56 protein-coding genes and 2 other annotated features (1 of these 58 running past the window's edge) are annotated in these 57671 nt (G+C 52.4%); of the genes, 15 read left to right on the forward strand and 41 right to left on the reverse strand.

Going from position 1 to position 57671, the window contains the following annotated elements:
- Positions 1 to 143 precede the first annotated feature (143 nt).
- Positions 144 to 1643, reverse strand: a complete 1500-nt coding sequence (locus ACMHXI_RS19305) for an alanine/glycine:cation symporter family protein (RefSeq protein ID WP_413735850.1) — start codon at positions 1641 to 1643, stop codon at positions 144 to 146.
- Between the two features lie 425 nt (positions 1644 to 2068).
- Here ACMHXI_RS19305 and ACMHXI_RS19310 point away from each other — a divergent pair, with 425 nt between their 5' ends.
- From ACMHXI_RS19310 to ACMHXI_RS19330, 5 genes are all read left to right on the forward strand, one after another.
- Positions 2069 to 4435 carry a phosphoketolase family protein gene (locus ACMHXI_RS19310; protein WP_045283541.1) on the forward strand — a complete coding sequence of 789 codons (2367 nt, stop codon included), beginning with the start codon at positions 2069 to 2071 and terminating at the stop codon, positions 4433 to 4435.
- Positions 4436 to 4723: 288 nt separating this feature from the next.
- The gene (locus tag ACMHXI_RS19315; protein WP_115390613.1) at positions 4724 to 5824 is read left to right on the forward strand and encodes an OmpA family protein; all 1101 of its coding nucleotides are present in this window, start codon (positions 4724 to 4726) and stop codon (positions 5822 to 5824) included.
- A 242-nt stretch (positions 5825 to 6066) separates the two neighbouring features.
- Positions 6067 to 7020, forward strand: a complete 954-nt coding sequence (gene tal / locus ACMHXI_RS19320; RefSeq protein WP_028779802.1) for a transaldolase — start codon at positions 6067 to 6069, stop codon at positions 7018 to 7020.
- 38 nt (positions 7021 to 7058) lie between these two features.
- The gene (pgi, locus tag ACMHXI_RS19325) at positions 7059 to 8696 is read left to right on the forward strand and encodes a glucose-6-phosphate isomerase (protein ID WP_045283540.1); all 1638 of its coding nucleotides are present in this window, start codon (positions 7059 to 7061) and stop codon (positions 8694 to 8696) included.
- Between the two features lie 190 nt (positions 8697 to 8886).
- On the forward strand, positions 8887 to 9069 hold the full coding sequence (locus ACMHXI_RS19330) for a DUF3545 family protein (protein WP_025010585.1): 183 nt from the start codon (positions 8887 to 8889) through the stop codon (positions 9067 to 9069).
- Positions 9070 to 9130: 61 nt separating this feature from the next.
- Here ACMHXI_RS19330 and ACMHXI_RS19335 read toward each other — a convergent pair whose 3' ends face one another.
- From ACMHXI_RS19335 to ACMHXI_RS19345, 3 genes are all read right to left on the reverse strand, one after another.
- On the reverse strand, positions 9131 to 9673 hold the full coding sequence (locus ACMHXI_RS19335) for a hemerythrin domain-containing protein (protein WP_025010584.1): 543 nt from the start codon (positions 9671 to 9673) through the stop codon (positions 9131 to 9133).
- Positions 9674 to 9874: 201 nt separating this feature from the next.
- Complete coding sequence (locus ACMHXI_RS19340) at positions 9875 to 10972, reverse strand: response regulator transcription factor (RefSeq protein WP_413735854.1); 1098 nt, start codon at positions 10970 to 10972, stop codon at positions 9875 to 9877.
- On the reverse strand, positions 10960 to 12969 hold the full coding sequence (locus ACMHXI_RS19345) for an ATP-binding protein (RefSeq protein WP_258870101.1): 2010 nt from the start codon (positions 12967 to 12969) through the stop codon (positions 10960 to 10962). The genes ACMHXI_RS19340 and ACMHXI_RS19345 overlap by 13 nt, the downstream gene beginning before the upstream one ends.
- A gap of 99 nt (positions 12970 to 13068) precedes the next feature.
- Here ACMHXI_RS19345 and nfo point away from each other — a divergent pair, with 99 nt between their 5' ends.
- On the forward strand, positions 13069 to 13923 hold the full coding sequence (nfo, locus tag ACMHXI_RS19350; protein WP_045283538.1) for a deoxyribonuclease IV: 855 nt from the start codon (positions 13069 to 13071) through the stop codon (positions 13921 to 13923).
- A 139-nt stretch (positions 13924 to 14062) separates the two neighbouring features.
- Here the strand turns inward: nfo and thrC are convergent, their stop codons facing one another.
- From thrC to thrA, 3 genes are read right to left on the reverse strand one after another with little or no spacing between them, the layout of a single operon-like run.
- Positions 14063 to 15346, reverse strand: a complete 1284-nt coding sequence (thrC, locus tag ACMHXI_RS19355) for a threonine synthase (protein ID WP_413735857.1) — start codon at positions 15344 to 15346, stop codon at positions 14063 to 14065.
- Between the two features lie 38 nt (positions 15347 to 15384).
- Positions 15385 to 16344 carry a homoserine kinase gene (gene thrB / locus ACMHXI_RS19360; RefSeq protein ID WP_413735859.1) on the reverse strand — a complete coding sequence of 320 codons (960 nt, stop codon included), beginning with the start codon at positions 16342 to 16344 and terminating at the stop codon, positions 15385 to 15387.
- A complete protein-coding gene (thrA, locus tag ACMHXI_RS19365) occupies positions 16341 to 18806 on the reverse strand; it encodes a bifunctional aspartate kinase/homoserine dehydrogenase I (RefSeq protein WP_413735861.1) in 2466 nt (821 codons plus the stop codon). Before thrA ends, thrB begins: the two co-directional genes overlap by 4 nt.
- A 34-nt stretch (positions 18807 to 18840) precedes the next feature.
- Positions 18841 to 18961, reverse strand: a sequence feature (Thr leader region).
- A 77-nt stretch (positions 18962 to 19038) separates the two neighbouring features.
- On the opposite strand from thrA, the gene ACMHXI_RS19370 reads away from it, so the two are divergent.
- From ACMHXI_RS19370 to ACMHXI_RS19380, 3 genes are all read left to right on the forward strand, one after another.
- Positions 19039 to 19164, forward strand: coding sequence for a hypothetical protein (locus ACMHXI_RS19370; protein WP_258180936.1), 126 nt, complete (start codon positions 19039 to 19041; stop codon positions 19162 to 19164).
- 302 nt (positions 19165 to 19466) lie between these two features.
- Complete coding sequence (gene slyD, locus ACMHXI_RS19375) at positions 19467 to 20078, forward strand: peptidylprolyl isomerase (RefSeq protein ID WP_144218853.1); 612 nt, start codon at positions 19467 to 19469, stop codon at positions 20076 to 20078.
- A 147-nt stretch (positions 20079 to 20225) separates the two neighbouring features.
- A complete protein-coding gene (locus ACMHXI_RS19380) occupies positions 20226 to 20606 on the forward strand; it encodes a hypothetical protein (protein ID WP_144166094.1) in 381 nt (126 codons plus the stop codon).
- Between the two features lies 1 nt (position 20607).
- On the opposite strand, the gene trpR is transcribed toward ACMHXI_RS19380, so the two are convergent.
- The gene (trpR, locus tag ACMHXI_RS19385; RefSeq protein WP_413735864.1) at positions 20608 to 20883 is read right to left on the reverse strand and encodes a trp operon repressor; all 276 of its coding nucleotides are present in this window, start codon (positions 20881 to 20883) and stop codon (positions 20608 to 20610) included.
- A gap of 197 nt (positions 20884 to 21080) precedes the next feature.
- Between trpR and ACMHXI_RS19390 the strand changes: the two genes are divergently transcribed.
- Positions 21081 to 21533: a c-type cytochrome gene (locus ACMHXI_RS19390; protein WP_025010575.1), complete on the forward strand. Its 453-nt coding sequence runs from the start codon at positions 21081 to 21083 to the stop codon at positions 21531 to 21533.
- Positions 21534 to 21595: 62 nt separating this feature from the next.
- Here the strand turns inward: ACMHXI_RS19390 and ACMHXI_RS19395 are convergent, their stop codons facing one another.
- A complete protein-coding gene (locus ACMHXI_RS19395; protein WP_025010574.1) occupies positions 21596 to 22273 on the reverse strand; it encodes a cytochrome b/b6 domain-containing protein in 678 nt (225 codons plus the stop codon).
- A 312-nt stretch (positions 22274 to 22585) separates the two neighbouring features.
- On the opposite strand from ACMHXI_RS19395, the gene hpf reads away from it, so the two are divergent.
- Together hpf and ACMHXI_RS19405 are read left to right on the forward strand one after the other, a co-directional pair.
- Entirely contained in the window at positions 22586 to 22939 is a 354-nt protein-coding gene (hpf, locus tag ACMHXI_RS19400) for a ribosome hibernation-promoting factor, HPF/YfiA family (protein WP_025010573.1), read from the forward strand.
- A 110-nt stretch (positions 22940 to 23049) separates the two neighbouring features.
- Positions 23050 to 23167, forward strand: a sequence feature (Phe leader region).
- A gap of 38 nt (positions 23168 to 23205) precedes the next feature.
- A complete protein-coding gene (locus tag ACMHXI_RS19405) occupies positions 23206 to 25161 on the forward strand; it encodes a chorismate mutase (RefSeq protein WP_413735867.1) in 1956 nt (651 codons plus the stop codon).
- On the opposite strand, the gene ACMHXI_RS19410 is transcribed toward ACMHXI_RS19405, so the two are convergent.
- The 11 genes from ACMHXI_RS19410 to ffh form a co-directional block, all read right to left on the reverse strand.
- Positions 25149 to 26450, reverse strand: a complete 1302-nt coding sequence (locus tag ACMHXI_RS19410; protein WP_413735869.1) for a cation:proton antiporter — start codon at positions 26448 to 26450, stop codon at positions 25149 to 25151. The two genes, ACMHXI_RS19405 and ACMHXI_RS19410, sit on opposite strands and share 13 nt — an antisense overlap.
- A 46-nt stretch (positions 26451 to 26496) precedes the next feature.
- A complete protein-coding gene (locus tag ACMHXI_RS19415) occupies positions 26497 to 26832 on the reverse strand; it encodes a hypothetical protein (RefSeq protein WP_028779791.1) in 336 nt (111 codons plus the stop codon).
- Positions 26833 to 26931: 99 nt separating this feature from the next.
- Positions 26932 to 28029, reverse strand: a complete 1098-nt coding sequence (locus ACMHXI_RS19420; RefSeq protein ID WP_345844121.1) for a hybrid-cluster NAD(P)-dependent oxidoreductase — start codon at positions 28027 to 28029, stop codon at positions 26932 to 26934.
- Between the two features lie 68 nt (positions 28030 to 28097).
- Positions 28098 to 29759, reverse strand: coding sequence for a hydroxylamine reductase (gene hcp, locus ACMHXI_RS19425; RefSeq protein WP_413735872.1), 1662 nt, complete (start codon positions 29757 to 29759; stop codon positions 28098 to 28100).
- Positions 29760 to 29988: 229 nt separating this feature from the next.
- Positions 29989 to 31128: a bifunctional chorismate mutase/prephenate dehydrogenase gene (tyrA, locus tag ACMHXI_RS19430; RefSeq protein WP_413735874.1), complete on the reverse strand. Its 1140-nt coding sequence runs from the start codon at positions 31126 to 31128 to the stop codon at positions 29989 to 29991.
- A 13-nt stretch (positions 31129 to 31141) separates the two neighbouring features.
- Complete coding sequence (locus ACMHXI_RS19435) at positions 31142 to 32233, reverse strand: 3-deoxy-7-phosphoheptulonate synthase (RefSeq protein ID WP_044734945.1); 1092 nt, start codon at positions 32231 to 32233, stop codon at positions 31142 to 31144.
- A gap of 311 nt (positions 32234 to 32544) precedes the next feature.
- On the reverse strand, positions 32545 to 32898 hold the full coding sequence (rplS, locus tag ACMHXI_RS19440) for a 50S ribosomal protein L19 (RefSeq protein WP_025010567.1): 354 nt from the start codon (positions 32896 to 32898) through the stop codon (positions 32545 to 32547).
- A 34-nt stretch (positions 32899 to 32932) separates the two neighbouring features.
- Positions 32933 to 33676 (reverse strand): tRNA (guanosine(37)-N1)-methyltransferase TrmD, encoded by a 744-nt coding sequence (gene trmD, locus ACMHXI_RS19445; RefSeq protein ID WP_025887856.1) that lies wholly within the window; start codon positions 33674 to 33676, stop codon positions 32933 to 32935.
- Between the two features lie 16 nt (positions 33677 to 33692).
- Positions 33693 to 34223: a ribosome maturation factor RimM gene (rimM, locus tag ACMHXI_RS19450; RefSeq protein ID WP_144438591.1), complete on the reverse strand. Its 531-nt coding sequence runs from the start codon at positions 34221 to 34223 to the stop codon at positions 33693 to 33695.
- Positions 34224 to 34244: 21 nt separating this feature from the next.
- Entirely contained in the window at positions 34245 to 34496 is a 252-nt protein-coding gene (rpsP, locus tag ACMHXI_RS19455) for a 30S ribosomal protein S16 (RefSeq protein ID WP_025010564.1), read from the reverse strand.
- A 215-nt stretch (positions 34497 to 34711) separates the two neighbouring features.
- Positions 34712 to 36085 (reverse strand): signal recognition particle protein, encoded by a 1374-nt coding sequence (gene ffh, locus ACMHXI_RS19460; protein ID WP_025887855.1) that lies wholly within the window; start codon positions 36083 to 36085, stop codon positions 34712 to 34714.
- A 305-nt stretch (positions 36086 to 36390) separates the two neighbouring features.
- Between ffh and ACMHXI_RS19465 the strand changes: the two genes are divergently transcribed.
- Entirely contained in the window at positions 36391 to 37179 is a 789-nt protein-coding gene (locus ACMHXI_RS19465) for an inner membrane protein YpjD (RefSeq protein ID WP_025010563.1), read from the forward strand.
- Between the two features lie 100 nt (positions 37180 to 37279).
- Complete coding sequence (locus ACMHXI_RS19470; protein WP_025010562.1) at positions 37280 to 38548, forward strand: HlyC/CorC family transporter; 1269 nt, start codon at positions 37280 to 37282, stop codon at positions 38546 to 38548.
- A gap of 23 nt (positions 38549 to 38571) precedes the next feature.
- Here the strand turns inward: ACMHXI_RS19470 and ACMHXI_RS19475 are convergent, their stop codons facing one another.
- The 12 genes from ACMHXI_RS19475 to rpoE form a co-directional block, all read right to left on the reverse strand.
- Entirely contained in the window at positions 38572 to 39111 is a 540-nt protein-coding gene (locus ACMHXI_RS19475) for a DUF962 domain-containing protein (protein WP_093982522.1), read from the reverse strand.
- 295 nt (positions 39112 to 39406) lie between these two features.
- A complete protein-coding gene (gene acpS, locus ACMHXI_RS19480) occupies positions 39407 to 39787 on the reverse strand; it encodes a holo-ACP synthase (RefSeq protein WP_028779787.1) in 381 nt (126 codons plus the stop codon).
- Positions 39787 to 40524, reverse strand: coding sequence for a pyridoxine 5'-phosphate synthase (gene pdxJ, locus ACMHXI_RS19485; protein WP_025887852.1), 738 nt, complete (start codon positions 40522 to 40524; stop codon positions 39787 to 39789). The genes acpS and pdxJ overlap by 1 nt, the downstream gene beginning before the upstream one ends.
- Positions 40525 to 40635: 111 nt before the next feature.
- Positions 40636 to 41361, reverse strand: a complete 726-nt coding sequence (recO, locus tag ACMHXI_RS19490; protein WP_144220805.1) for a DNA repair protein RecO — start codon at positions 41359 to 41361, stop codon at positions 40636 to 40638.
- Between the two features lie 8 nt (positions 41362 to 41369).
- The gene (gene era / locus ACMHXI_RS19495; protein WP_025887851.1) at positions 41370 to 42359 is read right to left on the reverse strand and encodes a GTPase Era; all 990 of its coding nucleotides are present in this window, start codon (positions 42357 to 42359) and stop codon (positions 41370 to 41372) included.
- Positions 42356 to 43039, reverse strand: coding sequence for a ribonuclease III (gene rnc, locus ACMHXI_RS19500; protein WP_025887850.1), 684 nt, complete (start codon positions 43037 to 43039; stop codon positions 42356 to 42358). Before rnc ends, era begins: the two co-directional genes overlap by 4 nt.
- The gene (gene lepB / locus ACMHXI_RS19505) at positions 43036 to 43950 is read right to left on the reverse strand and encodes a signal peptidase I (protein WP_025887849.1); all 915 of its coding nucleotides are present in this window, start codon (positions 43948 to 43950) and stop codon (positions 43036 to 43038) included. Before lepB ends, rnc begins: the two co-directional genes overlap by 4 nt.
- 437 nt (positions 43951 to 44387) lie before the next feature.
- The gene (lepA, locus tag ACMHXI_RS19510; protein WP_025010555.1) at positions 44388 to 46178 is read right to left on the reverse strand and encodes a translation elongation factor 4; all 1791 of its coding nucleotides are present in this window, start codon (positions 46176 to 46178) and stop codon (positions 44388 to 44390) included.
- Positions 46179 to 46295: 117 nt separating this feature from the next.
- Positions 46296 to 46775 carry a SoxR reducing system RseC family protein gene (locus tag ACMHXI_RS19515; protein WP_413735880.1) on the reverse strand — a complete coding sequence of 160 codons (480 nt, stop codon included), beginning with the start codon at positions 46773 to 46775 and terminating at the stop codon, positions 46296 to 46298.
- Positions 46776 to 46785: 10 nt separating this feature from the next.
- The gene (locus tag ACMHXI_RS19520) at positions 46786 to 47718 is read right to left on the reverse strand and encodes a MucB/RseB C-terminal domain-containing protein (RefSeq protein WP_025887844.1); all 933 of its coding nucleotides are present in this window, start codon (positions 47716 to 47718) and stop codon (positions 46786 to 46788) included.
- 9 nt (positions 47719 to 47727) lie between these two features.
- Positions 47728 to 48348 carry a sigma-E factor negative regulatory protein gene (locus ACMHXI_RS19525; protein ID WP_413735882.1) on the reverse strand — a complete coding sequence of 207 codons (621 nt, stop codon included), beginning with the start codon at positions 48346 to 48348 and terminating at the stop codon, positions 47728 to 47730.
- 24 nt (positions 48349 to 48372) lie between these two features.
- Complete coding sequence (rpoE, locus tag ACMHXI_RS19530; RefSeq protein ID WP_025010551.1) at positions 48373 to 48951, reverse strand: RNA polymerase sigma factor RpoE; 579 nt, start codon at positions 48949 to 48951, stop codon at positions 48373 to 48375.
- 199 nt (positions 48952 to 49150) lie between these two features.
- Here rpoE and nadB point away from each other — a divergent pair, with 199 nt between their 5' ends.
- Positions 49151 to 50761, forward strand: coding sequence for an L-aspartate oxidase (nadB, locus tag ACMHXI_RS19535; protein ID WP_413735884.1), 1611 nt, complete (start codon positions 49151 to 49153; stop codon positions 50759 to 50761).
- A gap of 17 nt (positions 50762 to 50778) precedes the next feature.
- On the opposite strand, the gene ACMHXI_RS19540 is transcribed toward nadB, so the two are convergent.
- The 9 genes from ACMHXI_RS19540 to ptsP form a co-directional block, all read right to left on the reverse strand.
- Positions 50779 to 51201, reverse strand: coding sequence for a protein YgfX (locus tag ACMHXI_RS19540; protein WP_144218476.1), 423 nt, complete (start codon positions 51199 to 51201; stop codon positions 50779 to 50781).
- Positions 51182 to 51421 carry a succinate dehydrogenase assembly factor 2 gene (locus ACMHXI_RS19545; RefSeq protein WP_028779782.1) on the reverse strand — a complete coding sequence of 80 codons (240 nt, stop codon included), beginning with the start codon at positions 51419 to 51421 and terminating at the stop codon, positions 51182 to 51184. Before ACMHXI_RS19545 ends, ACMHXI_RS19540 begins: the two co-directional genes overlap by 20 nt.
- Before the next feature lie 98 nt (positions 51422 to 51519).
- The gene (nhaR, locus tag ACMHXI_RS19550; RefSeq protein ID WP_025010548.1) at positions 51520 to 52428 is read right to left on the reverse strand and encodes a transcriptional activator NhaR; all 909 of its coding nucleotides are present in this window, start codon (positions 52426 to 52428) and stop codon (positions 51520 to 51522) included.
- Positions 52429 to 52444: 16 nt separating this feature from the next.
- Complete coding sequence (locus ACMHXI_RS19555) at positions 52445 to 52828, reverse strand: hypothetical protein (RefSeq protein ID WP_037474378.1); 384 nt, start codon at positions 52826 to 52828, stop codon at positions 52445 to 52447.
- Entirely contained in the window at positions 52825 to 54000 is a 1176-nt protein-coding gene (gene nhaA, locus ACMHXI_RS19560; protein WP_025010547.1) for a Na+/H+ antiporter NhaA, read from the reverse strand. The genes ACMHXI_RS19555 and nhaA overlap by 4 nt, the downstream gene beginning before the upstream one ends.
- Positions 54001 to 54116: 116 nt before the next feature.
- Complete coding sequence (thyA, locus tag ACMHXI_RS19565) at positions 54117 to 54911, reverse strand: thymidylate synthase (protein ID WP_208181651.1); 795 nt, start codon at positions 54909 to 54911, stop codon at positions 54117 to 54119.
- Complete coding sequence (gene lgt / locus ACMHXI_RS19570; RefSeq protein ID WP_413735888.1) at positions 54911 to 55738, reverse strand: prolipoprotein diacylglyceryl transferase; 828 nt, start codon at positions 55736 to 55738, stop codon at positions 54911 to 54913. Before lgt ends, thyA begins: the two co-directional genes overlap by 1 nt.
- Positions 55739 to 55775: 37 nt before the next feature.
- Positions 55776 to 56576, reverse strand: a complete 801-nt coding sequence (locus ACMHXI_RS19575) for a sulfite exporter TauE/SafE family protein (protein ID WP_062793821.1) — start codon at positions 56574 to 56576, stop codon at positions 55776 to 55778.
- Between the two features lie 49 nt (positions 56577 to 56625).
- Positions 56626 to 57671, reverse strand: the 3' end of a protein-coding gene (gene ptsP, locus ACMHXI_RS19580; protein ID WP_044734950.1) for a phosphoenolpyruvate--protein phosphotransferase. It continues 1189 nt past the right edge of the window; only the last 1046 of its 2235 coding nucleotides appear in the window; its start codon lies off the right edge, out of view; the stop codon is at positions 56626 to 56628.

Raw genomic sequence — 57671 nt, forward strand, 5'->3', positions numbered from 1 at the left:
AAAGTTGCATAAAAAAATCCGATGACATGGGGTCATCGGATTTTGATCCTTTCAGTGAGATCGTCAAGCGATCTGTCTTAACTGATCGGCATTACACTGATGGCGTGGTTTTTTCGATGGCCCCAATCTGGGGCCGGATTCAGTTACAGGCCTTTGTCACTGCGAACCACAGGTTCACCGGTCCAGATACCCTCTTCGATATGGCCTTCAAGCTCTGGGAATTGGCTCTTGTCAAACACAGGCTCTTTGCCTTCGCTCAGCTGATCACGGTAGTCATTGATCACCCGCATGGCAACACCGGAAAGCAATACCAAGGCGATGATATTGACTGTGGCCATCAACCCCATGGACAAGTCTGCCATATCCCACACCAGCTGGATCTTGGCAACAGCGCCAAACATCACCATACCGAGTACACACAAGCGGAACAGTGGCAGTACCTTGCGGCTGTTATTGGAAAGGAACAGCACATTGGTTTCAGCGTAAGAGTAGTTGGCGATAATAGAAGTGAAACAGAATAGCAAGATGGCAAGGGCCACAAACAGGCCACCCCAATCACCAACATGGTTGGTCAAAGCAGCTATGGTCAGTTGGATCCCCTTGTCTCCCTCGCTGACGTTGACACTGCTGAGATCACCGGCCAGCAATATGATGGCAGCAGTAGCACTACAGATAACGATAGTGTCCATAAACACACCTATCATCTGTACAAAACCTTGAGATGCTGGATGGTTAGGCGTTGGCGACGCGCTGGCAGCCACATTAGCGGCACTACCCATACCGGCCTCGTTGGAGAACAGACCGCGGGCAACCCCGGACTGCATCGCCTGAGCCACAGTATAAGCGACTCCCCCTGCGGCCGCTTCCTGCCAGCCGAAGGCACTGTTGACTATCAATTCAATAATGGTCGGCAGTTGCTCAATATTCATGCCGACAACGACCATGGCGATCAGGATATAGGCAAAAGCCATAATAGGCACAACCACCTCGGAGACCCGCGCTACCTTACGCAGCCCCCCCATGATCACCACACTGCTGGCCAGCACCAGGAAAATACCGATCCAATAACTGGCTTTTACATCAAACCAGTAGGCCTCTTTTACATCAAACACGATTTCCAGAGCACCGGCTATGGTATTGGACTGCACCGCATTAAATACCAAGCCGAAGGCGATGATCAGAAACACGGAGAAAAGAATCCCCATCCAGCGTTGTCCCAGTCCCCGTTCCATATAATAGGAGGGACCACCACGAAACTGGCCATCTTTATCTTTTACTTTATAGATCTGAGCCAGAGTCGACTCAATCATAGCCGTGGCCATACCCAGAAGGGCAATGAGCCACATCCAGAATACGGCTCCAGGGCCACCAGCCCCTATGGCAACCGCCACACCGGCCATATTACCGGCCCCGACCCTGGCGGCCATGCTGGTGCAAAACACCTGAAATGAAGACAAACCACTTTCACAGCCCTGTCTACTGGTTGCCATCACCTTGGCAGAATGCCCCAGGTGAGTAAGCTGAATGAACAACAACCTCAGGGTAAAGTACAGGCCGGCCCCCACCAGGGCATAAACCAATAGTTTTCCCCAAAGAAGAGAGTTCAAAAAACCGACTATGGTTTCGATAGTTTCTATTATCATAATTGTAAGCTTTCCCGTGGCAAACCTGGCCCATCACTGACTGGATGACGCCAAATTTGTGGTTAAGATTCCTTCCTGAATGAAAAAGGATAAGCATCGGCCAGTTTCTTTTCGAATTATCCTACATACACTAAGGTATGCCGGCCGCGCTTGAGGGCGGAGAAAATAGCATAGGATGCTAAAATTCTCGCGTGATCAAGATCACACTTAATCACTCATGTGACAGTAAATTCACCATAAAAACACCAGAACAAGCTAGTGTTATAACCTAAATAACAAGGGCATCACAGAGACTTTCGAAAAAAGCCACCGGCTAAACAAACTTTCAAAACTTGGATGTGGGACACATTTTTGTAATAAAACTACAAATATAGTACCTACAAGATAATCTGATTCACTTTTAGCTAGCTCAAGCGAGGCACGATATGACCCAAAAGCAAGAGATAGGTGCACTGAAGAAATTTGTCCGGGCCACTAACTTCCTGGCAACCTCACAGATTTACCTCAAGCACAATGTATTGTACAAACGCCCGTTGCAACACAGTGATATTAAGCCAAGGCTCTTGGGTCACTGGGGAACCTGTCCGGGGATCAACTTTGTCTACGCCAACGTGAACAGATTGATTACCAAGCACAAGCGCCCATTCCTCTACCTGGTCGGCCCAGGTCACGGTTTCCCAGCTGTACAGGCTAACCTCTTCCTTGAAGGCTCTCTCAGCCACTTCTATCCAGAAACCATTCCGTACAACGAAACCGGTATTGAAGATATCTGTCGCAAGTTCTCCGCGGCTTACGGCTATCCTTCGCATGCCAACCCCGAAGCTCCCGGACAAATTCTTGAAGGGGGTGAGCTGGGCTACTCCTTGTCTGTCGCTTGGGGCGCTGTTCTGGATAATCCTGACTTGATTGCCGCTGTACTCGTTGGTGACGGCGAATCTGAAACCGGTCCACTGGCTGCTTCCTGGTATGCCAACCGTCTGGTTTCTCCTGCCACCAACGGTGCCATACTGCCAATAGTGCATATTAATGGTTACAAGATTTCCGGCCCAACCCGTATGGGACGCATGAGCCACGAAGAGCTGGAACTTGAATTCAGAGGCCTGGGTTATCACCCCATCATAGTGGACAGCGAGCAGGAAGAAGATGTCTACCTGCAGATGACCAAAGCGATGGATACGGCTTATGAGATGATCAACGACATCCAGAAACGTGCCCGCAACGGCGAAGATGTGGTCAAGCCACGTTGGCCGGTGATCCTGATGCGCACCGCCAAAGGCTGGACCGGCGTTCCCGAATACGATGGCAAAAAACTCGAAGGCAACTGCGAGTCTCACCAGGTAATTGTCAATAAGTGTGCCACCGACAAAGGTCATCTGGCCGCATTGGATGGCTGGCTCGACAGCTACAAGTTCTCTGAACTTTACTCCATCAATGAGCAGAACCAGATTGTCTTCGACAAAGACATCCAATCACTGCTGCCCCCTGCAGAACTCTGCTGTGGCCGTCAAAAGATGAGCTATGGTGGTGAAGTGGTGCGCGCCCTCAGCAATCCTGATCTGGAAAAACTGGCCTATGGCCCCGAAGTTCCAAGAGGTCATCGTGGTTATTCCATGCTGAAAATGGGTCAGTGGATGCGCGAAGCCTTCCGCCTCAATAAAGATCAGCGCAACCTGCGGATCTTCAGCCCTGACGAAACTTACTCCAACCAGCTGCAAGCCGTATTCGAAGCGACAGATCGCGCCTGGCAATGGCCGATTGAAAGCTGGGATGAAGATATGAGCCGCGATGGTCGGGTCATGGAGCTGTTGTCTGAAAACCTGCTGTTTGGCATGATGCACGGCTACACAGTTACCGGCCGTCACGCCATGTTCCCTACCTATGAGTCTTTCTCTCAGGTAGTGTCTTCCATGGCCGACCAATACTGTAAGTATGTCTATGCCAGCCAAGGGGTTCACTTCCGTAAGCCGCTGCCGGCTTGCAACGTGGTGCTTTCCTCTCTGCTGGAACGTCAGGATCACAACGGTTACTCTCACCAGAACCCTTCTTTCCTGGGCGCCATGCTTGAGAAACATCCGAAGATTATCTCGGCTTATCTGCCTGCTGATGCCAACACCACTCTGGTTTACACAGAACGCGCTTTCGCCGACCGCGACAAACTGAACATTCTGGTCGCCGGTAAGAAAGAGCTGCCTCAATGGCTGAGCCTTGATGAAGCCCGTAAACAAGCCAAAGACGGTGTAATGGTCTGGGACTTTGCCTCTGATGAAAACCCTGATGTCGTCCTGGCTGGCTGTGGCGACTATGTCACTCAGGAGTGTATGGCGGCATTGGTACTAATTCGTGAACTCCTGCCAAGAGTGCGTATCCGCTTTGTCAGCGTCACTGAATTACACAGCAGTGGTCTGGGTAGCCTCAAGTTCCAGGAAAAACCTTGGTTGATGGATGAGATATTCACCGAAAATAAAGGTGTGGTATTTAACTATCACGGTTATCCAAACACCATCAAAAAACTGATCTTCGATTACAAAGGTAGTCACAGATTCAGAATCAAAGGTTATGAAGAGGAAGGTTCAACCACCACACCATTTGATATGGGTGTTCGTAACGGTACTTCCCGTTATCACCTGGTAATAGATATGGCTTACAAACTATTCCAGCAAGGTGTTATCGATGAAACCCGCCACGTTGCGATTACCACAGATATGTTACAACGCTTGGTTGATCATAGAAATTATATCAAGGCCAATGGTGTGGATCCTGAGTATATCGAGAACTGGATTTGGACCCGTTAAGCTGAACCTTAGCTAAACAATAGACAAATAATTTAGTTATAAAATTGTTTGCCAAAAATAAAAAAAGCGCCTTCAAACAGGCGCTTTTTCTTTATTTTAAATTGTTAAGCAAAGCCCAAGAGCAAATCTTGAACAATAAATTTATTGGTCGATAAGTGGAAAATTGCTTTTTTTCAATGGATAATTGACCCAGCTAGCTAAAACACTAAAGGAAATCCCACATTAAGTGCTAGTCATGTTTCCTATACGGGACATCTGGGTAATTGAATAGCAATGGACTTGGAGAACATGATGAATAAGACATTTAAAGCATTGTTGCTCGCATCTATGATGCCTTTTGCAGCATCTGCAGCAGACGAGCTCAGCCCATGGTATGTGGGTGCGGGCCTCGGTGTAAATAACTACGAACCTAACTGCGATCAGAAAACCATGAAAACCTGTGGTGAAGACGATCCATATGCATGGGACGTGTTTGCAGGTTACCTGTTCAACGATTACTTTGGTGTAGAACTGGGTTATCGTGACCTGGGTCGTGCCGAATGGACCGACTATGCCAACAAGCTCAATGACGTAGGTGCCAAGGGCGCCACTCTGGGCCTGGTGGCTTTCTGGCCTTTCGCCGACAAATGGAGCCTGTCTGCTGAAGCCGGTGCCATGAACTACCACATTTCCAACAACAGACAATGGGGTAGCGAGTACTACAGTGACAGCGGTGTTGCACCTTACTTCGGTGCCGGTATCGGTTACAACATCACAGAGAACTTGAAACTGGCCGCCAAGTATCGTCGTTATGAAAACCTCGACGAAGAAAAGTGGAACACTCTGGCAATGGAAAGCAACTACTGGGGTCTTGAACTGAGCTACCGCTTCGGCAGCACTTCAAAGCCTGCTCCAGTAGCACCAGTGGTCATAGAGCCAGTTGACAGCGACAATGATGGTGTCAACGACGATATGGACCAATGTCCAAACACACCAGCTAACCACAAAGTAGACGCCAACGGTTGCTCTATCTATGTTGAAAAGCTGGAGAAGCTGGAAGTTAAGGCTGAGTTCGATAACAACTCATCTGTACTGAAAGCCGACTCTATGGCTGAAATCCAGAAAGTCGCTGACTTCATGAACAAGTACCCTAAAGCCGATCTGGAAATCGCCGGCCACGCATCACTGCCTGGTAAAGCCGATTACAACCAGTGGCTGTCTCAGAAACGTGCCGACGCAGTTGCCAAAGTACTGGTTGACCAGTATGGCATCGATGCCAGCCGTATCAACGCCAAGGGCTACGGTGAAAGCCAGCCGCTGATGCAGGGTTCTTCTGCTGAAGCCAACAAGGTTAACCGCCGTATTGAAGCTCACCTGAGCTTTAAAGAAAAAGAAGCTCTGCTGAAGTAAGCTGAACTTCTTCTGGAAAAGTCGCTGCCCTGCAGCGACTTTTTTGTTTTCAGCCTTTGTGTCATTAGAATTCCCCCGGTTATGGGAGTACACTTCCTTTAACCGAAAACGGCCCTCATTGACAATTTCTCACCATTTTTGTAATTTTTTTTCAATCCTGGTTGGAAACGAGGGCAAAATCGCTTTTAATAGCGTCATGCAATCCCCGCGTAAACGGCCGCAATCTGAGAAGGATGTTTTTCATGGCAAACACACTCACGCAACTCAAATCCGTTACAACCATAGTTGCTGATACCGGCGACATCGAGGCGATCAAGCTCTATCATCCGCAAGATGCCACCACCAACCCATCACTGATCCTTAAAGCCTCTCAGATCCCTGAGTATGCCCCATTGATCGATGATGCTATTTCCTGGGCCAAATCTCAGAGCCAGGATCCGCTGCAACAACTGGAAGACGCCGCAGACAAGCTGGCGGTCAACATAGGGGTGGAAATTCTCAAGCTGGTACCAGGGCGTATTTCAACCGAAGTAGATGCCCGCCTGTCATTCGATAAAGCCGGCTCCATCGCCAAGGCCTATAAGCTGGTTAAGCTCTATGAAGCAGCCGGTATCGATAAGTCACGCATTCTGATCAAACTGGCTTCCACCTGGGAAGGCATCTGTGCCGCCAAAGAGCTGGAGCAAAACGGTATCAACTGCAATCTGACACTCTTGTTCAGTTTCGCCCAGGCCAGAGCCTGCGCCGAAGCCGGAGTTTACCTGATCTCGCCCTTCGTCGGCCGTATTCTCGACTGGTACAAGAAGAACACCGGCAAGGACTATAGCGCCAGTGAAGATCCAGGCGTGGTCTCAGTAACCCAGATCTACAACTACTATAAACAGCATGGTTATCAGACAGTGGTTATGGGTGCCAGCTTCCGTAACACAGGTGAAATCATTGAGCTCGCCGGCTGTGATCGCCTGACTATAGGCCCATCTTTGCTGGAAGAACTGGCCAACTCAGACACCCAAATAGTGACCAAGCTGCAACCTGCCACTGAAACCCAAGAACCCCCCAAGCCGTTGACCGAGGCTGAGTTCCGCTGGGAGTTCAATGAAGATCCCATGGCAGTGGAAAAACTGGCTGAAGGTATCCGTAACTTCGCCATAGATCAGGGCAAACTCGAGACCATGCTCAAGGCTAAACTGAGCTAAACAAGGTCTGTGCTGAAATTGAAGATCAGGGACAACTCATGACACATTTGACTCAATCCGCTAGCTGGCAGGCTCTCAAGGCGATGAGTGCAGACCTGCCTCACATGCGTGAACTCTTTGCCGAAAACGCGCAGCGCTTTGAACAGCTATCGCTCAAAGACTGTGGACTGCTGTTGGATTACTCCAAGAACCGCCTCACTGATGCCGTGCTGCAGGAGCTGCTCAAACTCGCCCGTGAAGCCGGACTTGAGCAAAAAATAGCGGCTATGTTTGCCGGCGAAGCAATCAATACTACGGAGCAGCGTGCCGTGTTGCACACAGCTCTGAGAGCGCCGGCCGATGCGGATATTCGCGTCGATGGCGTCAATGTAGTCCCTGAAGTTCAGCAAACCCTGGCTCAAATGGAGGCTTTTGTCGAGGCGCTCTATTCAGGTCAGTGGCGCGGCTATACCGGCAAGAAGATCACAGATCTTGTCTCCATCGGAATTGGCGGTTCCTTCCTCGGCCCCAAGATTATCTCCGAGGCCCTGCGTCCCTATTGGAACGGTAAGCTACAGTGTCACTTCGTCGCCAATGTCGACGGCACGGCCATCAGTGAAAAACTGAAGAAGCTGGATCCTGAAACCACCCTATTCCTGATGTCGTCAAAATCCTTTGGCACTCAGGAAACCCTGACCAACACCCTCAGCGCCAAAGAGTGGTTCCTGGCCAAAGGCGGTTCACAGCAGGATATCGGCAAGCACTTTGCGGCAATTACCTCCAATGTCGCCAAGGCAACGGCGTTTGGCATAGATGAAGACAACATCTTCCCCATGTGGGATTGGGTTGGCGGGCGCTATTCTCTCTGGTCGGCCATAGGTTTGCCCATAGCCGCCCTGATAGGCATGGATAACTTCAAGGCACTGTTGGCCGGCGCCAGAGCAATGGATGTACATTTCGCATCCAGACCTCTTGAGCAGAATATGCCGGTGATCATGGGCCTGCTCTCTGTATGGTACAACAATTTCTTCAATGCCCAGTCCCACGTGGTGTTGACCTATGATCACTACCTCAGAGGGCTTCCGGCCTATTTCCAGCAGCTGGATATGGAGAGTAACGGCAAGTCCGCCACTCTGGACGGCAATTCAGTTGATTACAGCACAGGGCCGGTTATTTGGGGCGGAGAAGGCACCAATGGCCAACACGCCTACCACCAGCTGTTGCACCAAGGTACGGCATTGATCCCGGCAGACTTTATCCTGCCGTTGCAAAGCCATAATCCTATCGGTGAGCATCACGCTCAGCTGGCATCAAACTGTTTTGGTCAGACCCAGGCGCTGATGCAAGGACGAACCTTCGATGAAGCCTTGGCCGAACTGGCCGACAGCCCACTCTCAGAGGCTGAGAAACAGCTTATTGCCAAACATAAGGTCATGGAAGGCAACAAGCCGAGCAATACCCTGTTGATGGACAAGCTGACCCCAATAACCCTGGGCGCCTTAATTGCTCTTTACGAACACAGAACCCTGGTTCAGGGCGCTATCTGGGATATCAACTCATTCGATCAATGGGGAGTTGAGCTGGGTAAAACGCTGGGGAATGAAGTGCTGTCGCGTATCGGCGCAGAGCAAAACAGCCAGGATCTGGATGCTTCCAGCAATGCCCTGATCAATCTCTTCAGACAAGGAAAAATCTAGCCCGTTAACCTTGTAAATCAACAGATACCAGCCAGCTCCACTGGCTGGTATTTTTTTGCCCGCCATCTTGTCTATACGCCTTCATCAAAGTATCACTCAAGTTTAACAAAATAGAAACATTCTTCTTGCACCCTGTTTGCCAAGTATGATATTTAAATGTTGATAAAACATACAACAACAGGAGGTTGCCATGGATCGTTTGGATTATGGTAGTGCGCTAGACGAAGTCGTTGAAAGACCAAGCCGCTCTCGAAGCTCCAACAAGAAGCGCAAATGGCGTGAAATCGAAGCGCTGAAAGATAAACATCGTCTGTTGAAGGAACTACAGGAGATAGACAGCAGTTTTGACTATGATATCGACAGCCTCCTCTGAATATGAGAGACATTAAAAAAGAGCGCCAAGCGCTCTTTTTTAATGTCTGCTTCCCACAAGGTTATCTGTCTGCGGTTTGAATATAGCTTCTCAGCTCGTCGAATAGCTGGTTATCATCGCTGCTGAACAAAGGATCCTCTATCAGCTTCAACTCACACATGCTTTGGATCTTCTGCCAGTCTTCATCCTTCAGGCTCTTGGCAAGCAAAGGAAAGATCTCCCGCTCTTCATACAGCATGTGCTTTTCCTGCAAATCCACATATCCCTTCAATTCAGCAACCAGTTTTTCCTTGGCCACCACCACATCGTTCAGGATCAGGTTGAGTGTCGCCATCAAGGCCGATGAAGCTTCAATCAATTTTTGGTGCTCTTCCTCAAGACGCCGGGTAGGCTCGGTACGGCTCTCCTTGATAAGGAAATAGTCGTAAATGATGTCTTCGAGTGGATGATGGCTGTGCTCGGCATAGCCCTGCATATATTCGACAACATCCCGTACCAGATTAAAATTGACGTGCTCACCTTCGGCCAGCTTCAGGTATTTCCCCTTCAGCAACTTCAGCAATATGGCAATATGCTTGTGGTCATTCATCAATCTTTGCAGCATAGGGCACTCCATTTTGAGTCGGGCCTTTCTAGGTAATAGTAGTAAACAGGCCAAATATCACTCAATACTAACCATAGATGTTTTCCGGGGACATGATAAAGATCAAGGAAAATAACCTTCTAAATCAATACTTCATAAATTAGCACCTTGTATAATCTTCAATGACCTTACGCTGCTAGCACCAAAAGCTGGCCAAGCGCCTCAGCACCCCTGGCTTTCCTCCATCATCACCAGCATCTCTTTGAGAGAGCCACGGATACGATTGAAGGCTTCACCGGCAGAGCTGGCTTCGCGCAGATGTCGCTCAACCATGGAGGTAAAATAAGTCTCCTGCTCTTCTGTCATATCCAGCACATGAAAGCTGCTGCGAATTTCAGTAGTGATCCCCGATAAGGTATCGCAGAAGTGCTGATCCTGTTGCTGCATGGAATCACCCAACTGCTTCATCAGCAGGTGTAACCTATCCATCACCCGTCGCAGCATCTGCTGGCGCTCTATGTCCAATACCCTGGCCTCCAATCCTTCGACCACAACGGCAATCACATCCCTGAGGCGGCCGTAAAGCACCTCATCCTTGACCGGCATATTCTTGATCAAGAATGACACATGCTTGTCATTGCACATGGTTCGGTTGCCAAAGTCATACAGGCGTCCCTGTTTGTCCAAAAGTTCAAAGATATTGGCTTCTATCGGGCTTATCTGGGCATTGTCCGGCACAAAATATTCGGCGCTGTCTGTGCGTATTTCCAGACAGGTATTGAGGTTGAGCTGAGTCATCAGCTCAAAAAAGGCATCGGCAAGGGCACGGTAGTTGTTACAAAGAAAACATTGGCGGAAGAATTGCAGCACACAGCCATATTGGGACGATTCACTCATGGACTGAAACGCCATATTTCTCGACATGGACTCGGCCTGCATCAGAGACTGTTTGCGCTGTTGATATTGCGCCACACTGCGTACCTTGGCCAACAGCTCTTTCAGCTCAAAGGGTTTAGCGATAAAGTCTACCGCCCCGGCCTCATAGGCCTTGAGGCGCTCATTGAGGGTATTCATACCGGAAACAAATACCACTGACGCCTCTCGCCCCTGTGATTGCAAGTGAGCACATAACTCCACACCGCTGGAATCCGGCAGATTGATATCCATCAGGATAATTTCCGGTGTCGCCGACTCCAACGCCGCCAAATATGCTGCTGCCGAATCAAACACTTGGACTGAGTAATTATCCTGTAAGACTTCCTCTATCAAAGCCAGATAATCAACATCATCATCCACTACCCAGACAGTTAAATTGTCCATAACTCTCCCTTACTGTCATCAGCAAATCTAATTCCCACCTGCTTGAGTGCCAGAATCAATCCTGTCAGATCAAAGGGTTTATGCAGTACCGGAAACGGCATCTCATCGGCGCTGGAAATACCTATGTCCTGAATAAAGCCGGAGATCAGCAACACCAGCAGTGAGTGTTTAACATTGAGTTTTTGTGCAAGTTCATAGCCGTTGATACCGCCAGGCATCAACACATCTGTGATAAGAAGCTCGGCATCACAACGCTGCTGCTCGTAGCGTTGCAGCACTGTGATGGGGTCGTGGAACAGCTCCGCCTCTATCCCCAGCAGGTCGCAATAGTCGGCCATCACTTCCAGCATCTCAGGCTCATCATCCACCACTATCGCCTTTATCGGACGCCTGACTCTGGGCAATTCCCCCGTATTGGCACTGAGTTGTGGCTCAGTCGCCAACTTACGACTCTGTGGGAACCATAATCTGAATTCAGTGCCGGCAACTCCCGTGTTCAGGATGGCGATATAACCCTTGGAACGTTTAACAAAACCATACACCATGGCCAGTCCAAGACCTGTGCCCTTGCTCTTGTCCTTGGTGGTGAAGAACGGGTCGAATACCTTGTCCTGAAAGGCTTCAGGAATACCACTACCGCCATCAATCACGCTGATCCATACATAATGCCCGGGCTCTACCTGGGTCTTGCCTATGGCGATCCCGGGTAGATAACCACTCAAATAGCAACTGCCGGTACGTATCTTGAGTTCTCCCTTGCCCTCCATAGCATCGCGACCATTGAGCAGCAGATTCAATAAGGCGTCTTCCAGGTCCCCTTTGTCGAGCATCACAGGTTTGTTATCCGGTGCCAGCTCAATACTCAATGTTATTTGACTGGTCAAGGACTTAGCAAACAACTCCTGCAAACCTTCAATCACCTCATTGACCTGGCAAGGCTCGGCATTGAACTGTTCCTGGCGCGAAAACGACAATAGTCTGCGGGTCAGATCTGTGCCCCGTTGGCAGGCCTTAAAGGCGGTATTGAGGTATTTTTCAGCTTTGGGATCAGAGGTTTTAAGCTGCATTAACTCCAGGTTACCCTTCAATACCCCGAGAATATTGTTGAAGTCGTGGGCTATGCCACCGACCAACTCCCCTATGGCCTGCATCTTCTGGGTTCTGGCCACGGCCTGCTGCAACTGATGCTGCTCGCTGTAATCGCGACCTATAACGGCGTATATGCGCCGACTTTGGGAAATACAGTAACAATTGAGATGCAATAACTCCCTGCCGCCATCGCCCTTATGACACCAAAGTTCCCCGGTATAACTGCCCTTGCGGCGCAACTGCTCCCTAAAGGAGTCACTTTCTTCGCCTTCAAACAGCAGGCCGGTTAAATTGGCGCCCACCAATTCCCGGTTGGCATATAAGGTCACTGCTGTGGCTGCCGGGTTGGCGTAAAGGATGGGTTCTCGCTCAGGTTCGAGACTAAACAGCAGTAATAAACTGTCGGCACCATCTATAACGGCCTTGAAGCAGATTTCATCCTCTGCCGACTGTGATGAACTGCGGCTGAGCTGACATTGATAGATGGCCCCCACCAAGGGGCCGATACTGGCCTGGAATGAGGCCAAAGACTCAAACCAACCGGGAGCCGATGAGTGGAAAAACAGCAATAGATCTGAATCTTTGATTGGCCAGACGGTAAATTTCAGCCATTGATGAAGCTCTTGTTGGCTCGCTTCTTTGGCCCATTGATTAACACTGCTCCAAAGCGTCAAATAGATAACCGGATCCCGACACCAGCAGGTGACTGATTCCGGCATATCATTGGCGCCCAACTCTGAGCGTTCCACCATCAGCAAAGCCTCTGCCCCTGAGGCATGTACCAGGGTCTGGCACAGGGCCGGCAATACGTCCTGTCCCTGGGTCAAACCCAGTTGCAATTTAGCCAGTTCAATCAGCAGTCGGGACCAGTCGCCAGGGAATTCAGTTTGAGCCTCAGAGGAAAACACGTTAAAGTCCCTTTCCGTTGTTTTTCAGTCATTCAAGCATAGACAAGTTTGCAATATTAGCGACTTATCAAGCTTGCCAAACGCTATAGAGGAGTCTGGGTGACGAGTCAGGAAAGATGGGTTGGTGCCCATGTCAGCGCACAGGGTGGTGTGGAAAATGCTCCGCTCAATGCCCACAAGATAGGGGCCAGTGCCTTTGCACTGTTTACCAAGAATCAACGTCGCTGGCAGGCAGCACCTTTAACCGAGCAGTCCATCGCCGCCTTTCAGGAAAACTGCCAAAAATTGGGGTTCAGACCCGAGGCGATTCTGCCCCACGACAGCTATCTGATTAACTTGGGACACCCGGATCCCTTGCTGCTGGAAAAATCCCGCGATGCCTTTGTCGATGAGATGCTTCGTTGCAAACAGTTAGGATTAACCTTGCTGAACTTTCATCCCGGCAGCCACTTGCGACAGATAAGTGAAAACCACTGTCTGCGTAACATCAGCGATTCAATCAACCTGGCATTGGCAGCTTGTGATGGCGTCTGTGCCGTCATCGAAAATACCGCGGGACAAGGCTCCAACCTGGGACACAGCTTTGAACAACTGGCGCAGATCATTGACGGGGTTGAGGATAAATCCAGAGTCGGTGTTTGCCTGGATACCGCCCATATGTTTGCCGCGGGTTACGACATTCGCACTCAGGAAAGCTGCCGGGAAAGCTTTGACGCCTTTGGCCGCATAGTGGGCTTTCAATACCTCAAGGGCATGCACCTCAACGACAGCAAGACGGGACTCGGCAGCCGGGTCGATCGCCACGACTCCCTGGGCATGGGCGAAATAGGCAAAACCGCTTTCGAGTATATTCTCGGCCACCCAGCCACCAAGGGGATACCCTTGATATTGGAAACCATACGCCCGGAGATCTGGCCCGAAGAAATTGCCTGGCTGAACAGCCTTAGCCGCTAAACCATCCATTCGCTCTCCGTCGATTCAATCTCCTGACTGCCCCAGTAAAAAGCCGCAAATGATGCGGCTTTTGGGATAATTGCTGCACTAAATTCAATCCTTGGCAGCCCCATCGACCTCCAAGAGCTGAACCAAGGTCTTAGTTCAACACCGCAAACATGTGCTGTTTAAGACTATCAAAATCGACCGGCAGAACAGCCGACAGCAGCGGCTTATCAGCCACCCTTTGCAATGCCTGTGGCAGTGGCAGACTGGTGTTCAACTCGCGGTCGACCACATCCTTGAATTTGGCCGGATGTGCCGTCGCCAGAAAAATCCCCTGCTCTTCATCCTGCAGAGACAAACGCAGTGCCTCGGCGGCCACCGCTGCATGGGGCTCTGCCAGATAACCTGTCTGCTCAAGCGCTAACATGGCCTGACGGGTTTGCCCCTCGGAAAGCGCCAAGCCGGACAAGTCAGACAGCGGCCATTTCATCTCGGCAAAAATCGCTTCCACTCTGGGCCAGTTGCTCGGCTCGGACACATCCATGGCGTTGGACATGGTCGCAACAGTTTGCCGCGGCGCCCAATCACCAAAACTCAAATAGCGCGGTACAGTATCATTGCTGTTGGTGGCCGCCACAAAGCGCTTAATGGGCAATCCCATGGCTTTGGCCAGCAGACCCGCGGTCAGGTTACCGAAGTTACCACTGGGGACACTGACAACCGGCGCCGATTGATGCAGCTTTCTATGCTGGGCGACCGCTTCAAAGTAATAACAGATCTGCGCCAGCAAACGGCTGATATTGATGGAGTTGGCCGAGTTCAGGTGCAAACCGTCACGAATATCACTGTCTTCAAAGGCCTGCTTGACCAAATGCTGACAGGCATCGAAGTCGGCTTCGACCGCGACGGTGTGAATATTGCCGCCCAGAGTGGCAAACATCTTCTCCTGCAACTCACTGATCTTGCCTTTGGGATAGAGCACCATCACCCGCACCTTATCCAGGCCAAAGAAGGCATCGGCCACCGCCGCGCCTGTATCCCCTGAGGTCGCGGTCAAAATGGTCAGCGGCTCTGAGCCGCCAAGCTGGTTGAGACACGGAGCCATAAAGCGGGCACCGAAGTCTTTAAAAGCCAAGGTTGGCCCATGAAACAGCTCCAGACAACTGCGCTGCGCATCCACCTGCACCAGCGGCAGAGGGAAATTAAACGCCTTCTCCACCAGCTTGTCGACACAGTCCTGTCCCAGTTCATCGGCGAGCCAGGCACCGAGTATCTGCTTGCTGCGCTCGACAAAAGGCAGAGCCAACAGGGCATCGACATCTGCCAGTTTCGGGATCCGGGTCGGGAAAAAGAGCCCTCGATCCATGCCAAGACCCAGCTTGAGCGCTTCAGTAAAACTTACCCGCTGTGCCGGGTGCTTGAGGTTATAGAGTTCCATATTGATGCCTTAAATTCTTTTTTGGATGAAAATGCGTTTCAGGACAATACCCGGGTGCCTTGCATATCCAGGCGGCAGATGTGAGCAAAGCCGCCCGCTTCGGTTAAATAGTGTTGTTCCAGGTAGCGTTTGGCCTGCTCGGCGCGGGCCAGATCGGCGCTGATGGAAAACAGGGTTGGGCCGCTGCCGGAAATCCCGGTGGCCAACATACCCAGCTCAGACAATCCGCGCCGCGCCGCCAGATACCCGGGGATAGCCTCGGCCCGATAGGGTTCGGCCAACACGTCTTTCAACACAGTCAGCGCCAGCGCCTCATCCTGGCGGTAACAGGCATGAACAAAGGCACTGAGATTGCGACCAAATTCTATGCAGGTTCCCTTGTCATATTGGTTCGGCATCAAGGCGCGCATGGCCGCCGTCGACAATGAAATCCCGGGATAGGCCATCAGCCAGTACCAGGAATCAAAGGCCGGCAAGGGCTCGCAGATACGCCCGGGCAAATCCAGCATCAGTTGCAGTCCCCCAAAGTAGCAAGGTGCGACGTTGTCATAGTGCACCGAACCACTGATCTCCCCTTCAAAACGTCCCATCAACCCCAGCAAGGCCTGCTCATCATAGGGACGGCCAAAATATTCATTGAGACCATAGAGCGCCGCCACCACTGAGCTGGCGCTGGAGCCAAGGCCGCTACCCACCGGCAGGTTCTTGGACAGGGTCAAGGAAACGCCTTGATTGATCCCGGCCTCACCTAGGAAAAACTCGGCGCAGCGATAAACGATATTCTGCTGCGGCTCCTGTGGCAGTTTGTGGGCCCAAGGGCCAAGTTGAGTGAGAGAAACGCCGCAAGGCGCTGGGCCGACTGTGACCGTATCCCCCAGCAAACTGCCATCAATGGGTGCCAATGCGGCACCCAGCAAATCGAAGCCGACACCGACATTTCCCATAGAGGCGGGCGCATAGACAGTCACAGGTGCATTGGCGGGAATAAACTGACTCATGCGCTGACCTCCCGAGTCCAGTTGAGGGTTCTGAGCAAGTCGGCGAACACTCCGGCGGCAGTCACTTCAGTACCGGCGCCATAGCCTCTGAGCACAAAGGGGATCGGCTGATAGTAGCGGCTGTAGAAAGCCAGCGCATTCTCACCGCCTTTGACGCTGAACAGGGGATCATCGGCCGCCACTTCGGCGATACGCACCCTGCAACCTGACTCATCTATCTGGCCGACATAGCGCAGGCGTTTACCCTTGGCATGGGCGGCAGCGACCCGCTCGGCCACGGCGGCATCCAACTGCGGCAGAGCCGCCATAAACTGGGCCACATCACCTGATGCATCGAAGTCATCCGGCAAGACAGACTCCACCTGAATATCATCCAGCTCCAACGGCAAGCCCACTTCCCGGGCCAAAATCAACACCTTGCGCGCTACATCCATACCATTGAGATCGTCCCTGGGGTCCGGCTCGGTGAAGCACTTTTCCCGGGCTATGGCCGTGGCCTGTGACAGACTCATCCCCTCATCCAGCATACCGAAGATAAACGACAGCGAACCCGAGAGTATCCCCTGGAAACGCAGCAGCTTATCACCGGCAAACAGCAGCTTTTTCAGGTTATCGATAACCGGCAAACCGGCGCCGACATTGGTTTCATAAAGGAACTGGCGCCGCTGGGCCAGCGCGGTTTGCCGCAGCGCGCGGTAAAAAGCCAACTCACGGGTATTGGCCTTCTTGTTGGGTGTCACCACGTGCAAACCGGCATTCATCACGTCCAGATAACGGCCGGCAATGACATCCGAAGAGGTGCAATCCAGCAATACGGGATTGAGCAACTGCTGCTCCTTGGCCCAGGCCAACATCTTTGTCAGCTCAAAGGCGACGGGCGAATCGTTGAGCTTTGATTGCCAAGCGGCCAGGGAGATACCGGCGGCATCGAGCAACATCTTGCCTGAGTTGGCGATGGCGCAAACCCGAATACTGATATGTTGCTCCTTGAGCATGGCTTCCTGCTGTTTTATCTGCTCCAGCAAGCCTGCGCCTATATTACCGGCGCCAACCAGAAAGACATCGAGATACTGCTGCACATCGAAAAAACCCTGGTGACAGGCCGCCACCGCATGACGCGTCTTGCGCTGCTCGACCACGGCCGAAATGGAGCGCTCGGACGAGCCCTGGGCAATGGCGATGATATTGACACTAGCCTGGGCCAGAGCCTGGAAAAAGCGCGCAGCCACGCCCTTATGGGTACGCATACCGTCACCTATCAGGGACACTATCGCCAGTTGATCCCGCATCTCCAGCGGCTCCAACAGTTCACTCTTGAGCTCAAGTTCAAACTCCTGCTCCAGCGCCCACTTAACTCTGGGGGCATCCAAAGTGGCCACACAGAAACTGATGCTGTACTCACTGGAGCTTTGAGTGATCAGCGATACCGAAACCTTGGCTCTGGCGATGGACTCCAGAATACGCGACGCCATACCCACCATGCCTTTCATTCCCGGGCCTGAGACGTTGAACATGGTTTGGTTATCCAGATTGGAAATCGCCTTGACCTGCAGCCCGGTCTGATCCGGCAGATTGGATACCAGAGTACCCGGCGCCTGGGGGTTGAAACTGTTTTTGATGTAGCAAGGGATTTGGAACTGGGCTATGGGTGAAATGGTCTTGGGGTGCAGTACCTTGGCGCCAAAGTAGGAGAGCTCCATCGCCTCCTGGTAACTGAGCTGGGAGAGCAGCTTGGCATCGGCAACCACCCGGGGGTCGGTATTATAGACCCCATCGACATCTGTCCAGATTTCGCAGCTGTCGGCATCCAGACAGGCTGCCAGAACTGCGGCCGAATAATCCGAACCATTGCGTCCCAGAGTCACCACCTTGCCATCGGCACCGGCGGCGGTAAACCCGGGCATAACCCACACTCTCTGCTCATCGAGTTTAAGCAACGCAAATCTGGGCTTACTGACGGCGATATCCACCACAGACTCCAGAGGTGTACCGACGCCGAGGAATAATTCTCTCGGGTCGAGTAAACCGGCACTGACTCCCTTGGCCTTGAGCACTTCAACCATCAAGGCTGCCGAGAGTCGTTCCCCGGCTACCAGGATCTCGGCCCGCACACTGTCAGGACACTCCCCCAGAAGCTGAACCCCAGCCAATTTTGCCCGCCAACTCGCCAGTTGCTGCGCCAATACCTTCTTCAGCTGCTGTCTGGCTTCCTCTGCGAGAGATACAGATGCATCGGCATACAAGGCTTCAAATACCTCAGCCACCTTGGCAAGGGCCTCGTCGACATCCCCCTTTGCCAATACCATATCGACCATGGCCAATAGATTGTTGGTTACGGTTGCCGGAGCCGACAGCACTGTGGCCACTTGCTCTTCTCTGGCACTGGTCAGAACTATTTCTGCTGCCATTTCAAACCTTTGCCAGTTTGCCAGCGAGGTACCGCCGAACTTCATTACTTTCATCTATCTCTCCTTTAAATACCGCGCCCGCCCAGGAAACAAAAAAGCCCGCTCCTTGGTGGGAGCGGGCTTCTTGTTTGCAATTCTTCAGGGTATAGTCAGCCCGCCCCCACACTGGTAATGGTGGTGGTTGTAATGGTGGTAATTACAACTGAGCTTAGCTGATACATTGGGTTTCTATACTCGTTTCGTTCTCTTGTGTTCAGGCCGGTTCATTCAGGAGTTGAGCCCGAGAATGACAGCAATGCAAACAGGATTGCTTTTTTTTGTAGCCCTTGTCAAGGGGCGTTTTCATGAAAATTTTAATGAAATGGCAATCTTATTGAATAAGCCTCACCAAAGTCTGTTTTTAACTGGATAAGCATCAACGAAATCTCCTCATTGCAATTAACCTTGACGTAAAGTGTATTGGATAAAAGCTGAGTATCAGCCAAGCAGGAACCGTCGAGCACACCAAGGTGAAAGCCTACAGGGTTCAAAAACACTCAAGTCAAGATTTTTGGAAAGACGTTTGAAAAATAATGGCTTTTTTAGTGCCTTTCCAACCCAAAATGTCGTCATGGTGGCAAAACTCTGTGCAACAGTTGGCATAAGCAACGCTCGGATATCGCCAGCGCGGAAAAAGCACGTTATCATGCGGCCACATTCTGAACGGGAGGCGATATGCAAATCACCCAACACAGCGCGGTTACCATTCACTACCGCCTGACTGACGCCAAGGGTCAGTTGATAGAAAGTTCTTTTGAGGCAGATCCTATGGTCTACCTCCACGGTATGGAAAACCTGATCCCGGGACTTGAAAAAGCACTGGAAGGCAAAGGCAAAGGCGATACGCTGGAAGTGACCATAGAAGCCGAAGAAGCCTATGGCCCATACCACGATGGTCTGCGTCAGGAAGTTCCTCTGGAAGCCTTTGGCGATATCCAGGACATAGTACCAGGCATGCGCTTTATCGCCGAAACTGAAATGGGCCAGCGCCCGGTACAAGTGACCGAAGTACTGGACAACAGTGTTATCGTTGATGGCAACCACCCTCTGGCTGGCCAATCACTGACCTTTAATGTGGAAGTGATGGACGTGCGTGAAGCGACGGCCGAAGAGGTCGCCCACGGCCATATCCACGCCCATGGCGGTTGCGGTAGTCACGGCCATGATCACGGCGGATGCTGTGGCGGTCATGATCACGAGCATGGCGGTTGCTGTAGCTCAGATGCCGAAGAAGGCACCAAGAAAGAAAGTTGTGACGGTAACGGTGGTTGCGGCTGCCGCGGTTGATAGCCAGTCACACCGACGCCTACTACTGATATCAATCGAGAGTCCGGCCAATGCCGGACTCTTTGTTTATTCCACTTTGGAAAACAAGGCTGGGGCTCCTGCTTTGGACTAGAATCAATAGATAACCTGGATGCGAAGGAATGCCCCGTGATCTTGTCCAGAATGGTCTATGAGAGTCTGCCCTATCTGTATTTTTTTACCGGTAGTCTGGCACTCTATCTACTCGATCCCCTACTTGGGATCCTGGGTTCCGTTTTGCTTATATTGGCCGCGGCCTGGATTTACAATTTGCGTTCGAGTCACAGACGCAGCGATCCCAAACGCCTGAGACGGGGAGGATTTTGGCCCGACCCCCTGTATGCAGGATTGCCTTTCCTCTGGTTACTGTCGGGCATGCTACTGTTGAGATTTGCAGATAAGGAAGTGTACCAACTGCTGGGGCTGCTCATTTGTGCCTGGGGAAGCTATATTCTGAGTCAGCGTCACCTCTACCGCCGCCACAAATTGCCGCGACAGCCCCTGATGTAACTCAAAGGATCAAGGTGCGGATCTTTTCTTTCAGCGCTGCGGGCATATGCTTCAAATAGTTGGAGCAACGGGTGATTGTCGCAATGCTCACCTCATATTCGGCAGCTATCTGTCTTTGACTCATCTCCCCTTCAAGCAATACCTGAAACACCTTTAAACGGCCGGCGATGGCATGCCTTTCATCATCGGTCAGCAGCAGCTCAAACAGGCAATTAAGATCTTCTGGATTGTTATGGGCCAGCACCTTATCCAGTACTGATATCCATTCTGGGCGCATATAAACTCATTCGTGTTCACGTAATGGTACGTGAACACAGTATAGCCTCGTTTTCCTGCGAAAAAAAGTCGTGTTTTAGCAGCCAGTTACTGACAAAACTTTACATGTAAACTGAAAAAGCCTACTCCCTCTGTCACACAAAATGTGTACAATAGCCAAGCAATGTCACATTAACGCACAAACTTGTGAGAATGATAATGAAAAAATACTTACTGATGTTAGCCGCCACCGCGGCGCTTAGCGCTACAGCTGTTCAGGCCCACAACTTTGAAAGCAGCGATGATGCCATCCAGTACCGTCAGTCTGGTTTCAGCCTGATGGCCTATAACTTCGGTGATATCGGTGCCATGCTCAAAGGCAAGAAAGACTTTGACGCCGATGTTGCAGCTATGCGTGCAGCCAATGTGGCCGCCCTGGCGAAACTGCCACTGGAAGGCTTTATCGACGGTTCAGACAAGGGTAATACTGAAGCCCTGGCCAAGATTTGGGCTGACAAGGCTGACTTTGAAGCCAAGTTCAAAGAACTGCAAACCAATGCCGATGCCCTGGCCATAGCGGCCAAAGGTGGCGACAAGAATGAGCTGAAAAAAGCCTTCGGTGCCGTTGGCAAGAGCTGCAAAGGCTGCCACGACGTCTACAAGAAAGACTAAGCTCTTTCGTTGATTCCATTAAAAAAGCCTGCATTGAGCAGGCTTTTTTAATGCTTGGAAGCTTACAACATGCCGATCACGGGCATCATCAAGAAGTGCACCACAGGCACGGCAACCACCAACAAAAGCACCAGTGCCAACATCAGAGACGCAAATCTGGGCTGCTGTGCTTCTGCAGCAGGTAAGCGCTTATAGCCACTGAACATGGCCCCCACCAGCTTTTCACCTTTGAAGCGGTGCAACAAGACGGCGGCCACATGAATACCGGCAAGGATCAATAAAAGATCGAAATTCTTCTTGTGTAACCAGGTAAACCAACTGGCGGTTTCACCGCTGACATAGGAGACCAAGGGCCCTTCAGTAAATATCTCATCTGTGGCAAACAAACCCGACACCAATTGCAGACTGATGATGACCAGCAATAGCACCACCATATAACCCCCAAGAGGGTTATGCCCTAAAGAATGAGGAGCCTGCTTGGCCCGCATCTTGGCAAGATAATCCAATGCCTGGCGGGGATGACGGACAAAGTGGCTGAAACGGGCTGTGTCGCTGCCGATAAAGCCCCAGATAAGTCGCACCACAAGCAAGATCATCAGACTATAGGCAAACAACTGGTGATAACTCATCTCCCCCTGATCGGCGCTCCACCATAGCCCGGCCAAGAGCAGCAGCATACCCCAATGAAACACCCGCACAGGTATATCCCAGACCTTCACTTTAACTTCGTTGTTATTCATAAAGTACTTCCTGTTATCACCCGTTTTGGCCCGAACGGCATAAGGGTAAAGAGTTGTAGATGACAAACATGATGATATTTAAAGCGAGGGAAGGAGGCAATCGGAAAGGACTGATACTCAGTGATCTCATCGAATATGACCCTTTATTGACAAGGGTTCAAGGCTTTTAGGGGCAAAATTATCCAAACTTGTCTAAGTGATCAAATAAGTGACAAACGCTCTCTGACTCGCCATAAATATTGATCTGGATCACATTTTTAACCTCAGGTATTGTTAGTCTGAAGTCAAGGAAACAACAGAGGGTTTGACAATATGCTAAAGATCACCAGCAAGCAATTTGAAGTCACAGCTGCTATCCGTGAACGTGTTGAGAGCCGCCTTGCCAAACTGAACCGTTACGATACCCAGTTGATTAATCCCCATGTCATCATCCTCACAGAAGGGCCACTCTTTAAAATAGAAGCATCAATTAAACTGGCCAACGGACAACTTTTTGCCCAGGCGAAACATGAAAATCTCTACGCAGCCATAAATGCAATGGGACAAAAGCTGGAAAAACAGCTCAATCGCCTGACCCACAAACCCGCAGCTCAGCGTGGTGCCTTGGAAACCGAAGCCACCGAACCTGAGTTCGAATATGATTATAAGGAGGATTACGCAGCTTGATATTTCAATCTCCCACTAACCAGCGCACCTCCGGGTGCGCTTTTCATTGCTGAACCCAAGGATTTTTTGATTGACAGCCCAAGGGGATAGTTTTAGCTTAAATGCCATGAAATACCTCAATCGCTCGTTTTTTATTTTCTTTTTTACACCTCATTCCCGGAGGCGGCCCTGACGTGTAAAAACGAAAATGAAAATTGCCAAGCCTCCCACCCGGGAGGCTTTTTTGTCTGTATCATGCACTGAGTATTACTGGTTTAGAGGTCAGAATGAACAAAGTACCATCGCTGGAGCGAATAAGGGATGACATCACCACACTGGACAGGGATCTGCTGGCACTGTTGGCCAAACGCCGGCAACTCAGCCTGGAAGTCGCCCGCAGCAAAGAGGTGGACATTCGCCCTATCCGTGATACCCAGAGAGAAAAAGAACTCTTGGCAAGGCTGGTTCGCCAAGGGCGGGAACAGGGGCTGGATGCCCACTATGTCATCAGTCTGTACCAGGCCATTATTGAAGATTCTGTACTGAACCAGCAGGCCTACCTACAGAGCAGAGCCAATCCCGAAACCCAGAAACAGCAATACTGCATCGCCTATTTGGGCGCCAGAGGCTCATACTCCTACCTGGCCGCCAGCCGCTATTGTCAACGCCGTCAGGTAGAAATGCAGGATCTGGGTTGTCAGAACTTCGATGATATAGTGCAGGCCGTCGAGTCCGGCCATGCCGACTATGGTTTTCTACCGATAGAGAACACTTCATCCGGCTCCATCAACGAAGTCTACGATGTGTTGCAGCACACCAGCCTGGCTATTGTGGGTGAAACCACTATAGAAGTGGGCCACTGTCTGCTGGCCAAAGCGGGAAGCAAACTTGTGGATATTAAAACCGTCTACGCCCACCCCCAACCCATCAGCCAATGTAGCCGCTACCTGAGCCGCCATCCCGACTTTCGTCTGGAATATTGCGCCAGCAGCGCCGAGGCAATGGAAAAAGTTCTCCAGGGCGATAACACTGTGGCCGCTATCGGCTCCAGTGAAGGCGGCGCCCTCTACCAGTTGGAACCTCTGGAGCAGGAACTGGCCAATCAAAAAATCAACCAGAGCCGCTTTATCGTAGTGGCCCGCAAGGCGATAGAGGTGCCGGAGCAATTGCCGGCCAAGACCACACTGATAATGGCTACCGGCCAGAAGCCGGGCGCCTTGGTGGAAGCCTTGCTGATCCTTAAAGATCACAACCTCAATATGAGTAAACTGGAGTCACGCCCTATCCCGGGAACGCCTTGGGAAGAGATGTTTTATTTGGATGTCGATGCCAATCTGGCATCCATAGCTATGCAGCAAGCACTTGCCGAACTTGAGCGGCTCACCCGCTTTATCAAGGTACTTGGCTGTTACCCTTGTGAGACGGTCGAGCCAACCCAGCTGAGTCACAGCCAACTGTTGATTGAACCTGAGAGTTCCAGGCAGGACAGCGCCAAACCGTCACCCCAGAGACATTCCCGCCACTATAAACCGGCAAGCACAGAAATTAGTTGCGGTCAGCTCAAACTGGGGCAAGGCCAGTTCGCCGCCTTGGCGCAACTGAACCTCCCCATAGATGCAGCCAGCTTTGCGCCAAGCGCCAAGGCCCTCAGGGAAGCGGGATTTCAGGGCGTGGTTCTCAGCACGCTGACGCGCCAACCCAATGCCAAACAGCAACTGCCCAAGTTGCAGAGCCTGTTAAACCAAGCCGGGCTGCAGAGCATTGTTACCTTGGAGCATGCAGAAGATCTGGCTCTGGCCCAGACCGCGGCCGACATGCTACTGCTCAGCGGCAAACAGATGTACAACACAGAGCTGCTCAACGCGCTTGGCGGACAGAACCTGCCGGTGATATTGGAGCGTAATCCCATGGCCTGCCAACAGGATTGGCTGGCCAGCGCAGATACCCTGCTCGCCGGCGGGAATCAGCAGTTGATCCTTTGTGATGCGGGGGTCAGTGGATTGAATCAACCAGAACAACTTGTGTTGGATCTCGCCGCCTTGGTGGAACTAAAAACCCAGAGCCACTTACCGCTATTGGTAAATCCAAGTCTGTGCCTCAGCCCAAGCAGCAGTGAGCAAACACTGACGGCTCAGGCCTTGGCTATCAAGGCGTTGGGAGTAGATGGTTTAATCATCGCAGCCGATGTCCGTCATCCACAGCAACATGCAGGCTTAATCGCCAAGCTGTATCAGACAGCCTGAGTCGATTCGGCAGCGGCTTTACCGGCCTCTGCCGCCTCGCGGCTTCGGCGGATCAAACGGGAAACCGTTGAGCCCTGCACCATGATAGAAAAGACCACCACGGCATAGGTCATTACGAGCAAGAGATCCCTGAGCTCCAGCTCGGGGGTCAGCACTATCCCCGCCGGAATACTCATGGCCATAGCCAGCGCCAGGCCGCCCTTGAGCCCGCCCCAGATCAGGATCCCCTCCGCGCCTTGGCTGTATTGCCGCATACGCCGGAACCCCAGATAAGGTAAGTACACGCTGATACATCTTGCCAACAACACCACAGGGATACTCAGCAGCACAAACCACCAGAGTTGCATATCCAGATGGGTCAACAGCAACAGGAGCCCCAATAGCAGGAACAAGAGCGAATTGAAGAAGTGTTCAAGCAGGCCCCAGAACCTTTGCAGCAATATTCTCCCCGTGACCCCAAAGCATTTTGGCACGGTGAAATTCCCCAGCACGATTCCTGCGGCCACCATGGCCAGAGGGCCGGACACCGAGAGCTTTTCTGCCATCACATAACCTGCGGTCGGCACCACCAAGGTAATCAAGAGTCTCTGGGTTTCTTCATCCGTGAGTTTCATCAGTTGATGCAGCGCAAAGGCCAGCGCCAGGCCATAGGCAATGCCACCAACGGCCTCATGGAAAAACAGCGCGCCGACATCGGCCAGGCTCAGAGCCCCAGCGGAAAAAGCCAGCTGCGAGACTGCAACAAACAGCACCAGGCCAATGCCATCATTGAACAGCGACTCACCCTCAACCTGAATGGCAATATCCTCAGGCGCGCCGAGTTTTTTCAAGATGGCCAAAACCGCTATCGGATCGGTTGGTGATATCAAGGCCCCGAACAACAAACAATAACTCCAGGGTAGCGCCAGCCCCAGCAGCGGCATCAAATAGAAACAAAGCGCTGCCACTATCAGAGTGGAAATCACAGTACCAAGCAGAGCCAGACAGAGAATTTCCCATTTCTGGCTTGCCAGCACCTTGAGCCTTATCTGCAGCGCACCGGCGAAGAGCAGAAAACCCAACATACCGTTCAGCAACAGCGCCTGAAAGTCTAGGCGCTGCAATACCGAAATGGTTTTGATATGGATATCCAGCTCAAACAACTTACCCACCACCAGGATAATCAGGCTAAGGAGCATGGCCAAGCCTGTGATGGCAATGGTTTCTTGCAGTGAGTGAAAACGGCTGGATAACAGCGAGATAATCAGTGCCAGCGCCGCCAGCACACAGAAGAGTTGATAGTCCGTCATATTTCCTTGCGATCAGGCTGACCGCTTCCCTGGTAGCAGACAAGAGCTACATGGCTTGTCCATCTGTGAGGCTGAGCCAGCCCTTGAAGATCCTGTAGCTGAACCAGATAACCCCCAGGGCGCACAAGCTGAGGCTGAGCCACAGCGGATTGACCCAGTAGCCCATAGCCAGTAGCAGTGCCAAACCCATAATACTGCGCCTTTGCCAGCGCAAGTGAGAGCCCAGCAGCGACAAAGGTGCGACCTGCCTTTGGCTTAAGTTAATCAACAGGCTCAGGATCACAGGCAGGAAAAACAACGGAAAGGCACACATAAGCGCATATAAAAAATGGCCCATGCTGCGATCTTCACTGGCAAATGCTTCTGAGGGTAAGCTGGTCATAGTCTGTCTCCGGCCAACATCTGGAATGCAGGGCCCAAAGCTCTTGCCCTGCTTTAACCATACTGTGAGATCGCCACTTCTGCAATGCCGGAAACAGAATTAGAAGGGGCCGGTTTCCAGTTGAATATCACTCTTCACCCGGCTGGAGCACGCCAGCACCATACCTGAGTCAATCTCATCCTGGCTAAGTGTCTGCTGGCTGCTGCTTTCCACCTCACCGGAGACAACCCGGCACTTACAGGAGCCACAAACGCCGCTGCGACAGGCGGCAATAATGGGCAAACCTTCAGACTCCAGCGCTTCTAGCAGGGTCTGCTCACCATTGATGCTGAGCTCAAGGCCGGCAACACTCAAGCGGTAATTGGCCGAACCGTCACCCGCGGGCGCCGAGGTATTTTCAGCAAAGCTTTCCTTGTGAAAGCGCGTCATATCGAAGTCTGCTTGCGCCAGCATCTGCTCTGTGGCCGTCATATAAGCCTCGGGGCCACAGACATACACGGTGCGCTGGCGATAATCCGGCACAAGTTGTTCCAGTGCCGCCAAGCTCAGGCGTCCCGGTAACATAGGGCACTCGGCAAGGTCCCCGGAGACTGAGGCTGTCTCACCTCCCTGCTCCAGCAGATAGCCCAGCTTAAAGTTATCGTGACGGCTGTTCATGGCCCGCAAACTGCCTCGGAAGATGAGATCCTGCTCGCTTCTGGCACAGTGAATAAAGGCGATATCGCTGTCAAGATAGCTGTCGGTCAGAAAACGACTCATGGAAAACATCGGCGTAATGCCACAACCGGCGCTTAAAAACAGATAGCGCTCGGCCGGTATATCGATAAGGTTGAACTGGCCGTAAGGCCCGGAAGCCATTAGGCTGTGGCCCGGCTTAAGATTATCGATAAGGTAGTTGGAAATTTTGCCGCCCTCAACCCTCTTAATGGTCAGCATCAAAGAATTGGGCCGAGATGGCGAAGAGGAGATGGTATAACAGCGGCGATACTCCTCACCGGCAATCTCCAATTGCAATGCTACAAACTGCCCGGGCTTGAAATGAAAAGACAGCGGCTGGGCCGCTTTAAAACGAAAACTCACCACATCCGGGGTTTCCTGCCAGCGGGCGACACAAATGAGCCGCAGCTCTCCGGGAACCCATTGACCAGCCTGAAATTGACTGATTGCCGGCGAAACTTGTAATGGATTGAGTGTCATCGAAACTCCCTCTACAGAGAAAGAAATGGCCGGAATGCCGCAGGCATTCCGGCCTCAAGAGATACGCATCAAGCGGCGCCGAGAATCGCCTCCAGGTCTTCCTCAACCGTGCCAACATTGCGCAGGCCGAACTTATCTTCCAGTACCTTCAGCAAATTGGCGGTCAGGAAAGCCGGCGGAGTTGGGCCGGTACGTATGTTCTTCACTCCCAGTGACAACAAGGTCAACAGGACCACTATCGCCTTCTGCTCAAACCAGGACAGCACCAGACTCAGCGGCAATTCATTGATATCACACTCAAATATCTCAGACAGTGCCAGCGCCAGCTGAATCGCCGAGTAGGCGTCGTTACACTGGCCGATATCCAGCAGTCTGGGAATACCGTTGATATCACCGAATTCGAGCTTGTTGAACTTGTACTTGCCACAACCCAGGGTCAGGATCAGGCTGTCTTTGGGGGCCGCCTTGGCAAGGTCGGTGAAGTAGCTGCGCTCGGCCTTGTCACCATCACAGCCGCCAATCAGGAAGAAGTGGCGGATATTGCCGTTCTTGACGTTTTCAACCACGGCAGGCGCCGCATTCATCAAAGCGTTGCGGGCAAAACCTATGGTGATCATATGGGGGATCTCATCATAGGCAAAGCCTTCAAGCGCCAGTGCCTTGTCGATAACGGCACTGAAATCGTCGCCGGTCAGGTGAGTCACGCCCGGCCAACCAACGATACTGCGGGTAAAGATGCGGTCGGCATACTGACCGACATTAGGGTCGATAATGCAGTTGGAGGTCATCACCACGGCGCCGGGGAAGTTGGCAAATTCCTTCTGTTGATTTTGCCAGGCGCTGCCGTAGTTCCCCACCAGATGCGGGTATTTCTTCAGTTCGGGATAGGCCAGCGCCGGCAACATCTCACCATGGGTATAGACATTGATACCCTTGCCTTCTGTCTGTTGCAGGATGAGCTCGAGATCTTTCATATCGTGGCCCGATACCAAGATTGCCTTGCCCTTCACCGGCTTGGTGTTGACCTGAGTCGGCTCTGGATGACCAAAGGCCGCGGTTTCACCGGCATCTAGCATAGCCATCACAGAATAGTTGAGCTGACCTATCTCCATCGCGGTGGCAAACAGCTTGTCAGCATCTGTGCTGTCAGTCGCCAGAAAGGCCATGATCTCGTGGAAACGACCGGCCACTTCGCTGCTGGTCTGCTCCAGAACCCGGGCGTGTTCCATATAGGCCGCCGCCCCTTTCAGGCCATAGAGGCACAGGAGTCGCAGACCGAGAATATCTTCATTGAGGTCATCACCTCGGTTGGGCGCAGCCACTTTGGCCTGTTGTAACAGCTCGGCCTTGGACGCCCCCAGCAGCAGAGTCGCCGCGGCGGACATAGGCTCGGGTGTCACGCCCCTTTGTTCGCAAAGCTTCAGATAGCGCTGCTTTAACTGATCTCGCAAGCGAGCGGCCTCTTTTGCATATTCGCTAATCCGCTCATCGTCGAAGTTGACATTGGTCAGAGTGGCGAAAAATGCCTTGGGCACAAAGGTATCGACTTGCGGATCGATAACCTCAAACTCCCGGAGTTTGACAGCATAGGCCGACAGCCCCTGCAACATGTAAATCAACAGATCCTGCAGATCCGAGGTCGCGGCCAATTTACCGCACATCCCCTGGGCATAGCTGCAGCCATTACCGGCCGGGGTTCGAATGGTTTGCTCACACTGAATACAAAACACGGCATATCTCCTTTAATCATGCTTTATTTTTGCATGTTTTAAATCAGTGTACTCTTTCATCGCTCAGACGAAAGAACGTGAGTCACAAAGCTTGAAGGGGATCACCTTAAGCGATTGCTGAACAAATGGCTTTTTGACTTCTATCTGGCTGATACAAATGAAAAAGGAGCCTAGAAGGCTCCCTTGGATAAATCGCGTTGCACCGTCGGCTGAGTTAACGGCCTTGAGATCAGTGACTCTTCATATCATTGACCGACTGCAGCATGCTGCGGCTCTCGCTGCGAAACTGTGGTGCAAAGTCACCGAACCATTCGGCCACCTCACGGAACTGGCGCACAAAGCCATCTCTGTCACCGGCCTTGAGCATAGCCAAAGCGCCGGCATAGTTGTCCAGATAGTCGGAGATAGCACCCAGACTCTCCTGCTGGGCGAAGATGATATCGGCGTAAAGCTCTGGGCTTTGAGCAAACAAGCGACCGACCATGGCCAACTCCAGCCGGTAAATCGGCGAGCTGAACTGCAGCAGACTATCGAGATCGGCCTGCTCCCGGCACAAGTTGAGGCCATAGACAAAGCTGGAGAAGTGGCGCATCGCCTGCACCAGTTGCATCGCCTTATCATGCTTACCGGCATCCGCTTCCACCAGCCGTGCTCCCCAGATAGCTATCTGCTCCAGCAGCCAGGCATAGGCCTCACTCTGCCGGCCATGGCACACTACGACAACCTGCTTGGCGAGGCTGCCCACATCCGGGCCAAACATGGGATGAAGCCCCACCACAGGTCCGCTGTGGGCCTCGAGCATGGCTTGCAGCGGCTCCGACTTTATCGAGGTCAGATCCGCAAGAATGCAATCCTTGGGCAAGCCTTGTAAACGGGAGCGAATAAGCTCACAGGTAATGGCAATCGGCACAGTGACCAATACCAGACCGGCCCCGTCGAGGATAGCATCGGCATTATCCCAATCATCTTTATCGAGCAGATGTACTGGATAGCCTGAGAGCGTCAGCATCTGGGCAAACAGAGTGCCCAACTGGCCACGACCGCCGATAATCACCACCTTGTTGATATCCTGGTTCACCTGCTTGAAACCCACATCCTTCTCGTTGAGATAGGATTCCCGCATCAGGCGCCTGAGCACATCTTCTATCAACTGCGGCGATACCCCCAGACTTTCGGCTTCTGCACGGCGCTTGGCCAACATGGCGGCCTCCCGCTGCGGTGCATAGATGGGTAGGCCGGCATTGTGTTTGACCGCGCCGACCTGGGCCACCAGATCCAGCCTCTGACGCAGCAACTTGAGTAACTCTTGGTCGACGCCGTCAATCAGTCCGCGTAACTTTTCCAGCTCTGCCGTGGTTTTCTCACTCATCTCAAATCTTCCGTCAGCCATTTGCCACCCTGAGCATATCAAAGCGAGTGGGTAAAATAGAACTCAGTTGCGCCGCCCCTTGCCTGAGCAGTTGCTCCGTATCCTGCCAATCTATGCAGGCATCAGTGACCGAAACCCCATAGTCAAGCTCGGCAAGCGGCTTGTCACAGGCCTGATTACCGGCAAACAGATGGCTTTCCAACATCAAACCTATGATGGAGCGATTGCCCGCCGCTATCTGGTCAAATACATCCCGGCACACAGGCAGTTGCCGCCGATGATCTTTGTTGGAGTTGCCATGACTACAGTCGATAATCAGTCTGGCATTGAGCCCAGCACCATGCAGCTGCCGTTCACACTCGGCCACCGAATCGGCGTCATAGTTGGGGCCCGCCCCACCCCGCAGGATCACATGCCCGTCCGGGTTACCGGCGGTTTGCAGCAAAGCCACCTGCCCTTGTTGATTGATCCCCATAAATCTATGACTGCTGGCCGCCGACTTGAGGGCGTTAATGGCCACCCCCAGATTGCCATCCGTGCCATTCTTGAACCCTACCGGCATGGAAAGCCCGGAGGCCATCTCCCTGTGGGTTTGTGATTCTGTGGTTCTGGCGCCTATGGCTGACCAGGTCACCAGCTCGGAAATATATTGCGGACTGATGGGATCCAGCGCTTCGGTGGCAACCGGCAACTCGAGTTCGGCCAGAAACAGCATTAACTCCCGCGCCATCCGCAACCCTTTTTCAATATTGAAGGACTCATCCATATCGGGATCATTGATCATCCCTTTCCAGCCCACAGTCGTTCGGGGCTTTTCAAAGTAGACCCGCATCAGGATAAAAAACTGGTCCTTGAGCTCGTCATGGAGCTTTTTCAGTTTGAGGGCATATTCCTTGGCCGACTCAATATCGTGAATAGAGCAAGGGCCGGTGACGACCAACACCCGGTTGTCACGCTTGTGAACTATGTCGGAAACCGTCTTGCGGGCACTGAGAATATAGCGATAACCGTGATCAGAAAGTGGCAACTGCTGCTTGAGTTCTTCGGGAGTTATGAGGACTTGTTCGGCACTGATGTGCACATTCTCTATATTACTGGACTGCATTCTGATCACCTGAAATTAATTTGCGCGACTGTCTCAATTGCACCATTGTAGCGGTACACCATTACGTCATTACACTATGCCGAGACTGGGCCAAGAGATCAAGGGCGAAACCAGAAAAAATTTTCATGTCGTCGCAAAGGTGGGAGCATTAGGCTGGGCACTTAGTCTGTGCAGGCGTGCAGGATTGTGAGCTTGGCTGACTTGCGCGATAGCAATCTGCTGTCGCCAGTTCATGGAGCAGCGAAAGAGAAAACAAAAACCCGCCATATAGGCGGGTCTCTGTGCGAACACTTGCGTCTTTATGTAGCGGCTTACTTAGTAGCCAGCTTCTCACGGATACGTGCAGACTTACCTGAACGCTCACGCAGATAGTACAGCTTGGCGCGACGAACGCGACCACGACGCTTAACTTCGATGCTGGAAATCAGTGGGCTGTGCGTTTGGAAAGCACGCTCAACACCTTCACCATTAGAGATCTTACGTACGGTAAATGCAGAGTGCAGACCGCGGTTACGCTTAGCGATAACCACGCCTTCAAAGGCCTGCAGACGCTCTTTGTCACCTTCTTTAACACGAACCTGAACGACTACGGTATCACCGGCACCGAACTCAGGTACGTCTTTTTTCATTTGCTCATCGTTGAGCATTTTAATGATGTTGTTCATAACTTACTCCGTTCTAGAATTAACTGAGCTGCGACTAGGCTGAGTCCATTGCGTCAACGAACTGCGCTAATAGAGTCGTCTGTTCGTCAGTCAGAGCTAGATTTTCAAATAATTCTGGTCGTCGCTGCAGTGTTCTTATCAAACTCTGCTGTAGACGCCAGCGTCTAATTTCTTCGTGGTTGCCGCTGAGTAACACCGCCGGAACATCCAGTCCATCGAGACATTCAGGCCGGGTATAGTGAGGACAATCCAATAATCCGTCAGAGAAGGAATCCTGCTCTGCCGAGGCCTGTTTGCCCAGCACGCCGGGAACCAGTCTCGAAACCGAATCTATCAGGGTCATTGCCGGCAATTCACCGCCCGAGAGCACGTAATCACCAACCGACCACTCCTCATCCACTTCCGTCTGAATGATGCGCTCATCGATACCTTCGTAGCGACCGCACACCAGGATCAGCTTGGATGATTGTGCCAGCTCAGATACGCCTTGCTGAGTCAGCTTGCGTCCCTGAGGTGACAGATATATCACCTTGGCTCCCTCACCTGCCGCAGCCTTGGCTGCATGAATGGCATCGCGAAGGGGCTGAACCATCATCAACATTCCGGGACCACCACCATAAGGTCTGTCGTCCACAGTGTTGTGTCTGTCATGGGTGAAATCCCTGGGATTCCACGTCTGTACTTCCAGCAGGCCATTCTTCACGGCCCGACCCGTCACGCCAAAGTCTGTTACTGCTCGAAACATCTCCGGGAACAGGGTGATTACCCCTAACCACATAAGCTGTTTCCTCGACTCAGAAGTCCGGATCCCAATCCACTAAAATCTGTTTTGCCGAAACGCTCACCTCTTTGATGAACTGTTCGGTGACAAAGGGGATCATACGTTCCGCTTTGCCAAAGCTATCTTTGGCGTTGGCCTTCACCAGCAAGACGTCGTTGGATCCTGTTTCCACGATCTGATCGACCTTGCCCATGTTGTAGCCCTTGGTGTTGATCACTTCGCAGCCGATAAGATCACGCCAGTAGAATTCATCTTCCGGCAGGTCTTTCATCTGCTCAGGCAGTATGCCGATCTCACAGTTAGTGAGCATCTGCGCCCGCTCCCGCGTCTCTACCCCTTCAAGTGCGGCAACAACCGCCTTGCCCTGATAGCGCCACTGGGTGACCTTCACTTCACGCCATTCGCCCTGTTCTTTAATGAGCCAAGGTGAATAGTCAAAAATACCTTCAACAGAATCGGTATAGGCGGTGATTTTCAGCCAACCTTTAATGCCATAGCTGGAACCAAGTTTGCCCAACACGATTGGCTGTGGGTTACTGCTCATCAATCTATACCTTAAACGCTATTAAGCAGCTGCTTTACGAGCGTCTTTGATCAGTTTTGCTACGCGTTCTGTAGTTGCAGCACCGTTTGAAACCCAGTGCTCAACACGGTCCAGATCCAGGCGCAGAGTTTCTTCCTGGCCTTTGGCCAGAGGGTTGAAGAAACCTACACGTTCGATGAAACGACCGTCACGGGCATTGCGGCTATCAGCAACAACGATGTTGTAAAATGGACGCTTTTTCGCGCCACCACGAGCTAAACGAATGGTAACCATGCGTTCTTTATCCTCTAATGATTTGCTTTTCAGCAAAAATAAAAACTGGAACCCCGTGTTCGCGAAGAGTCCCAGATAGAAAGCCGGAAGATTTTACCTGACTTTCGGGCGAATGCAACCGATCCCGGCTAATTTTACAACGCCCATTCACAGCTTATCCCAAGCGGGACAATAGCTAAGGAAGGTTTGCACCTTCCCGGTAAGGTCATTTGGTATCAGCGGCCGGGGAATTTCATTCCCGGAGGCAACATGCCTCCCAGGCCACGCATCATCTTATGCATGCCGCCCTTGGCGGACATTTTCTTCATCATTTTCTGCATCTGGGTAAACTGCTTCAGCAAGCGGTTTACATCCTGAATTTGAGTGCCGGAACCGGCGGCGATGCGGCGTTTACGCGAGCCCTTGATCATATCCGGGCGCTTACGCTCATCTGGCGTCATGGAGTTAATAATAGCCTCCATCTGACCTGTGAGCTTACCGTTTTGCACCTGCGCCAACGCATCGGGAGGCAGTTGACCGACACCGGGTAGTTTTTCCAGCATCCCCATCATGCCGCCCATATTCTTCATCTGTTGCAGCTGCTCACGGAAGTCTTCCAGGTCAAAACTGCCGCCGGACTTCACTTTTGAGGCCAGCTTAAGAGCTTTTTCCTTATCGACACCGCGCTCAACTTCTTCGATGAGCGACAACACGTCTCCCATCCCCAGAATACGGGAAGCGACCCGGTCTGGATGGAAAGGCTCAAGGGCATCAGTCTTCTCACCGACCCCAAGGAACTTAATGGGTTTACCTGTAATATGGCGAATGGACAGGGCGGCACCGCCTCTGGCATCACCATCCACCTTGGTGAGGATCACCCCGGTCAGCGGCAGCGCTTCATTAAAGGCCTTGGCGGTATTAGCCGCATCCTGACCTGTCATAGCATCGACCACAAACAAGGTTTCAACCGGCTTGACCGCAGCGTGCAGCGCCTTGATCTCATCCATCATCGCCTCGTCCACATGCAGACGACCGGCGGTATCCAGAATCACTACATCGATAAACTTACGCTTGGCGTAAGCGATGGCATCATTGGCGATATCCACCGGTTTCTGGCTGACGTCCGATGGGAAAAATTCGACTTCAACTTCATTGGCCAGGGTTTCCAGCTGCTTGATCGCCGCTGGACGGTATACGTCGGCACTGACCACAAGCACAGACTTCTTCTGTCTGGTACGCAGGAACTTACCCAACTTGGCGACACTGGTGGTTTTACCCGCGCCCTGCAGGCCCGCCATCATCAATACGGCAGGTGGCTGGGCGGCCAGGTTGAGGGCCTCATTGGCCTCACCCATGGCTTTTTCCAGTTCACTCTGGACAATTTTGACAAACACCTGGCCCGGGGTCAGGCTCTTGGCCACTTCCTGGCCAACGGCACGTTCTTTGACGCTGCTGACAAATTCCCGCACCACAGGCAGGGCCACATCGGCCTCCAGCAATGCCATACGAACTTCGCGCAGGGTGTCCTTCACGTTCTCTTCAGTCAAGCGACCCCGACCACTGATATTTTTCAGGGTGCGGGACAATCTGTCGGTGAGATTCTCAAACATCGTCCAGTTCTATACCGTTTATGAATGTAAAATGATGGGGCGTATTATAACTATGCCGGGGTATTAATGCAGCCCTGTTCTCAAGATGGGGTTAAATAGACGCTTATCAAGGTGCAAATAAACATTTTGCCTTAATGCGGGTGGGAACCAATTGCCGTATTTTATGCACTAACTGTCGGGAACTGCATAATTTTGTCGTCTGGGTCACTGCCCAATTACCGACGGCTCATGTTATTCTAACGCAAACAAGTTTTTCCGATGCCGCCCACAGAGGCCAATTACACATAAGGATAGGTTAATCCCAGATGGTCATTCTCTCTGCTGCCGCGATGTTTTTCTACAGCATAGCGCTGATATTAGTGACAAGCCGCTTATTTCATGCCGAGGGGCCCAACCGCCGCGCCGTAGCCGGTTTTGCCGCCTTGGGTGTGATACTGCACGCCGCAGCCCTGTACCAGGCGATCTTTACCGCCGATGGCCAGAACTTCAGCCTGACCAATGTGATATCCATGGTTAACTGGATCATCGCTTTGGCATTCACTCTGGTGCTTTCCCGTATCAAGGTCATAGTCTTGGTGCCTGTTGTGTATGCCTGCTCTGTGATATCCGTAGCCCTGCTATGGCTGCTGCCGCCCAAATACATTACCCATTTTGAGCTGCACCCCGAAGTGTTGGTCCATGTGGTGTTGTCACTGATGGCCTACAGTGCCTTGATGATAGCGGCACTCTATGCCATCCAGCTGGCCGTTATCCAGAACAAGCTGAAGAAAAAGCAGCTGATGTTGAGCCCGGCTATTCCGCCGCTGATGACGGTCGAAAAGCAGTTGTACCACCTGATCATCATAGGGGTGATTTTGCTGAGTCTGTCGCTCGCCACCGGCTTTATCTTCCTTGATGATATGTTTGCCGATGGCAAGGGGCACAAGGCGGTACTTTCCATTCTGGCTTGGTTCGTCTATATCGCCATGTTGTGGCAGCAATATACCGTGGGTTGCCGTATCCGCACGGCGGTGATCTACAGTCTGACAGGCGCCAGCCTGCTCTCCCTGGCTTACTTTGGCGCCCGCATCGTCAAAGAGCTGATCCTGAGCTAATCTGAGTCGAGTCGGGCAAGGCCTAGACCTTTGCCTGACTTGACACTCCATCCAATTGCCAGTATTTACTAACTTTCGCTATTCCTGACGGGGCCCCTTTTTGGACGATATATCGACCGGCATACTCCTGATAATTCTACTGCTGTTAATCCTGATTTCGGCGTATTTTTCCGGTTCGGAAACCGCCATGATGACCCTAAACCGCTACAGGTTACGTCATCTGGCCAATAATGGTCACAAGGGCGCCAGACGCGCCATTAAGTTGCTGGACCGCCCCGATAGGCTCATAGGCCTGATCCTCATAGGCAACAACCTGGTCAATATCCTAGCCTCCTCAATCGCCACTATTTTAGGGATTCGACTCTGGGGCGACTTGGGATTGGCCATAGCCACCGGGGTACTGACACTTGTGGTATTGGTGTTTGCCGAAGTGACGCCCAAAACTGTGGCTGCGTTGCACCCCGAACGTATCGCCTTCCCCTCCAGCCTGGTACTCAAGTGGTTGCTATGGCTGTTTTCGCCTCTGGTCAAGAGCGTCAATATTATCACCTCCTTTATTCTCAGGCTGATGGGAATACGCTCCATCCGTGCCGATGATGCCCTGAGCCAGGAAGAGCTGCGCACAGTAGTACATGAAGCCGGGGCCCTGATCCCAAGACGCCACCAGGAGATGCTGTTGTCGATTCTGGATCTGGAAAAGGTCACAGTGGAAGACATCATGGTGCCCCGCTCCGAGCTCTATGCCATCAATATCAATGATGACTTCAAGAGTATCAACAAGCAGGTTATTCAGAGCCCGCATACCCGGGTACTCTTGTATCGTGACAACATAGATGATGCCGTGGGTTTTGTGCATCTGCGTGATGCCTTGAGACTGCAGTCCAAGGAGCAGTTCAGTAAATCCTCGCTACTTAGAGCCGTGAAAGAGCTGTACTTTATTCCCGAGGGCACACCGCTCAACGTGCAATTGGCCAACTTCCAGCACAATAAGGAACGCATAGGCCTGGTGGTGGATGAATACGGTGATATTCAAGGATTGGTGACACTGGAAGATATTCTTGAGGAAATCGTCGGTGACTTTACCACTTCCATGGTCACTACTCCCAGCGAAGATATTACCCCGCAGCAGGATGGCAGCTTCCTGATCGATGCCACCATCAATATCCGCGATCTCAACAAAGAGATGGAATGGGACTTCCCCACCGACGGCCCCAAGACCCTCAATGGTTTGATTCTGGAATATCTGGAAGAGATACCCCAGGCCAATACCAGCCTGAGGCTCGCGGGTTACCCGATGGAAGTGGTGGAAGTGGCCGACAACATGATCAAGACAGTGCGGATCATGCCGCAGTTTTATCGCCCATCCTGAAACTCAACCCACTTTGAGCTGAGTCATTGGGCAGTATTGGCTGCCCTTTTGGCGGCTTCCAGTGCCCGGCGTTTGTCCCGGGCTATCGCGGTGATGGTGTTATCCAACTCACCTTCCAGCCCCAGCATAAAAAACACTTCGGCCATCAGGAAAAAGGGGCCAATAAGCAGTTGGTTAAGATCATCGATAAAAGCCGGTTTGGCCTTTTCATACTTGTGGCCAATAAACTGGAATATCCAACCTATGACAAAAACCGTTATGCCCAACCAAATACTGGCATAGCCCAGGGTATAGAGCCATTCGGTTGTCAGAATCACCGGCAGGATAAACAGTGCCAGTCCCAGCGCCAAACGCCAATGCAGCTTGATGTAATAAAGCATCACCCCAACAGCCAGCAACATGGCGACGCTGAGAGTGCCACTTGAAAAAGGCAGGCGCCACAACGACAGCATTAAAAATACTGACCAGATAATCAATGGGATACCGATAAAATGAGTTTTGATATTGGTAGGGTTCAGATGCACACTCTTATAAGTGGACAACTGTTCAACAGCCGACTTCATGACGCTCTCCTTGGTTTTGTTATTATTCTCCTCCCGCCAAGCAGGGACCTCGAGTGTCTATTTGATTCCGGTGCAGGCCCATATACTTGAGCTTCAGATAAGTGCCTGTACTCAGATGCGATTAATACACCTGATGGTTTGAGAGTACCGCAACAATTAACCTGTGACAACGCCATAAAAAAGGAGCCTCTCGGCTCCTCTCATGCTTTGACAAACTGTACTTTGACAAACCTGACAAACAGCCAGTCTAACAGACTTGGACAAGGCCCTCAGTACCAGGCAAGGCTTAGTTGTGCTAGTCGCTTAAGATAACAGTCGCCACCGCATAGTGACGTTCATCGGCAATGGACAGCAGTGCCCGCTTGGCGCCCAGTGTTTCCAGGCGCTGGTGCGCGCCATCACTGAATTCAAGCTGGGGCGCACCATCAGCATTATTGCTGATATGAATATGCTGAAACGAGACTCCACGGCCTATTCCGGTTCCCAGCGCCTTGGCAGCCGCTTCCTTGGCCGCAAAGCGCTTGGCCAGAAATCGCGCCGGTTCGCTCAGCGTCTGAAAGCGGGCATATTCGGCCTCGGTCAGCACCCGTTTGGCCAGCCTATCTCCGCCCCGCTCCAACTGAGCCTCAATGCGGGCGATTTCCACTATGTCGGTTCCCAGTCCCAGCACAGCCATTACTCGCCTCTGCGACCTTCCAGCATGAGTTGCTTCATATCTCTGACCGCCTTGTCCAGGCCGTCTATCGCCGCCCTGGCTATGATGGCGTGGCCGATATTCAGCTCATGCAACTCGGGGATGGCAGCTATCGGCTTCACATTGTGATAGTGCAACCCGTGCCCTGCGTTGACCACCAGGCCCTTGCCATGAGCATAGGCAGCCATTTCCGTGATACGGGCCAACTCCTCGCTCTCCTCTTCGGCGCTATGGGCGTCGGCGTAGCGGCCGGTATGAATTTCTATCACGGGCGCACCCACGGCTACGGCGGCATCTATCTGCTCGCGGTTGGCATCGATAAAGAGTGATACCTTAATGCCCTGCTCGGCCAGACGTTTAACCGCCGCGGCGATTTTCGGCTGCTGACCGGCAACGTCCAAGCCGCCCTCTGTAGTAAGCTCTTCACGTTTCTCCGGCACCAGACATACATAGACAGGCTTAACCTCACAGGCGATATCCAGCATCTCTTCGGTGACCGCCATTTCCAGATTCATCCGGGTCTTGAGCGTCTTGGCCAGCAGGTAGACATCGCGATCCACTATGTGGCGTCTGTCTTCACGAAGATGGATAGTGATCCCCTCGGCGCCGGCGTGCTCGGCCACGGCCGCTGCATGCACAGGATCCGGGTAATGGGTGCCACGCACCTGCCGCAAGGTGGCGATATGATCTATATTCACCCCTAACAAGATTCTATTCATCTTTAACTCCTTGATAATTACTGGAATGCACCAGCCTGATCGGCGGTATAAAAGCAGTTTCTATTCTCTGCCATTGTAACGGCAGCATTTGAAAAAAGCGGGCTGAAGAGCTCATTTCTCTCCTCGGCTGGGCGGCTGTGGGGCCCTTGACGAATTTTCCCCCCGGCGGGCAAACAACTGCCTGCTGAGCAGTGGCTTATCACCGAGCAGTGGCCGGAGCAATTGCCGGGTCAAGACTTTGGCGGCTTGCCAATCCCCTTGCTGAAGGCGGTTTTCTGCCAATGCCAATAGAGTGCTTCCCGGCAGTGCCTCTTGCCGCTTGGCATCACCAATAAAGGGGATGAACCCCTGTTCAGGAATGAATCTGTAGCAGCCATCGGCTTGGATATCGGCGCCATCAGCATCCTTCACCAATGAGGGCATGCAGCCAAGCTCGGATAAGAGTCTGAGCTCGAAATAACGCAGTGTTGTCTGCTCAAAGCCCTTGGCCAGCGCCAGCAGGCTCTGATGATAACTGAAAAACAGCGCTTCGCCACTCTGGTGGTTGCCCAGTACCCGCACCAAGAGTTCATTGAGGTACATGGCCGCATATAAAGCGTCCCCGGACAGGGGCACTGCCGGGGACGCACTCTCAATTTGAGTCAGGGTTCTGAGGTCGCTGCGGCCACTCAGTTGGAACAGCAGCGGCTGAAACGGCTGCACTATGCTCTTTATCGAGCGCTTGCCACTGCCGACTCTGGCAACGGCGTCGACCCGACCAAGGCCATCCACCAGCAGGTTCAACAACATGCTGGATTCCCGATAGGGCCGGGCGTGCAGCACATAGCCTCGCAGCATAGTCGGCCTCAGTCTTCGCCGTAACCCAGGCTGCGAAGGGCACGTTCATCATCGGCCCAGCCCGACTTCACCTTGACCCAGACTTCCAGGAACACTTTGTTATCAAATAACTGCTCCATGTCCTTGCGGGCCTCAGTGGCGATAGTGCGGATCCGCTCGCCCTTCTTGCCGATCACCATGCGTTTCTGGCCGTCGCGTTCAACCAGAATAAGCGCATTGATCTGATAGACGCCATTCTCCATCATCTTGAACTGCTCGATTTCCACCGTGGCATCATAAGGCAGTTCATCACCGAGAAAACGCATCAGTTTTTCACGGACGATTTCAGAGGCCATAAAGCGTTGTGAACGGTCGGTAATATAATCTTCCGGGAAATAGTGCACGCTCTCGGGCAGTGACTCTTTCGCCAGCGACATCAAGCGGCCGACATTGGTACCCGACTTGGCAGAGATGGGCACAATTTCATCGAAGGCATACTTCTGTCCCAGGGCTTCCAGGTGCGGAAACAGTGTCTCCTTATCCTTGATATAGTCGACCTTGTTCACTGCCAGCACTGTCTTGCGCTCACTGCCGCCATGACGCAGTTTATTGAGCACCATTTCGTCATCAGCGGTCCAGTTGAGGCCATCGACCACAAAGATCACCATGCAGACATCGGCCAGCGAGCTGGCGGCAGCGCGGTTCATCAAACGGTTGATGGCGCGCTTTTCCTCTATGTGCAATCCGGGGGTGTCGATAAAGACTATCTGCGATGGGCCTTCGGTGTGGATCCCCATGATCCTGTGGCGGGTGGTTTGCGGCTTACGGGAGGTGATACTCACCTTTTGGCCGAGCAAACGGTTGAGCAAGGTGGACTTGCCGACATTGGGGCGACCGACTATGGCCACCATACCGCAGTAGGTAACATCATAGGCGGGTGTCGGTGACTGCTGGTTCATCTTGGCCAGCAGTTCATCCAGGCTCGGCTCCTGGGCCGGTACCTCTGGGGTCTTACTCATTTTTTCAGTAACTCCAATATCCCAGCAGCGGCTTGCTGCTCGGCTTTTCTGCGTGAACTGCCGGTGCCGGATACGGCTTGAGCCAGCTCTTCGATACGACATTCTACGGTAAAGGTCTGATCATGCGCCTCGCCGGAAACCGCCACCACTTTATACTCAGGCAGAGATTTCTTATAGCCCTGCAGGTACTCCTGCAACTGGGTCTTGGCATCTTTCTGGCTGACCCCGGGTTGAATCGCCTTCAGTCGCTGCTGGTACCAGCCCAAGAGCAGTGGTCGACAGGTTTCCAGATCTGAGTCCAGGTAGATGGCACCTATGATGGCCTCCACCGCATCGGCGAGAATGGATTCGCGGCGAAACCCGCCGCTCTTGAGTTCGCCCGGGCCCAGGGTCAGATAGTCACCCAGCTTAAACTCCTTGGCGATTTGTGCCAGGGTGTCACCGCGCACCAAGGTGGCACGCATCCGGCTGAGATCGCCTTCGGTCGCCTTGGGGAACTGATGATACAGGGCATCGGAAATCACTATCGACAGGATAGAGTCACCGAGAAATTCCAACCGCTCGTTATGCTTGTTGGCCGCACTTCTGTGAGTCATGGCCTGCTCCAGCAGCGCCATGTTATTGAATTCATACCCCAGAGTACGACACAGACGGGCAAAATTCTTCACAGGTTCTCTCACTTCAAACCACCTACACGTTCAAAACGCACACCGCTTGGCACCCAGGTAGGTAACCAATCCTGAGGCTGGCGCTCAAACTCAAAGCTTATCCAGATTGCCACAGCCTTACCCACCAGGTTGGCTTCAGGCACAAAGCCCCAGAAACGGCTGTCGGTACTGTTGTCGCGGTTATCACCCATGGCAAAATAGTGGCCTTCAGGTACGACAAACTCCCCTTGAGCAAAGCCTGGCTCACGGTAATAGAAGGCCGATGGCTCAGGGCGGGCCGGGTTGATCAGAATATCGTGTGTCACCTCACCCAGTTGCTCGCGAAAACGCAGCAGATCCACGCCATCATCCTGGAATTCGCCTTTATTGACCGGTGCTCTCAATACCAGTTTAGGGCCTGGACAAGGTTGTTGCTCCTTACAGGCTTCCTGAATATAGAGTTCCTTGTTGCGATAGATGATCTTATCGCCTGGCAAACCGATAACCCGTTTGATGTAATCGACCCGCTCATCTTTAGGGTATTTGAATACTATGATATCGCCGCGCTCCGGCTCGCCGGTTTCCACCAGCTTGCTGCGCCATACAGGATCTTTCAGGCCATAGCTGAATTTTTCCACCAGAATGAAGTCACCCACCAGCAGGGTTGGCATCATGGAGCCGGAAGGGATCTGAAACGGCTCGTACAAAAAAGATCTCAGGATTAGCACAAAGGCTATCACAGGGAAAATGGACTTGGAGGTTTCCACATAACCTGGCTCCTGAATGATTTTTTCAGTGACTTCATCGGTCAAGGTGCCATTTTGCGCTTGGGCCAATGCCAGTTTAGCCTGACGCTTGGGGGCCAGCACAAAGGCATCTAGCGCCCAGATAAGGCCACTGACCAAGGTCACCAGCACCAGAATAATGGAAAAATAGGCTGCCATTGGTTATTTAACTCCTGCCTTGTATTAAATTGGAATAAGTCTTGTCAGCTTTAGGGAAGGTGCGAATAAGTCCCATGTGTGCTCTGCGTCGGCTTACAAGCCTGGATGCAAGGCGTGGTTCGCAGCAAATGGCCCTAGTCCTTTGCAAGAAGCACAACACAGCAGGCAGGCTTGTAAGCCACGCCCTTCGGGGCTTGCACAGCAACCGGCTTTCGGCGTTATCCGCCTTTGGCAGGCCCCGGCATGCCTTCAGTCAGATGCCTTGAACGCCAATTGCTGTGTAAGCCAGAGTGCCACGAGGACTTGTTCGCACCTTCCTTAGTTAGTTTACCCATATTTGCCGTTCCAGGGACAGGTCTCCCCTTAAACTAACTAAAGCGCCGCAAAATGCGGCGCAAATGAGATGTTGCTATCCAGGGCGCCGAGGCGCCACAGGATCACTCGTTCAGTTTCAATACCGCCAGGAAGGCTTCCTGTGGAACTTCCACGTTACCGAGCTGCTTCATCCGTTTCTTACCTTCTTTCTGCTTCTGCAGCAGTTTCTTCTTCCGGGAAACGTCACCACCGTAACACTTGGCGGTTACGTCTTTACGCAGTGCTTTCACGGTCGAACGGGCCACAATCTGACTGCCCACTGCGGCTTGGATTGCAATATCAAACATCTGCCGCGGGATCAGCTCTTTCATCTTCTCCACCAGGGCGATACCACGGTGGCGTATGTTGCCCCTGTGGATGATCATCGCCAGTGCATCGACTCTGTCGCCGTTGATCAACACATCCAAACGCACCATGTCGGCCGCCTGGAAGTAGACAAAATTGTACTCGAGCGAAGCATAGCCACGACTGGTGGACTTAAGCCTGTCAAAGAAGTCCATCACGACTTCGGCCGCCGGAATATGATAGGTCAGTGCTACCTGGTTGCCGTGGTAAACCATATTCTTCTGCACACCGCGCTTTTCAACACACAGAGTGATCACGTTGCCCAGGTAATCTTTGGGCACCAGAATATTGGCTTCGACGATAGGCTCACGCATCTCTTCGATATAGTTGAGCGCCGGCAACTCGGATGGGTTATCCACATAGACAACATCGCCATTGGTCAGTTCAACTTCATATTCCACAGTCGGTGCCGTGGTGATCAGATCCAGGTCATATTCCCGCTCCAATCGCTCCTGGATGATCTCCATGTGCAGGAGTCCCAGATAACCGATACGGAAACCAAAGCCCAAGGCGGTGGAGTTTTCCGGCTCAAACTGCAGTGAAGCATCGTTCAGACTCAACTTATTCAGCGCATCACGGAAGCTTTCATAGTCGTCGGTAGAGATGGGGAACACACCAGCGTACACCTGAGGCTTCACTTTCTTGAAGCCAGGCAGAGGCTTGTCTGCGCCGTGTTTGGCATGGGTCAGGGTATCCCCCACAGGGGCACCGTGGATCTCCTTGATACCGGCGATGATAAAACCTACTTCACCGGTTCTCAGTTCAGTTTTTTCTGTCTGCTTGGGTGTGAAGATCCCCACCTTGTCGGCGTTGTAAGTCTGGCCTGTGCTCATGACCTTGAACTTATCGCCCTTCTTGAGCACGCCGTTCTTGATCCGCACCAGAGACACAACCCCTTGGTAGCTGTCGAACCAGGAGTCGACGATCAGAGCCTGCAGCGGCCCTTCCGGATCACCTTCCGGTGGCGGAATTTGTGCCACTATGGTTTCCAGCACTTCGTCTATGCCAACACCAGTCTTGGCAGAGCAGCGTACAGCGTCTTTAGCTTCAATGCCGACTATGTCTTCAATCTCGGCCGCAACCCGCTCGGGCTCAGCCTGAGGCAGGTCAATCTTGTTGAGTACAGGAACGACATCCAGATCCATTTCCAGCGCGGTATAACAGTTCGCCAGTGTCTGGGCCTCAACCCCTTGACCAGCATCAACCACCAGCAAGGCTCCTTCACAAGCCGCCAGCGAGCGGGAAACTTCATAGGAGAAGTCAACGTGCCCTGGGGTATCGATGAAGTTCAGCTGATAAGTTTCACCGTCTTTTGCCTTATAGTCGAGTGTAACGCTCTGGGCCTTGATGGTGATACCGCGTTCGCGCTCCAGATCCATTGAATCCAGCACCTGAGCAGCCATTTCACGGTCGGTTAAGCCGCCACAAACCTGGATCAGGCGATCTGAGAGGGTAGATTTGCCATGGTCGATATGGGCAATAATCGAAAAGTTTCTAATATGTTTCATTATGCTGCAATGACTAAATTCTAATGGGAGACTGTGCTCAAAGGTGCGAAATTGTACCCGATTGCTGGGCCAATACCAATTAGATTCACACTTTGAGCCTTTGCGGGAAGGACTGGATTAGTGACGGTGAGTTTCTGAAGCACTCTCCATGGCTTGGCCAAGATTGGCGAGAATGACAGGTTGAGCCCGATTTTCAATCCTGCGTGCCTGAGACTTGCCCAGTTGCCAAGCCAGCAAGGCAAAGGCGATCGCCATGGATATGGCACCGCCATCTGTACTGAACCCGGCGAGCGAGGCAACAAAGCGCCCCAATAGCCCGCCCAGAAACAACCCGGCCAAAGGCAGCATGTAAACCAGCAGAGCCGCCTTGAGCACTACGCTTTCCGGCAAGCCCAAACGCAGTAAAGTGCCTTCGGGATAAGTTTCAGTGCTGGGCAGGGAAAACTCCTGCAGCCGACTGCCAAACGCCTTGGCAACTGCCGAAGTGCCGCAGGATTCGCTGCTGGAACAGTGATTGCAGGCGCTCTTCAACTCCACCTGCACCTTGACCCAACCATCACTGTCTGTACCTATGACCTTAGCCACCTGTTCCATCATAACCCTGTCCTCACTCCAGCCTTAGACCCGAAGCGATACGGATAAGCGTTTGTGTCGGCACCTTACCGACTGCAACCACTTCCAGATTACCGACTCTGTCAGCCGCCATGGAAAGGCCATTACGGGTCATCAGTTCTTCCGGCATGGGCGCATCACCGGCGCGGGCAACGTAGACGGAGATATTGCTGAGGCCATCGGTGAGGGCAATGTATTCCACCGGCTCATGACTGCCTATCAGGCGATGATGATCGCGAACCACCACCTGAAAACCAGGCGGCAGCCAATCAAATTGCCAGTTCTGGCCATCTTCCCGCTCTGATGGATTCATCACCGCCGGCCATTCCTGCTTGTAGGCCTCCACCAGCAGAGGTGCTGTTTCCTGCAGTTCTATCAATTCAATGACCAACAACTGCTCCAACAACTGCTTGTCCTGATTCAGCATGTCATAGCGCAGCGGCAGGAAGGTTTCCATATCCATCCACACCTGGAAACCATAGCGATATTCATCATTGGGTAAAATGCGAACCATCTGTCCAGGACGTCCGGCAATACGGCTGCGGCCACCCAGCACCAGTTGGTACCCGGCTTCGAGGTCGCCACTGTCACCGAAGAAGGCTGCCGGCATCACCCCTTGAATACGCTTGGCTTTGATGCTGTAGGCGGGCTGTTCGTGTTCGATAAAGGTCACTGTATTGCCGACACGAACGGCATTCTTTGGCGGACCATTGAGGTGTTCGAGAAAGGCCACTTCCTCGCCGTTGACTTTACCGTGCAGGTATACCAAAGGCCGAATATTATCGGCCTGAAGTTGGATGAGAGAAATCTTGTATTCTTTTTCGCGCAGAGCCTGACTCATTTTTTCAAGCCAGGCTTTGGCGGACATATCATCCTGCGCAAAGGCAGGTACTGCAAAGGCCAGAATGGCCAGGAGGAAAAGGCGCAAGAGATTTCCTTAACGATTCATAGGAACAGGAACGACCTCATTATTGTTATCCATAACCACACCGGCATTCAATCTCTGTTGCAACATATGATCCTGAATATAGCTGTTGATCCTGCGGCGTTGCTCAATCAACTGCTCATTGGTATAGCCCTGTGGCTGCTGAACCGGCCCGGTTTGCAGGCTAACGGGTGAGGCGCTGCCCACCAAAGGACGGGTAATAAGCACAGGGGATGCAGGCTCCTGGCTTTCGGGAGTCTGGTTGTAGTTCTGAACACCAACAATGGCAACCATGGCAACGGTGGCGGCAATAGCATACTGGCCAAACTGCTTGAACATGGGGATCACTCTAGCACCGCTGGCAATCTGACGCTGAGGCTCATCGGCCACAGATACCGGGGTTGAGGTGACAGGTGCGACAATCGCCGGCTCCTTGTCGATAGCGGCCGCAATACTGGCGGACAGATCCAAGGGGATAGCGGAAGGTAACTCGCCACGCATAGCATCACCGATAAGATGATAGTTACGCCACTTGTCGTGAGAAGCAGTGTCACCAGCCAGTTCTGCCAGCGTCTGAGCGTCGGTTTCGCCGTCCACTGCCGCAGAAACCCACTCCTGACCTAATTTATCCATTACTCACCTGTCTCTATTAAAGGATCATCTTTCCAGCAAAGGCTGGAGCTTCTTGTCTATGGCTTCCCGGGCACGAAAGATACGGGATCTCACAGTACCTACAGGGCAATCCATCACATTGGCAATATCCTCGTAGCTCATACCATCAAGCTCACGCAAGGAGATAGCCATCTTTAACTCTTCCGGCAGCGATTCGAGAGTGTCGAAGACAGTCTTCTTTATCTCGTCTGAAAGCATCAACCGCTCAGGAGAGGCGAACTCTTTCAGGGCATCACTGCCATCGTAAAATTCGGCTTCATCGGCATCAACATCGTTCGCAGGTGTTCTGCGCCCCTGTGACACCAGATGATTCTTGGCCGTATTTACTGCTATTCGGTACAACCAGGTATAAAAGGCACTCTCACCGCGGAAATTAGGTAACGCCCGATAAGCCTTGATAAAAGCCTCTTGCGCCACGTCTGCTACATCGGCCTGATTCCGTACATAACGGGATATCAGGTTGATGACCTTACTCTGGTACTTTTGCACCAGCAGGTTAAAAGCGTTTTTATCGCCACGTTGTACGCGCTCAACCAGTTGTTGATCACTTGTTTGTCCACTCATCCGAGCCGACTTCTCCCAAATCTTATAATGCTGATTTCTCAGTCGCTCGAATCATATTCACTTATGTAGACTAGCGTGCTTCGAAAAAGTTCTGATGTTTTGCAAAAAATGTACTGTGAATATCCTGAGCTGGGTTGTATCCATCCCTTGCGAGTTGGTTTACCATAACCGAACCCCCAGTCACATCTCATGATACCCGATGAAACAAGTAGTTGAACACCAATCTGACGTCCTGGTCATAGGCAGTGGTGCAGCGGGCTTGACTCTCGCCCTTCACTTGGCTGAAAAAACCAAAGTCATTTTACTCTCCAAAGGTCCTCTCAACGAAGGCTCAACCTATTATGCCCAAGGGGGCATAGCCTCGGTTTTCGACGAGGAGGATACCATAGAATCCCACGTGGCCGACACCTTGGTCGCCGGCGCCGGACTCTGTGATGAAGCCGTGGTAACCTACACGGCCGAAAATGCCCGAGCCGCCATGCAATGGCTGATTGAATGCGGTGTTGCCTTCGATAAGGAAGAAAATCCCGATGGCAGCATCAATGACAGCGCCTACCATCTAACCCGCGAAGGCGGCCACAGCCACAGGCGTATTCTGCACGCCGCCGATGCCACCGGCAAAGAGGTACAGACCACACTGCAGGAGATGGCCCAGGCCCACCCCAATATTCTGGTGCTTGAGCGTTATAACGCCATAGATTTGATCACCACCCGTAAACTGGGTCGTCCGGGCAACCGGGTATTGGGCGCCTATGTCTGGAACCGTAACCTTGAGCAGGTAGAAACCATCAAGGCCAAGTTTGTCGCCCTAGCGACCGGCGGCAGTTCCAAGGTTTACCAGTACACCTCAAACCCGGATATCGCCAGTGGTGATGGTATTGCCATGGCTTGGCGTGCCGGTTGCCGGGTGGCCAACATGGAATTCAATCAGTTCCACCCAACCTGTCTATATCATTCAGATGCCCGCAATTTCCTGCTGACGGAAGCTTTACGTGGTGAAGGCGCCTATCTGCGCCGTCCCGATGGCAGTCGCTTTATGCCTGACTTTGATGAACGCACCGAACTGGCGCCAAGGGACATAGTGGCCAGGGCCATAGACTATGAAATGAAACGCCTCGGTGCCGATTGCGTCTATCTGGATATCAGCCACAAGGACCCGGAATTTGTCATCAAGCATTTCCCCACCATTTACCAGCGCTGCCTGGACTTAGGGATAGATATCACCAAGGAACCTATCCCTGTGGTGCCTGCCGCTCACTATACCTGCGGCGGGGTAATGACAGATTTTCACGGTCAGACAGATCTCAATGGACTCTATGCCATAGGTGAAGTGGCTTATACCGGACTGCACGGTGCCAACCGCCTGGCGAGTAACTCCTTGCTGGAGTGCCTGGTATTCGCCCGCGCCGCTTCGACCGATATTCAAAGCCAACTGGGTAAAATTGCCATGCCCGGCAATATCCCGGCCTGGGATGAAAGCCAAGTATGTAACTCGGATGAAGAAGTAGTGATTGCCCACAACTGGCATGAGCTGAGACTCTTTATGTGGGATTATGTCGGCATTGTGCGCTCAGACAAGCGTTTGGAGCGTGCCCTGCGCCGCTGCGCCATGCTGCAACAGGAGATCCAGGAGTATTACAGCAACTTCCACGTCAGCAACAACCTGCTGGAATTGCGCAACCTGGTGCAAGTGGCCGAGTTGATCATCCGCTGCGCCATGGCCCGCAAGGAAAGCCGCGGCCTACACTGTAATATCGATCATCCGCAGAAACTGGAGAATCCGCAGCCGACCATTCTGCAACCTGAATAACTTGGGCAGGAATGAGTTCAGTTAGCGGACTTTGAGCGCTGCAACAATAGACGACACAGGTGACGATAGTCTGTGTCGTCAAACATATCGGCAAACAGCCAGCAACGCCCGTAGTTATCCTCCCCCTGATAGGTAAAAGTCACCACAAAGGGGCTGACCCAAGGTCTGCCACTAAGTTCGAAACTCGAACCGGGTTCGAACTGTCCTTCACCCAATTCATTAAGCCAGAAACAGAGTTGCCAGCGGCGCAAACGCCACAGCGCAAGGCCAAAGCCTGCCAGCATTAGCAGCAAACATAAGCATTTGAAAGGTAAATAGAAAGGATAATCCAGCGCCGGCCAGGCAAGAAAGCTGCTCAGGCAAATAGCAGCCAGCACCGTCAGACTCAGATACTGGCTGAAGGAAGAACTGAGTTGAAACCTATGGCGCTGCCCGGCCACGAACGCGCACTACCATCTGTGCCAGTTGCGGATCCGGACATTGCTCATGCCCCATAAACCAGGCAAAGAGCTCAGGATCTTCACACTCAAGCAGACGAACAAACAAGGCCTTATCCTCAGGGCTCAGAGTCTCGTAATGCTGTTCCACAAAGGGTTGAAACAGTACATCAAGCTCCAGCATACCACGGCGACATGCCCACTTAACCCTGGGGGTACTCATCAAGTCAGACACCTATCATGCTCCAATCAAGAATTTTGTCGCAAGTTTACATTCTGGCGTCTGCGCTGTCGAATATCCGCCTTAATCATCCACCCGTATCAGAACTGCTGCACCTGAAGGTCACGACCGGCAAACAAGTCACCAAAATCGGTTTCCAGCAAGCGCTGCACCGCCGGATGCTGGATCATCCGTTCGGCGAACATCACATGATATTCCTCTTTGATCTCCATGGTTTCACCGAGCAGACGTATGTTGTGCTCGAGAATATCTTGCTGATAGATGGAGGGGGCGACAAATATCCCTTTACGGAAATAGCCAAAGGCCTTCATCATAGCCGCATCGTCGAACTCACCGAGAATCTTGACATTAAGGCGTTTCTCATCAAACCAGCGATAGAGTTGCTGGCCCAGAGAAGTACGCCGACTGGGGATCAGCAAGGGCCCCTCTTCCAGACACTCGGGAAAGCCACTTTTAAACTCCTGCGCCGAGAAAAAGGCAATACCGCACTCCCCCAACTTCTTGGAGAGAATTTCCGGATACTTGAGAGACTCACCGGCGCAGTCCGACAGTATCATATCCAGTTTATGCTCCCTGAGCCTGGCCATCAGGCTCTCGTGGGTTGCCTCATAACAGGCTAGGTGCATGGAACTGTTGGCCGGGATCACCGACATCAGCACCCGACTGGCCAACGCCTTGGAGAGAGCATCGGCAATACCCACCTCAAACAGGATGGATTCATCCTTGCGATAGTTGAGCACATCAAGCATCTCATAAGAGAGGCTGAACATTTTGTCGGCGTAACGAAACACCAGCTCGCCCAATTCAGTAGGGGCCAGGTTGCGCCCCACCCGCTTGAACAGACTCCCCTTGAGCCTTTCTTCCAGCGTCCTTATCTGGCCGGTAATGGTCTGGGGAGTTAAACAGAGTGTCTCGGCAGCCTTGGTCACTGAGCCTTGCTTATGCACCATCCAAAAGTAATACAGGTGGTTGTAGTTCAAATGAGACATAGGCTGCCCCGACTCCTTACTTCAAACGCTGACAGTCCAGCAAATTATTTACGGCAAGTTGTAGTGTATCTATATCCTTGACCTCGCCGCTTTCAAAGGCTTCGCTGATACCCTGTACCAGTTGATCCCGATCCGGGATCCTGTCCAGGCAATACTTGCGATTGGCTTCCTGAAAGCGCTTTCCTCCCCGATACTTAAGGGCGCGGGCTTCATAGCCGTTGCTGTCCAGGCGAGCGCCTACCGCTTGTGGCTTATACATGAGGGCACCATCAACAACGCCTTCGAGGTAACTCTGACACAGGGCTGCTTCCTTGTCTGCAATACAGGCTTCTATCTGTGACGCCTGAGCCAAAGGGGCTAAGCCCGCCAGAATGAGTCCGGCCATTATGCTTGTTTTCATTCCTTTTCTCCTTTTTCAGGTAACACTTTTGACAGCCAGAAATAGCCCACGACTGCCGCCAACATAGATCCGATCAGGATCCCCAACCTGGCCAAATCGCTATAGACAACGCCACCATGCTCAAATGCCAGAGAGGCAATAAACATCGACATGGTAAATCCTATACCGCACATCACAGCCACAGGCATGATATGGCGCCAGGCAATGCCCTCAGGCAACTCAGCCAGACGCAACTTAACCGCAATAAAACTGAACAACACCACACCAATCGGCTTACCGAGCAACAGACCCAATGCAATACCCAGAGGTACAGGCGATACCAGGCTTTCCAGCGACATGCCCCCCAAGGCTACCCCGGCGTTGGCAAAGGCGAATACCGGCAGGATCAGGAAGGTGCTCCAGGGGTGCAGCGCATGCTCCAGGTGCTCGGACGGTGAACCACCTTGCTTGTCGCGCAGCGGAATACAGAAGGCGATGATCACCCCGGCCAAAGTGGCATGAACCCCGGACTTGAGTACGGCGACCCAGAGAATGGCCCCCAGTACGCCATAGGCTCCAAGCGCGGTCACACCGCGGCGGTTCAAGGTAACCAAACCTATGACGGCAGCGGCGGCAATCAAGAGGCTGATCATGGATAGATCACTGCTATAGAACAGCGCAATAATAACGATTACACCCAGGTCATCTATGATTGCCAGCGCCAGCAAAAACACCTTGAGCGCCACGGGAACCCGGTTACCCAAAAGTGCCATGATCCCCAGCGCAAAGGCGATATCAGTCGCGGCCGGAATCGCCCAGCCCCCCTGAGTCACAGGATCATTGGCATTGAACAGCAGATAGATAGCGGCCGGAACAACCATACCACCTATAGCGGCAAAGGTTGGCAGAGATGCCTTGGAAACACTGGACAGTGCCCCCTCCAGCAACTCACGTTTGACTTCCAGACCAATCAACAGAAAGAACAGCGCCATCAGACCATCGTTGATCCACAGCAGCAAGGGCTTGTTGATATCCAGGGCCCCGAGACGCAACTGCATCGGGGTATCCAGAAAACCTTGATAGAGGCCGGAAAGCGGTGAATTAGCCAGGACCATAGCCAAAGCTACAGCAATCAATAACAAAATACCGCCGGCAGATTCCTGGCTCAGGAAATTCCGAAGTGCCTTTTCCATACTAAACTCCCAAAAACATAATTGATTTGAGTGTAGTAGATGGATTTAAGTAAGTATAATCGAAAGTTTCTATGGAATACCTCGAGATATGCGAAGTATTCCACGAAAAACCCGGTTTAGATAGCGACAGGCGCCTTAATATGAGGATGAGGTTCGTAACCGGACAACTCGAAATCTTCGAATCGGTAGTCAAAAATTGATTCGGGTTTACGGGTTATTTTCATTTGCGGCAAAGGCTTGGGCTCACGGCTGAGTTGCAGCGCCGTTTGCTCCATATGATTGGAGTAAAGGTGGGTATCACCGCCGGTCCAAACAAAATCGCCCAATTCAAGATCACACTGCTGCGCTACCATCATGGTCAACAAGGCGTAGCTGGCGATATTGAACGGCAATCCCAGGAACACATCACAGCTGCGCTGATACAGCTGACAGGACAACTTGCCATCGGCTACATAAAACTGAAAGAAGGCATGACAAGGCGCCAGCGCCATCTTGTCGAGCTCGGAGACATTCCAGGCCGAGACAATCAAACGTCTGGAGTCAGGTTGCGCCTTGATCTGCTCTATCACCTGAGTGATCTGATCGATATGACCACCATCGGGCGTTGGCCAACTGCGCCACTGAGCGCCGTAAACCGGCCCCAGATTACCGGACTCATCGGCCCACTCATCCCAAATCGTCACTTTGTTTTCATGCAGATAGGCAACATTGGTGTCCCCTTTCAGGAACCAGAGCAGCTCATGGATGATGGAGCGCAGATGGCATTTCTTGGTGGTCACCAAGGGGAACCCCTTACTGAGGTCAAAACGCATCTGGTAGCCAAATACAGAGCGGGTTCCCGTGCCGGTACGGTCATTCTTATCGGTACCGGAATCTAAAATATGTTGCATTAAATCAAGATATTGCTGCATTACTGCTTGTCCTTCACCACGCCGGCCTGCGGCGCATTACGCATTAACAGATAGAGTCCAAAGAGGATCATGGGCACTGACAGTATCTGTCCCATGGTCAAAAAGCCCAAATAAAGCCCGAGTTGGGCATCCGGCTGTCTGACCGTTTCCACTATGCAGCGGAAGATACCATAGCCGAGCAAAAACATCCCGGACACGGCTCCTGTCTTGGAACTGCGTCTGCTGAACCATTGCAGCAAAATAAACAGCGCTACCCCTTCGAGGGCAAATTGATACAGCTGCGAAGGGTGACGAGGCTCGGGGCCGCCGGAAGGAAACACCATGGCCCAAGGTACATCTGTGACTCGGCCCCAAAGCTCGCCATTGATAAAGTTACCCAGGCGCCCGGCGCCCAGGCCAATGGGCACCACGGGGGCCACCATATCGGCCACCGCGAAGAAGCTGCGCTTCTGTTTCCAGGCGATGTAGAGCATGGCCAGAATAACCCCCATCAAGCCGCCGTGGAAAGACATGCCGCCTTCGCTGATCTTGAATAGGTACAAGGGGTCTGCAATAAAGAAATCCAGATGGTAGACAAGCACATAACCTATGCGTCCTCCCAGGATCACCCCGAGAAAAGCGTAAAACAGCAGATCCGATACCTGTTCGCGGCTCCATAACCCCTTGGATCTGTCAGCCATACGGTTGAGCAGTATCATCGCGGCCAAAAAGCCCAGCAGGTACATGAAACCATACCAACGCAAAGCCGGTTCAAAAGTCTGGCCGAACAGCTCAAAGGGGCCAAAAGATACGATCACAGGATCAATATTGGGAAATTCTAAAGCCATAACAGAAAGACGATTCCTAAATTAACTACGGCGCAGATCAGGCCAGAATAAGTTTAAGACCCACAACAACCAATAAAAGTGCAAATATTTTCTTCAGTACCGGCGTCGGCAAAGTGCTGGCCGCTTTTACACCCACAGGCGCCACCAACATTGAGGAGGCAATAATGCCCACCAAAGCCGGCAGGTAAATGTATCCCAGAGTGCCGCTTGGCATATCCGGGGCGTTCCAGCCTGCGATAACATACCCTAAACTCCCCCAAAGGGCGATGATAAGGCCGGTAGCCGATGAAAAACCCACCGCCTGACGCATCTGCAGCCCACACCAGGTGAGGAAAGGCACCAAAAGCACCCCACCACCAATGCCCATCAAGGCGGCAATAATGGCAATAATCGCCGAGACTATGAGTAAAACGGGAAATGGCGGCAAGCCCTCTTTCGCCGATGGGCGAAAAGGGAATGCCATCTGGACGGCCATTAATATTACAAACACGGCAAAGGCGCGGCGCAGATCATCGGCCGGGATCAATTCGGCGATAAACCCCGAACACAAGGCCCCCAGCGCCAGACCAGGCAACATGGATTTAAACAGTGGCCAGGGAATATTGCCGTGGCTGTGATGGGCGCGGGCCGATGAAAAAGAGGTCAAAATGATGGCCGCCAACGAAGTGGCAATGGCAACATGGGGCAACTGCGCGGCGGGAACTCCCACCTTGGGTAAAATATACAACAGCGCCGGCACCACAATAAGACCACCGCCTATCCCCAACAAGCCGGCCATAAAGCCGACAAAGGCCCCCAACGCCAGACAAACACCGAATACCCAGAGAAATGTGTCCACAGAGGTTCCTTAATTCTTGTTGTTATTCCATACACCCGCCACGGCAGGTTCAGTTGAGAATGGCCGCCAGCTCTCTTTGCCCCAAATAATCGTGCACCAGCTGCCGCACTTCACTGCCGCTCCTGAGTGTCAGCGCCTCGGCCAACAACTGCTCGAGTTCACTGCTGCGCACTCGCCGCAGCAGATAATTTATTCTGGCCAAACTCCCCTGGTTCATACTCAGGCGGTTATAGCCCATGGCGACAAGCAGCAAAGCGCCGCCGGGTTCACCGGCCAATTCGCCACAGACACTGGCACCTAGGCCATATTGACGGCAGGTCTCCCGCGCCTGTTTCAGTGAACGCAATATCCCAGGATGATAGCTGTCAAACAGGGCGCTGACCCTGGGGTTGTTGCGATCTACCGCCAACAGATATTGGGTCAGGTCGTTGCTGCCGACGGAAACAAAATCAACACGCTTGGCGACTTCATCCAGTTGAAACAGCAGCGCCGGCACCTCCAGCATAATGCCGACCTTGGGTCTTTTCAGCTCAGGGTTCACATCCGACTTAAGCTCGGAATAAGCCTGTTCGATATATTCCAGCGATTGATCTATCTCATCGAGATTACTGACCATGGGCAGCAAAATATGCAGTTGCTCACCGCTGCCGCTGGCCTGGAGCATGGCGCGAATTTGCACCAGAAACAGCTCGGGATGGTCCAGCGACAAGCGAATGCCACGCCAGCCCAAAAATGGGTTTTCCTCCTTGATGGGGAAATAAGGCAAGGGTTTGTCCCCGCCCACATCCAGGGTGCGCATCACCACGGGCCGACCGGACGCCGCCTCCAGCACCTGGCGATACACCTTTACCTGCTCAGACTCGCTGGGAAAGCGCTGTTGCAACATGAAGGGGATTTCGGTGCGATACAACCCAATACCATCGGCGCCTTCGGCGATTTCCGAGGCCAAACCGCTTAGCAATCCGGCGTTCATGTAAAGGTGAATACGCTTGCCATCGACCGTCTCGGCCGGCAGGTTCAGCTCTCTGGCGTATTGCCGCTGCAACGCTCTCTCGGCAGACAATAAACTGCGGTACTCACCGACCACGGCCGGAG

It is taken from the genome of Shewanella sp. BJSY2023SW005 (genome assembly GCF_047314585.1).
In the GTDB taxonomy this organism is placed as follows: domain Bacteria; phylum Pseudomonadota; class Gammaproteobacteria; order Enterobacterales; family Shewanellaceae; genus Shewanella; species Shewanella algae.

What these genes read in the sequence shown, in the direction of transcription:
- ACMHXI_RS19305 (WP_413735850.1), bottom strand. Translation starts at nt 1,643, where the DNA reads ATGATAATAGAAACTATCGAAACCATAGTCGGTTTTTTGAACTCTCTT.
- ACMHXI_RS19310 (WP_045283541.1), top strand. Translation starts at nt 2,069, where the DNA reads ATGACCCAAAAGCAAGAGATAGGTGCACTGAAGAAATTTGTCCGGGCC.
- ACMHXI_RS19315 (WP_115390613.1), top strand. Translation starts at nt 4,724, where the DNA reads ATGATGAATAAGACATTTAAAGCATTGTTGCTCGCATCTATGATGCCT.
- tal (WP_028779802.1), top strand. Translation starts at nt 6,067, where the DNA reads ATGGCAAACACACTCACGCAACTCAAATCCGTTACAACCATAGTTGCT.
- pgi (WP_045283540.1), top strand. Translation starts at nt 7,059, where the DNA reads ATGACACATTTGACTCAATCCGCTAGCTGGCAGGCTCTCAAGGCGATG.
- ACMHXI_RS19330 (WP_025010585.1), top strand. Translation starts at nt 8,887, where the DNA reads ATGGATCGTTTGGATTATGGTAGTGCGCTAGACGAAGTCGTTGAAAGA.
- ACMHXI_RS19335 (WP_025010584.1), bottom strand. Translation starts at nt 9,673, where the DNA reads ATGCTGCAAAGATTGATGAATGACCACAAGCATATTGCCATATTGCTG.
- ACMHXI_RS19340 (WP_413735854.1), bottom strand. Translation starts at nt 10,972, where the DNA reads ATGGACAATTTAACTGTCTGGGTAGTGGATGATGATGTTGATTATCTG.
- thrC (WP_413735857.1), bottom strand. Translation starts at nt 15,346, where the DNA reads ATGGAACTCTATAACCTCAAGCACCCGGCACAGCGGGTAAGTTTTACT.
- thrB (WP_413735859.1), bottom strand. Translation starts at nt 16,344, where the DNA reads ATGAGTCAGTTTATTCCCGCCAATGCACCTGTGACTGTCTATGCGCCC.
- thrA (WP_413735861.1), bottom strand. Translation starts at nt 18,806, where the DNA reads ATGAAAGTAATGAAGTTCGGCGGTACCTCGCTGGCAAACTGGCAAAGG.
- ACMHXI_RS19370 (WP_258180936.1), top strand. Translation starts at nt 19,039, where the DNA reads ATGACAGCAATGCAAACAGGATTGCTTTTTTTTGTAGCCCTTGTCAAG.
- slyD (WP_144218853.1), top strand. Translation starts at nt 19,467, where the DNA reads ATGCAAATCACCCAACACAGCGCGGTTACCATTCACTACCGCCTGACT.
- trpR (WP_413735864.1), bottom strand. Translation starts at nt 20,883, where the DNA reads ATGCGCCCAGAATGGATATCAGTACTGGATAAGGTGCTGGCCCATAAC.
- ACMHXI_RS19390 (WP_025010575.1), top strand. Translation starts at nt 21,081, where the DNA reads ATGAAAAAATACTTACTGATGTTAGCCGCCACCGCGGCGCTTAGCGCT.
- ACMHXI_RS19395 (WP_025010574.1), bottom strand. Translation starts at nt 22,273, where the DNA reads ATGAATAACAACGAAGTTAAAGTGAAGGTCTGGGATATACCTGTGCGG.
- hpf (WP_025010573.1), top strand. Translation starts at nt 22,586, where the DNA reads ATGCTAAAGATCACCAGCAAGCAATTTGAAGTCACAGCTGCTATCCGT.
- ACMHXI_RS19405 (WP_413735867.1), top strand. Translation starts at nt 23,206, where the DNA reads ATGAACAAAGTACCATCGCTGGAGCGAATAAGGGATGACATCACCACA.
- ACMHXI_RS19410 (WP_413735869.1), bottom strand. Translation starts at nt 26,450, where the DNA reads ATGACGGACTATCAACTCTTCTGTGTGCTGGCGGCGCTGGCACTGATT.
- ACMHXI_RS19415 (WP_028779791.1), bottom strand. Translation starts at nt 26,832, where the DNA reads ATGACCAGCTTACCCTCAGAAGCATTTGCCAGTGAAGATCGCAGCATG.
- ACMHXI_RS19420 (WP_345844121.1), bottom strand. Translation starts at nt 28,029, where the DNA reads ATGACACTCAATCCATTACAAGTTTCGCCGGCAATCAGTCAATTTCAG.
- tyrA (WP_413735874.1), bottom strand. Translation starts at nt 31,128, where the DNA reads ATGAGTGAGAAAACCACGGCAGAGCTGGAAAAGTTACGCGGACTGATT.
- ACMHXI_RS19435 (WP_044734945.1), bottom strand. Translation starts at nt 32,233, where the DNA reads ATGCAGTCCAGTAATATAGAGAATGTGCACATCAGTGCCGAACAAGTC.
- rplS (WP_025010567.1), bottom strand. Translation starts at nt 32,898, where the DNA reads ATGAACAACATCATTAAAATGCTCAACGATGAGCAAATGAAAAAAGAC.
- trmD (WP_025887856.1), bottom strand. Translation starts at nt 33,676, where the DNA reads ATGTGGTTAGGGGTAATCACCCTGTTCCCGGAGATGTTTCGAGCAGTA.
- rimM (WP_144438591.1), bottom strand. Translation starts at nt 34,223, where the DNA reads ATGAGCAGTAACCCACAGCCAATCGTGTTGGGCAAACTTGGTTCCAGC.
- rpsP (WP_025010564.1), bottom strand. Translation starts at nt 34,496, where the DNA reads ATGGTTACCATTCGTTTAGCTCGTGGTGGCGCGAAAAAGCGTCCATTT.
- ffh (WP_025887855.1), bottom strand. Translation starts at nt 36,085, where the DNA reads ATGTTTGAGAATCTCACCGACAGATTGTCCCGCACCCTGAAAAATATC.
- ACMHXI_RS19465 (WP_025010563.1), top strand. Translation starts at nt 36,391, where the DNA reads ATGGTCATTCTCTCTGCTGCCGCGATGTTTTTCTACAGCATAGCGCTG.
- ACMHXI_RS19475 (WP_093982522.1), bottom strand. Translation starts at nt 39,111, where the DNA reads ATGAAGTCGGCTGTTGAACAGTTGTCCACTTATAAGAGTGTGCATCTG.
- acpS (WP_028779787.1), bottom strand. Translation starts at nt 39,787, where the DNA reads ATGGCTGTGCTGGGACTGGGAACCGACATAGTGGAAATCGCCCGCATT.
- pdxJ (WP_025887852.1), bottom strand. Translation starts at nt 40,524, where the DNA reads ATGAATAGAATCTTGTTAGGGGTGAATATAGATCATATCGCCACCTTG.
- recO (WP_144220805.1), bottom strand. Translation starts at nt 41,361, where the DNA reads ATGCTGCGAGGCTATGTGCTGCACGCCCGGCCCTATCGGGAATCCAGC.
- era (WP_025887851.1), bottom strand. Translation starts at nt 42,359, where the DNA reads ATGAGTAAGACCCCAGAGGTACCGGCCCAGGAGCCGAGCCTGGATGAA.
- lepB (WP_025887849.1), bottom strand. Translation starts at nt 43,950, where the DNA reads ATGGCAGCCTATTTTTCCATTATTCTGGTGCTGGTGACCTTGGTCAGT.
- lepA (WP_025010555.1), bottom strand. Translation starts at nt 46,178, where the DNA reads ATGAAACATATTAGAAACTTTTCGATTATTGCCCATATCGACCATGGC.
- ACMHXI_RS19515 (WP_413735880.1), bottom strand. Translation starts at nt 46,775, where the DNA reads ATGATGGAACAGGTGGCTAAGGTCATAGGTACAGACAGTGATGGTTGG.
- ACMHXI_RS19525 (WP_413735882.1), bottom strand. Translation starts at nt 48,348, where the DNA reads ATGGATAAATTAGGTCAGGAGTGGGTTTCTGCGGCAGTGGACGGCGAA.
- rpoE (WP_025010551.1), bottom strand. Translation starts at nt 48,951, where the DNA reads ATGAGTGGACAAACAAGTGATCAACAACTGGTTGAGCGCGTACAACGT.
- nadB (WP_413735884.1), top strand. Translation starts at nt 49,151, where the DNA reads ATGAAACAAGTAGTTGAACACCAATCTGACGTCCTGGTCATAGGCAGT.
- ACMHXI_RS19545 (WP_028779782.1), bottom strand. Translation starts at nt 51,421, where the DNA reads ATGAGTACCCCCAGGGTTAAGTGGGCATGTCGCCGTGGTATGCTGGAG.
- nhaR (WP_025010548.1), bottom strand. Translation starts at nt 52,428, where the DNA reads ATGTCTCATTTGAACTACAACCACCTGTATTACTTTTGGATGGTGCAT.
- ACMHXI_RS19555 (WP_037474378.1), bottom strand. Translation starts at nt 52,828, where the DNA reads ATGAAAACAAGCATAATGGCCGGACTCATTCTGGCGGGCTTAGCCCCT.
- nhaA (WP_025010547.1), bottom strand. Translation starts at nt 54,000, where the DNA reads ATGGAAAAGGCACTTCGGAATTTCCTGAGCCAGGAATCTGCCGGCGGT.
- thyA (WP_208181651.1), bottom strand. Translation starts at nt 54,911, where the DNA reads ATGCAGCAATATCTTGATTTAATGCAACATATTTTAGATTCCGGTACC.
- lgt (WP_413735888.1), bottom strand. Translation starts at nt 55,738, where the DNA reads ATGGCTTTAGAATTTCCCAATATTGATCCTGTGATCGTATCTTTTGGC.